This is a genomic window from Chryseobacterium electrogenes (assembly GCF_053553015.1).
The window spans coordinates 921983-979653 of sequence record NZ_JBNPPB010000002.1 but is presented as its reverse complement, the minus strand read 5'-3'; the positions used below and the strand labels follow the sequence as shown (position 1 = coordinate 979653).

51 protein-coding genes, 3 pseudogenes and 1 riboswitch (2 of these 55 running past the window's edge) are annotated in these 57671 nt (G+C 33.0%); of the genes and pseudogenes, 33 read left to right on the top strand and 21 right to left on the bottom strand.

Annotated features, from left to right (window positions below):
* Nucleotides 1-350, top strand: the final stretch of a protein-coding gene (locus ACQQ6V_RS04400) for a hypothetical protein (RefSeq protein ID WP_448844341.1). The gene continues 1612 nt to the left of window position 1, outside the view; only the last 350 of its 1962 coding nucleotides appear in the window; its start codon lies off the left edge, out of view; it ends in the stop codon at nucleotides 348-350.
* Nucleotides 351-428: 78 nt separating this feature from the next.
* Here the strand turns inward: ACQQ6V_RS04400 and istB are convergent, their stop codons facing one another.
* The 3 genes from istB to ACQQ6V_RS04385 are packed head-to-tail and all read right to left on the bottom strand — an operon-like array spanning nucleotide 429 to nucleotide 2773.
* Nucleotides 429-1184 (bottom strand): IS21-like element helper ATPase IstB, encoded by a 756-nt coding sequence (gene istB / locus ACQQ6V_RS04395; protein ID WP_448843740.1) that lies wholly within the window; start codon nucleotides 1182-1184, stop codon nucleotides 429-431.
* Between the two features lie 21 nt (nucleotides 1185-1205).
* Nucleotides 1206-2393, bottom strand: a complete 1188-nt coding sequence (locus ACQQ6V_RS04390; RefSeq protein WP_448844340.1) for an IS21/IS408/IS1162 family transposase — start codon at nucleotides 2391-2393, stop codon at nucleotides 1206-1208.
* Complete coding sequence (locus ACQQ6V_RS04385) at nucleotides 2393-2773, bottom strand: hypothetical protein (protein ID WP_448844102.1); 381 nt, start codon at nucleotides 2771-2773, stop codon at nucleotides 2393-2395. Before ACQQ6V_RS04385 ends, ACQQ6V_RS04390 begins: the two co-directional genes overlap by 1 nt.
* A gap of 389 nt (nucleotides 2774-3162) precedes the next feature.
* Here ACQQ6V_RS04385 and ACQQ6V_RS04380 point away from each other — a divergent pair, with 389 nt between their 5' ends.
* The 10 genes and pseudogenes from ACQQ6V_RS04380 (at nucleotide 3163) to ACQQ6V_RS04335 (ending at nucleotide 14682) form a co-directional block, all read left to right on the top strand.
* Nucleotides 3163-4332 (top strand): hypothetical protein, encoded by a 1170-nt coding sequence (locus tag ACQQ6V_RS04380; RefSeq protein WP_448844339.1) that lies wholly within the window; start codon nucleotides 3163-3165, stop codon nucleotides 4330-4332.
* Nucleotide 4333: 1 nt separating this feature from the next.
* Nucleotides 4334-5308, top strand: a complete 975-nt coding sequence (locus ACQQ6V_RS04375; protein ID WP_448844338.1) for a hypothetical protein — start codon at nucleotides 4334-4336, stop codon at nucleotides 5306-5308.
* Between the two features lie 31 nt (nucleotides 5309-5339).
* Nucleotides 5340-8846, top strand: coding sequence for a DUF6443 domain-containing protein (locus tag ACQQ6V_RS04370; protein ID WP_448844337.1), 3507 nt, complete (start codon nucleotides 5340-5342; stop codon nucleotides 8844-8846).
* A gap of 59 nt (nucleotides 8847-8905) precedes the next feature.
* Nucleotides 8906-9457: a hypothetical protein gene (locus ACQQ6V_RS04365; RefSeq protein ID WP_448844336.1), complete on the top strand. Its 552-nt coding sequence runs from the start codon at nucleotides 8906-8908 to the stop codon at nucleotides 9455-9457.
* Between the two features lie 410 nt (nucleotides 9458-9867).
* The gene (locus tag ACQQ6V_RS04360) at nucleotides 9868-10398 is read left to right on the top strand and encodes an RHS repeat domain-containing protein (RefSeq protein WP_448844335.1); all 531 of its coding nucleotides are present in this window, start codon (nucleotides 9868-9870) and stop codon (nucleotides 10396-10398) included.
* Nucleotides 10395-10742 (top strand): hypothetical protein, encoded by a 348-nt coding sequence (locus ACQQ6V_RS04355; RefSeq protein ID WP_448844334.1) that lies wholly within the window; start codon nucleotides 10395-10397, stop codon nucleotides 10740-10742. Before ACQQ6V_RS04360 ends, ACQQ6V_RS04355 begins: the two co-directional genes overlap by 4 nt.
* 38 nt (nucleotides 10743-10780) lie before the next feature.
* Nucleotides 10781-11140 (top strand): hypothetical protein, encoded by a 360-nt coding sequence (locus ACQQ6V_RS04350; RefSeq protein WP_448844333.1) that lies wholly within the window; start codon nucleotides 10781-10783, stop codon nucleotides 11138-11140.
* A 352-nt stretch (nucleotides 11141-11492) separates the two neighbouring features.
* Nucleotides 11493-11846 (top strand): annotated as a pseudogene (locus ACQQ6V_RS04345) (RHS repeat-associated core domain-containing protein); the annotation flags it as partial.
* Between the two features lie 1644 nt (nucleotides 11847-13490).
* The gene (locus ACQQ6V_RS04340) at nucleotides 13491-14132 is read left to right on the top strand and encodes a DUF6266 family protein (RefSeq protein ID WP_448844332.1); all 642 of its coding nucleotides are present in this window, start codon (nucleotides 13491-13493) and stop codon (nucleotides 14130-14132) included.
* A gap of 298 nt (nucleotides 14133-14430) precedes the next feature.
* Nucleotides 14431-14682 carry a helix-turn-helix domain-containing protein gene (locus ACQQ6V_RS04335; RefSeq protein ID WP_448844331.1) on the top strand — a complete coding sequence of 84 codons (252 nt, stop codon included), beginning with the start codon at nucleotides 14431-14433 and terminating at the stop codon, nucleotides 14680-14682.
* Nucleotides 14683-14941: 259 nt separating this feature from the next.
* On the opposite strand, the gene ACQQ6V_RS04330 is transcribed toward ACQQ6V_RS04335, so the two are convergent.
* The 7 genes from ACQQ6V_RS04330 to ccoN form a co-directional block, all read right to left on the bottom strand.
* Nucleotides 14942-16486, bottom strand: a complete 1545-nt coding sequence (locus tag ACQQ6V_RS04330) for a hypothetical protein (protein WP_448844330.1) — start codon at nucleotides 16484-16486, stop codon at nucleotides 14942-14944.
* 486 nt (nucleotides 16487-16972) lie between these two features.
* The gene (locus tag ACQQ6V_RS04325; RefSeq protein WP_448844329.1) at nucleotides 16973-17626 is read right to left on the bottom strand and encodes a uracil-DNA glycosylase family protein; all 654 of its coding nucleotides are present in this window, start codon (nucleotides 17624-17626) and stop codon (nucleotides 16973-16975) included.
* A gap of 59 nt (nucleotides 17627-17685) precedes the next feature.
* Nucleotides 17686-18141 (bottom strand): hypothetical protein, encoded by a 456-nt coding sequence (locus tag ACQQ6V_RS04320; protein WP_448844328.1) that lies wholly within the window; start codon nucleotides 18139-18141, stop codon nucleotides 17686-17688.
* Nucleotides 18142-18613: 472 nt separating this feature from the next.
* The gene (locus tag ACQQ6V_RS04315) at nucleotides 18614-19120 is read right to left on the bottom strand and encodes a tetratricopeptide repeat protein (protein ID WP_448844327.1); all 507 of its coding nucleotides are present in this window, start codon (nucleotides 19118-19120) and stop codon (nucleotides 18614-18616) included.
* Between the two features lie 280 nt (nucleotides 19121-19400).
* On the bottom strand, nucleotides 19401-20867 hold the full coding sequence (locus ACQQ6V_RS04310; protein WP_448844326.1) for a hypothetical protein: 1467 nt from the start codon (nucleotides 20865-20867) through the stop codon (nucleotides 19401-19403).
* Between the two features lie 458 nt (nucleotides 20868-21325).
* On the bottom strand, nucleotides 21326-22204 hold the full coding sequence (locus tag ACQQ6V_RS04305; RefSeq protein ID WP_448844325.1) for a cbb3-type cytochrome c oxidase N-terminal domain-containing protein: 879 nt from the start codon (nucleotides 22202-22204) through the stop codon (nucleotides 21326-21328).
* A 23-nt stretch (nucleotides 22205-22227) separates the two neighbouring features.
* On the bottom strand, nucleotides 22228-24507 hold the full coding sequence (gene ccoN / locus ACQQ6V_RS04300; protein ID WP_448844324.1) for a cytochrome-c oxidase, cbb3-type subunit I: 2280 nt from the start codon (nucleotides 24505-24507) through the stop codon (nucleotides 22228-22230).
* 178 nt (nucleotides 24508-24685) lie between these two features.
* On the opposite strand from ccoN, the gene relB reads away from it, so the two are divergent.
* Entirely contained in the window at nucleotides 24686-24979 is a 294-nt protein-coding gene (gene relB / locus ACQQ6V_RS04295; protein WP_448844323.1) for a type II toxin-antitoxin system RelB family anti-toxin, read from the top strand.
* 99 nt (nucleotides 24980-25078) lie between these two features.
* On the opposite strand, the gene ACQQ6V_RS04290 is transcribed toward relB, so the two are convergent.
* On the bottom strand, nucleotides 25079-26446 hold the full coding sequence (locus tag ACQQ6V_RS04290; protein WP_448844322.1) for a HAMP domain-containing sensor histidine kinase: 1368 nt from the start codon (nucleotides 26444-26446) through the stop codon (nucleotides 25079-25081).
* On the bottom strand, nucleotides 26443-27132 hold the full coding sequence (locus ACQQ6V_RS04285) for a response regulator transcription factor (RefSeq protein ID WP_448844321.1): 690 nt from the start codon (nucleotides 27130-27132) through the stop codon (nucleotides 26443-26445). Before ACQQ6V_RS04285 ends, ACQQ6V_RS04290 begins: the two co-directional genes overlap by 4 nt.
* A gap of 210 nt (nucleotides 27133-27342) precedes the next feature.
* Between ACQQ6V_RS04285 and ACQQ6V_RS04280 the strand changes: the two genes are divergently transcribed.
* The 3 genes from ACQQ6V_RS04280 to ACQQ6V_RS04270 are packed head-to-tail and all read left to right on the top strand — an operon-like array spanning nucleotide 27343 to nucleotide 29604.
* Nucleotides 27343-28677, top strand: coding sequence for a hypothetical protein (locus ACQQ6V_RS04280; protein WP_448844320.1), 1335 nt, complete (start codon nucleotides 27343-27345; stop codon nucleotides 28675-28677).
* A gap of 10 nt (nucleotides 28678-28687) precedes the next feature.
* Nucleotides 28688-29107 carry a Dabb family protein gene (locus tag ACQQ6V_RS04275; protein ID WP_448844319.1) on the top strand — a complete coding sequence of 140 codons (420 nt, stop codon included), beginning with the start codon at nucleotides 28688-28690 and terminating at the stop codon, nucleotides 29105-29107.
* A gap of 17 nt (nucleotides 29108-29124) precedes the next feature.
* On the top strand, nucleotides 29125-29604 hold the full coding sequence (locus ACQQ6V_RS04270) for a cupin domain-containing protein (RefSeq protein ID WP_448844318.1): 480 nt from the start codon (nucleotides 29125-29127) through the stop codon (nucleotides 29602-29604).
* Nucleotides 29605-29752: 148 nt separating this feature from the next.
* Here the strand turns inward: ACQQ6V_RS04270 and ACQQ6V_RS04265 are convergent, their stop codons facing one another.
* Together ACQQ6V_RS04265 and ACQQ6V_RS04260 are read right to left on the bottom strand one after the other, a co-directional pair.
* Entirely contained in the window at nucleotides 29753-31045 is a 1293-nt protein-coding gene (locus ACQQ6V_RS04265) for a DUF2268 domain-containing putative Zn-dependent protease (protein WP_448844317.1), read from the bottom strand.
* A gap of 86 nt (nucleotides 31046-31131) precedes the next feature.
* Nucleotides 31132-31986 carry a GLPGLI family protein gene (locus ACQQ6V_RS04260; protein ID WP_448844316.1) on the bottom strand — a complete coding sequence of 285 codons (855 nt, stop codon included), beginning with the start codon at nucleotides 31984-31986 and terminating at the stop codon, nucleotides 31132-31134.
* Between the two features lie 310 nt (nucleotides 31987-32296).
* Between ACQQ6V_RS04260 and ACQQ6V_RS04255 the strand changes: the two genes are divergently transcribed.
* The 13 genes and pseudogenes from ACQQ6V_RS04255 (at nucleotide 32297) to ACQQ6V_RS04195 (ending at nucleotide 42156) form a co-directional block, all read left to right on the top strand.
* A complete protein-coding gene (locus ACQQ6V_RS04255) occupies nucleotides 32297-32926 on the top strand; it encodes a phage tail-like protein (protein WP_448844315.1) in 630 nt (209 codons plus the stop codon).
* A 6-nt stretch (nucleotides 32927-32932) separates the two neighbouring features.
* Nucleotides 32933-34336 carry an L-type lectin family protein gene (locus tag ACQQ6V_RS04250; protein ID WP_448844314.1) on the top strand — a complete coding sequence of 468 codons (1404 nt, stop codon included), beginning with the start codon at nucleotides 32933-32935 and terminating at the stop codon, nucleotides 34334-34336.
* A 309-nt stretch (nucleotides 34337-34645) separates the two neighbouring features.
* Nucleotides 34646-34745, top strand: a riboswitch (TPP riboswitch).
* A gap of 58 nt (nucleotides 34746-34803) precedes the next feature.
* The gene (thiS, locus tag ACQQ6V_RS04245; protein WP_448844313.1) at nucleotides 34804-35010 is read left to right on the top strand and encodes a sulfur carrier protein ThiS; all 207 of its coding nucleotides are present in this window, start codon (nucleotides 34804-34806) and stop codon (nucleotides 35008-35010) included.
* A 25-nt stretch (nucleotides 35011-35035) separates the two neighbouring features.
* Nucleotides 35036-35290: pseudogene (locus ACQQ6V_RS04240) on the top strand (phosphomethylpyrimidine synthase ThiC); the annotation flags it as partial.
* A pseudogene (locus tag ACQQ6V_RS04235) lies at nucleotides 35283-35618 on the top strand (thiamine pyrophosphate-binding protein); the annotation flags it as partial. The pseudogenes ACQQ6V_RS04240 and ACQQ6V_RS04235, both read left to right, overlap by 8 nt.
* Before the next feature lie 243 nt (nucleotides 35619-35861).
* Nucleotides 35862-36815: a transketolase family protein gene (locus ACQQ6V_RS04230; RefSeq protein ID WP_448844312.1), complete on the top strand. Its 954-nt coding sequence runs from the start codon at nucleotides 35862-35864 to the stop codon at nucleotides 36813-36815.
* Nucleotides 36816-36976: 161 nt separating this feature from the next.
* Nucleotides 36977-38164 (top strand): galactokinase, encoded by a 1188-nt coding sequence (gene galK / locus ACQQ6V_RS04225; RefSeq protein ID WP_448844311.1) that lies wholly within the window; start codon nucleotides 36977-36979, stop codon nucleotides 38162-38164.
* The gene (locus tag ACQQ6V_RS04220) at nucleotides 38148-39197 is read left to right on the top strand and encodes a UDP-glucose--hexose-1-phosphate uridylyltransferase (RefSeq protein ID WP_448844310.1); all 1050 of its coding nucleotides are present in this window, start codon (nucleotides 38148-38150) and stop codon (nucleotides 39195-39197) included. The genes galK and ACQQ6V_RS04220 overlap by 17 nt, the downstream gene beginning before the upstream one ends.
* A gap of 105 nt (nucleotides 39198-39302) precedes the next feature.
* Nucleotides 39303-40100 (top strand): Cof-type HAD-IIB family hydrolase, encoded by a 798-nt coding sequence (locus ACQQ6V_RS04215; RefSeq protein ID WP_448844309.1) that lies wholly within the window; start codon nucleotides 39303-39305, stop codon nucleotides 40098-40100.
* A gap of 160 nt (nucleotides 40101-40260) precedes the next feature.
* Nucleotides 40261-40731 carry a GyrI-like domain-containing protein gene (locus ACQQ6V_RS04210; RefSeq protein ID WP_448844308.1) on the top strand — a complete coding sequence of 157 codons (471 nt, stop codon included), beginning with the start codon at nucleotides 40261-40263 and terminating at the stop codon, nucleotides 40729-40731.
* A 164-nt stretch (nucleotides 40732-40895) separates the two neighbouring features.
* Complete coding sequence (locus tag ACQQ6V_RS04205; RefSeq protein WP_448844307.1) at nucleotides 40896-41261, top strand: VOC family protein; 366 nt, start codon at nucleotides 40896-40898, stop codon at nucleotides 41259-41261.
* Nucleotides 41262-41267: 6 nt separating this feature from the next.
* Nucleotides 41268-41708 (top strand): EVE domain-containing protein, encoded by a 441-nt coding sequence (locus tag ACQQ6V_RS04200; RefSeq protein ID WP_448844306.1) that lies wholly within the window; start codon nucleotides 41268-41270, stop codon nucleotides 41706-41708.
* The gene (locus ACQQ6V_RS04195; RefSeq protein ID WP_448844305.1) at nucleotides 41701-42156 is read left to right on the top strand and encodes a MarR family winged helix-turn-helix transcriptional regulator; all 456 of its coding nucleotides are present in this window, start codon (nucleotides 41701-41703) and stop codon (nucleotides 42154-42156) included. Before ACQQ6V_RS04200 ends, ACQQ6V_RS04195 begins: the two co-directional genes overlap by 8 nt.
* 11 nt (nucleotides 42157-42167) lie before the next feature.
* On the opposite strand, the gene ACQQ6V_RS04190 is transcribed toward ACQQ6V_RS04195, so the two are convergent.
* Both ACQQ6V_RS04190 and ACQQ6V_RS04185 read right to left on the bottom strand, forming a co-directional pair.
* Entirely contained in the window at nucleotides 42168-43484 is a 1317-nt protein-coding gene (locus ACQQ6V_RS04190; protein WP_448844304.1) for a sensor histidine kinase, read from the bottom strand.
* Between the two features lie 16 nt (nucleotides 43485-43500).
* Nucleotides 43501-44844 (bottom strand): sigma-54-dependent transcriptional regulator, encoded by a 1344-nt coding sequence (locus tag ACQQ6V_RS04185; RefSeq protein WP_448844303.1) that lies wholly within the window; start codon nucleotides 44842-44844, stop codon nucleotides 43501-43503.
* A gap of 315 nt (nucleotides 44845-45159) precedes the next feature.
* Between ACQQ6V_RS04185 and ACQQ6V_RS04180 the strand changes: the two genes are divergently transcribed.
* The 4 genes from ACQQ6V_RS04180 to ACQQ6V_RS04165 all read left to right on the top strand — a co-directional run bounded on the left by ACQQ6V_RS04180 (nucleotide 45160) and on the right by ACQQ6V_RS04165 (nucleotide 50923).
* A complete protein-coding gene (locus ACQQ6V_RS04180; protein WP_448844302.1) occupies nucleotides 45160-46281 on the top strand; it encodes an efflux RND transporter periplasmic adaptor subunit in 1122 nt (373 codons plus the stop codon).
* Nucleotides 46282-46309: 28 nt separating this feature from the next.
* Nucleotides 46310-47032, top strand: coding sequence for an ABC transporter ATP-binding protein (locus ACQQ6V_RS04175; RefSeq protein WP_448844301.1), 723 nt, complete (start codon nucleotides 46310-46312; stop codon nucleotides 47030-47032).
* Between the two features lie 92 nt (nucleotides 47033-47124).
* Complete coding sequence (locus tag ACQQ6V_RS04170) at nucleotides 47125-49539, top strand: ABC transporter permease (protein WP_448844300.1); 2415 nt, start codon at nucleotides 47125-47127, stop codon at nucleotides 49537-49539.
* An 88-nt stretch (nucleotides 49540-49627) separates the two neighbouring features.
* Nucleotides 49628-50923 carry a TolC family protein gene (locus ACQQ6V_RS04165; RefSeq protein WP_448844299.1) on the top strand — a complete coding sequence of 432 codons (1296 nt, stop codon included), beginning with the start codon at nucleotides 49628-49630 and terminating at the stop codon, nucleotides 50921-50923.
* A gap of 7 nt (nucleotides 50924-50930) precedes the next feature.
* Here ACQQ6V_RS04165 and ACQQ6V_RS04160 read toward each other — a convergent pair whose 3' ends face one another.
* The 5 genes from ACQQ6V_RS04160 to ACQQ6V_RS04140 form a co-directional block, all read right to left on the bottom strand.
* Nucleotides 50931-51299, bottom strand: coding sequence for a VOC family protein (locus tag ACQQ6V_RS04160; protein WP_448844298.1), 369 nt, complete (start codon nucleotides 51297-51299; stop codon nucleotides 50931-50933).
* A 137-nt stretch (nucleotides 51300-51436) separates the two neighbouring features.
* Complete coding sequence (gene acnA / locus ACQQ6V_RS04155; protein WP_448844297.1) at nucleotides 51437-54211, bottom strand: aconitate hydratase AcnA; 2775 nt, start codon at nucleotides 54209-54211, stop codon at nucleotides 51437-51439.
* A gap of 201 nt (nucleotides 54212-54412) precedes the next feature.
* Nucleotides 54413-55114, bottom strand: a complete 702-nt coding sequence (locus tag ACQQ6V_RS04150) for a CoA transferase subunit A (RefSeq protein WP_448844296.1) — start codon at nucleotides 55112-55114, stop codon at nucleotides 54413-54415.
* A gap of 270 nt (nucleotides 55115-55384) precedes the next feature.
* A complete protein-coding gene (mgtE, locus tag ACQQ6V_RS04145) occupies nucleotides 55385-56704 on the bottom strand; it encodes a magnesium transporter (RefSeq protein ID WP_448844295.1) in 1320 nt (439 codons plus the stop codon).
* 78 nt (nucleotides 56705-56782) lie between these two features.
* The gene (locus ACQQ6V_RS04140; RefSeq protein ID WP_448844294.1) at nucleotides 56783-57364 is read right to left on the bottom strand and encodes a pyruvate decarboxylase; all 582 of its coding nucleotides are present in this window, start codon (nucleotides 57362-57364) and stop codon (nucleotides 56783-56785) included.
* 164 nt (nucleotides 57365-57528) lie between these two features.
* Here ACQQ6V_RS04140 and polA point away from each other — a divergent pair, with 164 nt between their 5' ends.
* Nucleotides 57529-57671 carry the 5' end (the start) of a DNA polymerase I gene (gene polA, locus ACQQ6V_RS04135; RefSeq protein ID WP_448844293.1) on the top strand. The gene runs 2677 nt beyond the window's last position, so only the first 143 of its 2820 coding nucleotides appear in the window; its start codon is at nucleotides 57529-57531; the stop codon falls past the right edge of the window.

Below are 57671 nucleotides of genomic sequence, written 5' to 3'. Positions count from 1 at the left end.
CTTTGGATCATAACGTACATTATAGTTTCAATAATTCATGTACTAATGCAGAGAACACAGGACCTGGAAATGAAGTTCCTCCATGGACTGAAGAGGCTCCTACAATGTGTATAGGTACCATTATATTTGTGGACCCCATTACTGATGAAGTTAGACCTAGTATGCCTAGAACTTCTGGTGGATGGCTTTTTGAGGGAACTTATACAGGCGAGTTTCCTGTTAAAATTAAGGCAACAGTAAATAAAATAGGAAAATGTAACTGTTCGATTACTACAGCAATTAATTGGAAGGAATATGTCAAAAGTACAGAAACTACAAGGACTTATCTACCTGGTGTGAACGGTAAGTAAAAATGCAGAGTTTTTGGCAATTAAGAGTACAGAGTTTTTGGCAACAATGTATGCATAGCTCACCTCAAAAGTATATTTTTAATTTGGATTTTCAAATAGCATTGTCCGATTTTCCATTCTGAAGCTTTTTCCAGTAAGATTTATTACTTCACATCTATAAAGCAAACGGTCTAACAATGCGGTTGCAATGACTTCATCGTCCAACATTTTAGCCCATTCCGTGGGTTTTTTATTGGTGGTTATGACGATGGACGTTTGTTCATATATTTGGTTTATAAAGTTAAAAAAGGTCACTGCCATGTTTTTTTCAAGCGGAAAAAGCATAATATCATCTAGCACAAGCAAATTTGCCTTTAGTAATTTTTTGTATTCAATCATCTGTGATTTCATAAAATCTTTCGTTTTTAGCGTAGTAAGAATTTCATCCATTGTTCTAAAATAGACCTTATAGCCTGCTTTAACCGCATCCATGGATAGCCCTGCAGCCAGTGCCGTTTTACCAGTTCCACTAGGACCCATTAGAACAATATTGAAGAGTTGATCAATCCAGTTTAACTCCCGTAGCTGGGCTAGGCGCTCAGATCGAAGCCCGTTCCTATCGGCTTGATAGAGGTCTAGGTTCGAGTTTCTAGGGAGTCCTGCTACTTTAGTTCGTCTTAGTTCGTCTTTTTTGTGGCGATGATCCGCTTCTGCTTCGAGTAATTTCAAGGTGTATTGTACGAACCCTAACTCTTGTTTTTCCGCGTAAGAGATCACATCCTCCAGCTGTGTGCTGACTGCCGAGAGTCTGAAGCTGTTACATAACTGCTTGATTTGTTGCTTTTGTGTTTCCATTTTTGTAATTGTGGTTTTTGGTTATCTTACATTCAAGAAAAAATCATCATAACTCCCTAGCTCACTTCTCTGGGGATTCGTTTGAGCTAAAAGCCTGCTAGTACCATCCAGTGGATTGAGCGCAATGATTTTAGGGTCTAATTGTACGACGTCTTGCTGTTCTTTTTCCAGCATAAGCACTAGAGCTTTAAAGTCCCTCGCACTCAGTATGTCATTTTGATAAGCGTAGTCCAATGCTCGGGATACTATGGAGCGCTCCGTCGTATTGACGATCACTTTGAGCGCCTGTATTTGATCACGAATATATCTGGGCTTGTGTGCCTGTATACGTTCTATCCAAAGTAGCGCTAACAGCTTATTCTCCATAAGATCACATAACTCACTCATCATCTCCATAATGGCTGTGTTTTTGTCACGCTTGTGATCTCGTGCAATGATTTTTTGACCTTTCAAAAGACAAATTTGATGTCGACAGAGCTCTGAGCGTTGGTCATTAAGCACAATAAGTTCGGTTGCCATGACCTTTACTTCAACTTGCGTGTTAGTCCCTTTGTAGGTTCCAAATGGAAGGCTATAAAAGTTTCCCTTGTAGGATATTTTGTTGTCCTTATGAACTGTATACATAAGTAAGGGCTGCGAAGGCAGTTCAATTGGATGCCATGGGTCTAAAAAGGGTCTCTCGATGTTAAGCTCCTGGTACGGTATAGCTTTGGTTGTGCCGTGCTGCAATGCGTTCGCCGTACGCCCTAGCCACTCCAGAGCTTCTATATTTAAAACCTCTAGATCTTTAAATGAACGATTGTACAGGAAATTTTTCTTCACATACCCCACCACATTTTCAACCTTCCCTTTAGATTCAGGATCTGCCTTTCTACAAAAATAGGTCGTAAAGCCGCGCTCTCGCACGTATCTCCGGAACTCATTGGTCAGTACAAGATCACCTAAGTTTTCTGAGACTAAGAATAATCGGTCTTGGTCATAAACAATTTCTTTGGGAACACCGCCAATGTGCTGGAATGCCACTTCGTGTGCACGGATGACATCAAATGCGGTAAAGGGAGTGTCTTGGAATAGAATGTACTTATAGCGTGAACGAGAGAGCACAAAAGTAAAGTATTGCACTTTACGAACCTTTCCGTTTGTTGTGCGCATATTGAAAAAACCGAAGTCTACCTGTCCTTGTAAACCGTAGCCTAATTCTGGAACCATTACATACTCCCTCTCTTTTCCTTTTTTAGAATGGTGTAAGTAGACCGTACATGATGTACAAAATTGAAAACAGTCTTCTGACTTACACGAGGTATGTCAGGATAATGCTCTTTGAGCCAATCGTGCATCTGAGCCGCCGAGGTTTCAGGATAGACTTCTAATCGCTCTTTGACAAACTGGGTGTAAACTTCTAAAACTTTCTTCCTACCTTTGGGCTCCGAGAGCTTAACTGCGAATTCTTCTTCGCTCTGGGTGAGATAACGTTTGGCGGTACGCCAATCCATGCCGAGAAAATCAGCAATTTTTGAAATGGAAAAGCCTTCTCGACTCATCCGATTAACTTCATGATAGATCATAAGTTTGTTTAAATAATAGTTCATAATTACCTTGTCTTTATTGCATGACAAAGGTGGTTAATTCCTATGGGGCTGTATGCCCCATAGGGTGAACTATGTATTCATTGTTGCCAAAAACTCTGTATTTGTTCTTGCCATTTATTCTGTAGTCTTATTTACGAAAAGTTCTGTATTATTATTTACCGATTACACCTGGTTTAAGAATTAATAAAGTAGAAGATGTTAATGAAGATAATATAACTAATATTTTTAACTATAAGTATGGAAAATATCACACATCAGATAAATTTGAAGAAATAGGAGTATTAAAGAAGCCTTTTAATTTTACAAAAATAGACAAAAAAGTATGTCGACGTTTAGATAACGATAACTTGGAGTCTTTTCCTCAAGGTATAGACGAGTTTTTCACATTAATGAATTCAAGTCAATCCAGTAATACTTATGGGTCTGCTGATGCAGTAACATATCCTTTTGTTATAGAAGAAAATGAATTAGGGAAAGTTTATTACGAGTTTACAGATAAAGATTATCAGAATCAAAGTGCAATTTCTCCAACATTTGAGAACTATAATGACTGGAAAAATGGATTATTATTAAGTACAAAGTATATTAATAAATTAGGTGATACCGTTAGAATAACAAAAAATGAATATAAAATAAATCCATTAAAAAATGGACTTTCAGATTTTAATACTCTACTTGCTGATAAGCTAGCTTTTGCAGTTGATATAAATATTATTCCATTAAAAATAAAACTGGGGCCTTCTATTGAAATGGAAGGAGAGGCTTTTCATGTAAATAATGAGATTAGTTTTATTGAGTCAGGTAAGATAGAAAATACGATGACTACGACCAAAGAATTTTTTCAGAATGATGTTTTAGAGACAAAGACTTTTAGTAGTTATTATGATGATGATATCAATAAACCAATGAATTTAAAAAAGCTAACAACTACTTTCCCCGACCAATCAGTATCAGAAATTACCTATCAGTATGCTCATGAGAAAGGAAATCAGAGGTTAATAGATGCCAATATGATTGGTATTCCGTTGGAGACGGAGAAGAGGCTTAATAATAATGCTATTTCAAAATCAGAAACAAAGTATGATAGCTCATCTAATCTATTTCCTAGTTCTGTATTGTCTTATGACTTACAAAATAGCCCCAACACCGAAGTCACTTATGATCAATATGATTCTAAAGGTAATTTATTGCAATATACCAGTAAAGATGGGACTTCTACTTCCATAGTATGGGGATATAATCAGACGCAACCCATTGCTAAAATAGAAGGAGCGATATATGGAGAAGTTAAAGAGATGGCATCCATTGTTGATGCTTCGGATCTTGATTCAAATAATGATGATGAGGCTTTATTATCGACTTTAGATGTTTTTAGAAATCAAAATAGCAATTATTTGATTACTACTTATACTTATCGCCCCTTAGTAGGAGTGAGCAGTATAACACCACCTACTGGTATTAGGGAGTATTACTATTATGATGATGCCAACAGGCTGCAATTTATTAAAGACGTTAATGGCAAAATTTTAAAAGAATATAAATACAACTATAAACAATAGAATGATGAAAAAAATAATATTACAGACGTTCTTATTAGGCTTATGTTCATGTTATTATGCTCAACAAATAGAAACGCAGACAAGAGATGATGCGGGAGAATATGGAGAGATCATTAAAAGTGGATTTTTTCATACTTCAAACCCAATAAACTATCCTCCTGGAGCAACTAATTGGTGGCATTTATTAGATGTTAAACATGATAATCCGGGTAATAATTATGCCATGCAATTTTCAGGAAGCTTTAGTGATCAAGAGCTTTGGTTTAGAAAACTAGACAATAATGCATCTCAAGAATGGAGTAAAATTCTAATGGAACGACCTAATGGCAATGTAGGTATAGGGACTATTAGTCCAGCCAGTAGACTTGATATTAATGCTGATGGTAGTATTCCAATTATTAGAGGCAATGGAGGGGCTATCCCCTCAGGATTAACATTTATAGATGATTCGTATACCTCACAAGGACAAGTGAGAGAATGGTCAATTTTTAAAGGCAACGAATGGATTAAGGGATTGGGATTTATGAGGTATGATGCGGTAAATAAATGTGCTGGTGGGATTTGTGATTTAGCTTTTGCGCTATATGATAATGGTGACTCGCAAATAGGATATTTTGATACAATGTTTACGGTTCTTTCTAAAATGGTAGTTCAGGGCAATGTGAAAGTAGATGCTAAGCTTGAGGCCAAAGAAGTCAAAGTTACGACGTCGCCAACAGCAGATTTTGTATTTGAAGACAATTATCGACTTCCAAGTTTAGAAGAATTAGAAAAGCATATTAAGACAAAGAAGCATTTGCCCGAGATTGCTTCTGCTAAAGAGATGGAAAAGGAAGGTGTTAATATTGGAGAATTCCAGATTCAGCTTTTACAAAAGATAGAGGAGTTGACTTTATATTCTATTGAGCAGAATAAACAGATAAAAGCTTTATTAGATAGATTAGAAAAGCTAGAGCAATCTAGTATAAAGCCTTAAAATTTTATTATTAACATAAAACCAGTAATTGATGCGTAATAAATTACTTATTCTATTTACGATTATTATCAGTGTTTCTGGGTATTCCCAAAAGCAATTAGATAGTTATCAGCCACCTCAGACCATATCTCATCCTGATGGGGTGATAATGAAGCCTGGTTTTCATGCTAATTCTAATGATGTCAACTACGGATCCAATTCATTTAGAGCTATTGTTGGAGCTGAGGAAGTTACAGAGGCTCCCGTTGTTTATATACCATCTTCGGGAGAAAACTATGTGTATAGCAGAACTTATCTCTATCCTACTTCTCAAAGTAATGATTATGTACCTCAAATCCAAGGGATTACTTATTTTGATGGCTTGGGAAGGGCTAAGCAAAGTATTGCTATTAAAGCATCACCAACGGGAGAAGACCTTGTGACCCATATCCCTTATGATAATTTGGGGAGACAGGTAGATTCTTATCTTCCAGCTCCTATGCAGACTTTAAATGGTACAATCCAACCTAATCCAGAATCAGCAGCTAATTCTTATTATGGAGAAGTTGCTTTTAGTCATAAAAAATTAGAAGCTTCTCCATTAGATAGGATACAGAGTCTCACTCAGCCAGGCAACGATTGGCAAAATAATCCTATTAGCTATGACTATCTTACAAACGAAATTAATGAAGTTTTAAAATTTAGAACAGAGACATCTTGGGTTAATGATGCTACAGAAAGTATTTTATTATTATCAGAAGGCCAATATTATCCAGCATCTAGCTTGTATAAGAATAAAGTAATAGACGAAGATGGTAATATAACCTACGACTACAAGAATGGGCAGGGACAGACTTTATTGGTTAGAAAAGAATTATCTCCTTCAGAATCGGTAGATACTTATTATGTTTATAATGAATATAACCAGCTGGCTTATGTGTTATCTCCTTTAGCAGTAGAAGAGATCAAAAATAATCCCGCAGTAGATCTTAGTGACAGTGGTAGTCTCCTCTCTCATCTTTGTTATATATATCGATATGATGGTAGAAATAGATTAGTAGAGAAAAAATTACCAGGCAAAGGTAAAGAATACATGGTCTATGATAAAGCGGACCGATTGGTTTTAACTCAGGATACTAATCTTAAAAATCAAGGCAAGTGGTTGTTTACCAAGTATGATCAATTTGGAAGAGTTGTCTATAGCGGTCTACTTAATAGTACTCCCGATAGATCTACGCAACAATCTGCTATTAATAATAGTGCTGATCAGTATGAGAGCTACAGTAGCTCAGGTATTACACTCAATGGACTTACGGTGTTCTATACTAGTAATGCATATCCTAATAATAATTATTCATTTTTATCTGTTAATTACTATGATACTTATCCTAATTATACGGATCGTCCATCACAGTCGAGTATCAATGCTTTTGGGCAAGCTTTACTAACAGATGATAGCAATGCTACAAGAAGTACGAAAGGCTTGCCAACAGCAAGTCTAGTAAAGAATATCGAGAATGATCAATGGACAAAAACATACAATTTTTATGATGACAAGGGTAGATCCGTTTATAGTCATAGTATTAATCACTTAGGAGGCTTCACTATAAGTGCTACCTTACTAGATTTTTCTGGAGTAGCACTTAATACCAGAACAGAGCACAAACGCACGGCTGGTACTACAGAAGAAGTAAAGATTGAAGAGCGTTTTGTGTATGATAATCAAAATAGACTTAAAGAGCATTATCATCAGGTTAATGGGCGAGCAGAGGAATTACTTACTAAAAAGACCTATAATCGCATAGGGCAGTTAGAAGGTAAATCGATAGGTAATGGATTAGAATCTACAGCTTATACCTACAATATCAGAGGCTGGATGACGGGTATTAACGATCCGGATAATTTGGGAAATAATTTGTTTGCTTATAAATTAAAGTATCAGAATCCGGATACCCCCTCAACAACTTCACCAAGATATAACGGAAACATCTCAGAAATAGATTGGAAAACAAATAATGACGGTATATTAAGAAGATATAATTATAAGTATGATAAACTAAATAGGTTATTGTCTGCGAAGTACCAGAAGCCTAATTCCACTGTTGTAGAAACAAATGCTTATAATGAAAATATTATTTATGACATTAATGGAAATGTAGATAAGCTTCAAAGGTACGGAGGATTTGATGGTAACCAAGCCCAGTTAATTGATGACATAAAATATACTTATAACGGAAACCAACTTATAGATGTTTGGGATTCTTCGGGTAATTACTATGGATTAGGCGGAGGAGGTTCGATGGATTATGATGCCAATGGCAATATGATTAGAGATGATGCACATTATATATGGGAATTAAAGTACAACTACTTGAATTTACCCTATAGTATAGAAAAAAAACACGAATATTCAGAATATATATATAGAGCCGATGGTACTAAAGTTTATAAACTTTTTTACAACGAAGACGAAGATATAAGACATAATTATGATTATTTGGATGGTTTTCAATATTACAATGATATTTTACAATTTGTACCAACAAGCGAGGGTTATTATGATTTTGAAAAAAAACAGTACATTTACAATTATGTAGATCATTTAGGTAATGTAAGATTAAGCTATACAAGGAACGGAGGTATACCACAGATTATAGAAGAAAGTAACTATTATCCTTTTGGGTTAAAACATGAAGGTTATAACGAGATAGGATTACAAAACCCTAATTACAACTACAAGTACAACGGGAAAGAGTTGCAAGAGACGGGGATGTATGACTATGGGGCAAGGATGTATATGCCGGATCTTGGAAGATGGGGTGTAATGGATGAGAAGACTGAAAAATATAGAAGTTGGAATCCATATAATTACGCTATTAACAATCCAATAAAATATATTGACCCTGACGGGAAAGATATTATAAATGTTGCGGGTGGAGTAAGATTTACGGGACAAGATGCTCAAATAGCATTTAGAGCAATCCAACAACAATATAATTCTACAGGCTCTGTAAATGTTAATAAATTTCATTTTGTTTATCAAAGTGTAACACCAAGTATTTATCAACATACTTTAAATTCTTTCAGAATAGGAAAACCCGAAGTATTGCATTATGATAATGATAAATCCCGTCAAGCACAAAGAAGAAAAGAATCTACAGGAACAATTCCAACAAAACCAGGAATGCAAAGAGATGAATATCCTTATGCTTCTACTTTTGAAGGTGGTAAAGGTGCAAATGTTGCTTATGTTCCGTCAAGAGAAAATAGTTCTCAGGGAGGAAGTCTAGGTGCATTATACAAAACAATGACACAAGGAGAAGCTTTTATGGTAATTCCTGTTCCGAAAGATAGAGAGCCTGAAAATGTTAAGGAAACCGTTCCTCAGAAAGTTCCTACGGCAGTCAAAGTTGGTGCCGTAGGAGCAGGTCTTATTTATGGAGGATTAAAATTTTTAGACTGGGCGGCAAGTAAGGCAATGCCTATATTTATGGTAACACCATTTATGATGGATACAGCCAATCCTAAACCAATGTATGATTCAAAAGAAACTAATTGATTTGTGATAAAAAATGATTTATTCTTGATACAAGACTTATATAATTAAAATATAAAATAATGAAAAGTAATCTTATTATTTTAACTGCATATATGTTAGTAACTTGCAATCCTATAAATAAAAAGTTTATGAAAGTCTATCGTTTTACATTTAGCACTCAGTATAATCAATTTTATCTTGAAGATAAAGGCAATAATAGTGATACTGTTTCTTTTGATTTTTGGAATGAAGATGCCTTTAACGAAAGATTAGCTCTATCAAATAAGATTATTGGAGTTGGAACTCAAAGCTATGGTAATATTAAAGGCGAAATAGAAATTTTGGAAAAACCAAACACCAATATAGATTATAGTAAATATGACCATATTGTAGAAGGAGGAATCAATATTGGATCTGGAGAATTGCAAATATTAGATTCTCCTAATAGTCATTTGGAGTTATCTTTAAAAGTAACTCCGGGCAAATATAAGGTTCGGGTTTACTCTTCTAATTTAGCAAGTGTGAAAGAACCAGATTTACCTAATGATACAGATAATGATTATTACAGAATAGAACTTTGGAAAAGTGATGAAATGGAACGGAAAGTTTTAAAACAATATCCAAGCCTATAAAATAACAACTGAAATTTTTATTCCTGCATCAGATTAGCAAGATTATTTTTCATTTTTTTCTTAGCGAGGTTACCTATAATAACATCCAATTCCTTCAAAATTCTAAACAATAATGAAAAAAGCTTTCTAACAAAGGCTTTAACAAACTTATAAAATCTAAGAAAAGGAATTAGAATAGTCGAACCATATAAAAATCATTTATTTTATAAGGGTTTTTTATGTTTTATGAAGTATATTCGTCAATGTAAAGAAGATTTATTAAGCTATACAAGGAACGAAGGTATACCACAGATTATAGAAGAAAGTAATTATTATCCTTTTGGTTAAAACATGAAGGTTATAACGAGATAGGATTACAAAACCCTAATTACAACTACAAGTAAAACGAGAAAGAGTTGCAAGAGACGGGGATGTATGACTATGGCGCAAGATTTTATATGCCTGATATTGGAAGATGGGGCGTGGTGGATCCGTTGGCGGATAAAATGAGAAGGCATAGTCCTTATAATTATGCATTTAATAATCCAGTTAGTTTTGTAGATCCTGATGGGAGAGCTCCAGTATATAATTGGGATACTGGGAAATATATGGACGGAAATAAAGAAGTCTCTTTTGATGAAGCTATGGCTTATTATAATCCCCCAAATGAATATGAAGTTAATTTAAAAACAGGAGAAACTAAAAAAGTAAGTGATTTAGGAGGTGATGAAATAGGTTTTTATCATTATACAAGAGGAGGATCAAGCTTTGACGGAAAAACGCGTATAGTAGATAGAGAGACGGGGGCAGATCAATGGATGAGTACTTCTAAGTATTTAAAGGGTTATTCACATAGAGGGAGCAATATAATTGGGAATCATTATATGATGAGTTTATCGCAGGGAATGGTCCTGAAAATAGTCTTCTTTCTGGTCAAAAAAGTGTTGCCGTTAGAGAAATGATGAATACGCGAATGTATAGTGATGCTGTAGAGTATTTTTTAAATACATCAACAAATGAAAATGTTTCCTATGCTGCCTCATTTGGACTTGGGGGTGTAGCTCGTGAAAACACTAATATGCAAGGCCAATTTATGGGAAAAACTAATTTTAGCTTTTATCCAGTTGGGAATAAAGTTGTAATAATGGCATTTGACTCTAAATCAGTATCATCCTATTCTCTTAACCCCTTTAATAAGGCTGAATCAAGAAATATTCCTAGAGTTAATGGATCTGGAATAGGTCAAAGTACAACACGACAAACGTATTTACTTTGGGTTAACAAAAATAATATGTTTGGAAAATGATAAATCATATAAAAATATTTTTTTTATGCATTCTATTAATGCAGTTAGTAGGTTGTGGCTTGAAAAAAAACGAATTAATTGGGAAATATTCATTTCAAGGGACCAATACTATAGATTATTTAGTTTTAGAGAAAGATATCTATATACATAAAATTTATAACAAGGATCTAAAACTTGTTTATGAAAGTCAAAACAAATGGGAACTAGAAAATCAAAGAATTACTCTTTATGGATTTTATAGTAACGAAGATGATATTTTTGAAGAATTCTTATCTAATGAAGCTGCAAAAAAATTTTTAGTAATTGCTTCCTTTCCAGTTTATAAAGAAAATAAGAATTTAGTCATAGAAGCAAACTCAGATGAAGGAATTATTTACAAAAAAATAAAACTCAGATAAGACAAAGTAAAAACTCCCTCGTATTTGCGAGGGAGTTTTTGTATATAAGTTCCAAAATGACAACTAAAATCATAAAAATATAGTTGTCAAATTAGCAACAAAAGTTTTTATTCCTGCATGGCTACCTCTAACAACATCCAATTTCTTTAAAAATCCAAACAATAATGAAAAAAGCTTTGTAGCAAAAGCTTTAACAAGCATAGGGAATCTAAGAAACGACATTCGAAAATTCGAACCACAATAAAAACCATCCTATTAATGGGGTGGTTTATGTTTTATAAAGTATATTTATAGTCAGATAGCTTTTGCTTTTTACGATAGCAAAAAGATTTTAGGAAATGTGAATTTTGGGTACATTTATAATTATTTAGATCATTTGGGTAATGTAAGATTAAGCTATACCTATAACTCGAAGATGGGATTACAGATTATAGAAGAGAGTAATTATTATCCGTTTGGGTTAAAACATGAAGGTTATAACGAGATAGGATTACAAAACCCTAATTACAACTACAAGTACAACGGGAAAGAGTTGCAAGAGACGGGGATGTATGATTATGGAGCTAGAATGTATATGCCCGATATTGGAAGATGGGGTGTTGTTGACCCGTTGGCAGAAACATCTAGACGATGGTCAACTTATACCTATGCCTACAATAATCCGATAAGGTTTATTGATCCTGATGGGATGGAAGGCGAAGATACTGTGCAAAAAGTTGATGTGGGCTATGGTAGAGAGGTAGATATCAGTAAATTTTCTGGATCTGTTACTTATTCTGGTAGCACAATAGAAAAACGAAATCCGGATGAAAAATCTAAAGGAAAAGCTTCTCAGGAGGGAAACCAACAGACCGTTTTTGTGAATGGCAAGTTGGGAGGAGGATCACCAGAAGGAGGGAAAGCATATTGGAATACAAATTTTGTAAAAAAAGCTTTGGAAGTGACAGGTTCTAATAGTTCTTATTTTATTAATAGTGACTATGATTATTTAAGTTCGGCAAATGATAGATTCAGTCAAGGATATAATGAAGTCTTGTCAGGAGGATTAGTAACATCTAAGCTGAATAAGGATACAGATAAATTAGTATTTGTTACACATAGTATGGGAGCTGCTTATGCGGAGGGAATGATTGCAGGATTACAAGAGCAGGGTTGGACAGTTGCAGCTGCATATCATTTTAATGCTTTTCAAGCCAAAGATATAGTAAGCCACGCTCCCATAACAGTAGATTTTCAAACAAGATTAGATCCTGTAATAAATAATCCTATTAGGAGTAGTCCAGGGTCTATTAAAAATAGTATTAATATAACAAAATATTATTCGAATACAAATTATTTTGAAAAACATAGGGCTCCCATAGATGATGCCAAAACATGGGGAATTATAAAAAATAAATTAAATAAGTAAAATGAAAAATATACTAAAAATTGGAGGTATTATTGTTTTAATTTTGAACATTCTTTTTTTCAGTCTTGTGGGGATTTTTTCAATGTTAAATCAAAGAGTCAATCAAAGTGTCCTTAGCAGTGATTCTATATTTTGCATTTTACTTATTTTGCTAAATATTATTTTTATTATTTTTCTATTAAAATCTATTTCAAAAGATGAATAATTTGGCTGGATACTTTCCCCCCCGCTGGCGCGAGCGTCCCGCTCGTGCCCATAACAATAAAAAATGAGCAGAAAATATAAATTCCCCCCACGCTGGCGCGAGCGTCCCGCGACTACCTCTAATAACAACTAAAGTTGCTTAAAGAACATTAGATTAAACTTAAACCCTTTGTGGTAAAGGCTTTAGTAAGCATAGAAAATCTAAGAAAAGGCATTCGAAAATTCGGATGGAGACAAAACCAGCTTTGATATAGCTGGTTTTGTTACTTGGCTACCTATAATAGCATTCAATTTTTTCAAAATTCTAAACAATAATGAAGAAAGCTTTGTAACAAAGGCTTTAGTAAGCATAGAAAATCTAAGAAAAGGTATTAGAATAGTCGATCCAAGTAAAAGCTACCTGCTTTTATAAGTGGTTTTATGCTAAATCATTAAAGTACTTTTTTTATATTTCTTTGGGTTTTCTTCGGAAAAAGGGGTGCTTTTCCGAAGAAGTCTCCAACATGACCCGAAGAGCTACCGAAGAAAGCTTGATCAATAGAAAAGTAGATAGTCTCTTAACTATCTATTAATGGTACTTTACGAAAGAATTTTTTTTATCTGATTACAATATAATCATTCATTCGCGGTCACTATCATTCATGTACGTTCATTATCAATCATTAGGCTTGTATAATTTGGCGGGTAATGGTATAAGTTTCTAGATTCGTGTATGTTAATCAATAAAAATGTACTATTATGGGAACAATCAACAAAGGGATCCTTGGTGGATTCTCAGGCACAGTAGGGACGGTAGTGGGTGCTAGCTGGCGTGGCAAAGATATTATCCGCAGCCGCCCAAAAACTACTAAAAGAAAGCCTAGTGACAATCAACTTTTACAGCAAATGAAGTTTAAGCTCGTTGCCAACTTCTTGCAGCCCCTTCGCGAGATCCAGACTCTTTATTTTGGTCAGAAGGTGGGCTATAAGTCTCGCCTTAACCTCGCCATGTCTTATACCATTAGCGAAGCTGTAGATGTTGTACTGGATATTCCGGAGCTGATACTTCCACGCATATTGGTTACCAAAGGAGACTTGGTAGGCTTACAGGCTGTGGAGGTTACTGTTGGTACAGGTACAAGTCTTGATCTTAGTTGGGCAGATAACTCGGCACAGGGTAATGCCTCTACTACGGATATGCTTAGTATTGTGTGTTATAGTGAAGAGTTGCAGTCTTTTGAGATCTATCAGGAGATTACAGCAAGAGATGCTAAGACCGCTGCTGTGCCATTACCAGCAATCTATCAGGGCAAGCGTGTACATGTATGGCTTTTTCTTAGTAATGAGAAACGTACACTAGCCAGTACAAGCCCTTATATGGGAGATTTTTTGCTTAGTTAATGATGGCTACAACTTTGCATTAGCGGTTTTTGTACTTATAAAAACCGCTTTTTTTTGATCTTTAGTCTTTGGCTTTTATTGTAATTTTGAGTGAAATATATTGGAGTTCAGTATTTTATAATCTTAATAATCTAAGTCTTTAAGAACATAACCCAAAGAAGGCTATAGTTATACTTTTTATTCTTATAAGTTCCTTTTGCTTAATATGGTAAAAGTTGTTGATTTATTTAAGATATGTTTATATTTGTTTGTTTATTAGTATGTTATTTGTTATATTAGTTAATCTAACACCTATAGTATGTCAAAAGTTGACCCCTTAAACTCTAAAATTGACAAAACAGAGGCTACACAGCAGCTGTTATTGGAGCTATTGAGGACGGCAAAACAGAAGGAGGAAAAGTATTATGACAATGCCGATATGAAACGTTTGTTTCATGTGAGTGACACCACTTTGTACCGTATGCGGAGGAATGGGAGTATCCCTTTTATCAAATTTGGTAGGAAGTTATTTTATCCCGTTAGTTTCTTTAAATACAAAGCCCCAGAATAGGGGCTTTTGCTGTATATGTTATACCGAGTGCGTCATGTAGCTTTAATTAGTATTGTCAAGAATTCACAATCGTAGCAAATACTTTTCAGATTGTAAAAATTAAGAAAATTAATCAATATGAAAAGCAGTTTTAGTAATAAATGGAGTAGAAGTTTAGCTTTCACAAAATCTCGCTTAAAAAGACTAAAACGAGGTCGATATTTTCTGTATTTTAAAAATTACAGAGTTGTGCGACGGTTACCGATGCTAGCAGAAGTTTTTATTTACCATATTTTCTAAACGCTGCAATTGTCTGATATATTCCATATCCAATCAGTAATTTAAAAAAAGTGAAAGAAAGAAATACATAGCCATTCAACATAAAACCATCAAATTTTCTATAATCTATTGAAAAAGTAAAAGCCAACCATTCTTTTAGAATTTCATTAAAATTCATTATACTAGAACTTGTACTATATTTACAACCAATGAAATAAGGATACGAAATTTTATCATTAATGAATGAGTTAATAAATAATGTTAGAATAAAGCCTGTAATACTTATTCCTAAAGTGAAAATAACACCTCTAATCCAACTAGTTCCAAAATTGTTCGACCACTTATTTAAAAATAAAAGCAACCATTCTTCATTATTTACTTTATTTCTTTTTAAGAGTTCATTATTTTCTAATGCTAAAAAATTTAAATAATTTGACATATCCTCCTGCTTTTTATAAGAGCTTTTAAATTGCCTAATTATGCTGAGTGAATTTTTATTAGTTTTAATCTTATCATAAGCTGGAGGTTTAGATTCTGTTATTTTCATTTCACTTAAATCAGCACGTTCTATTTCAAATTTTCTAAAACTATTTAAATTTGTATTGTAAAATTCTATATTATTAAGGTTAGTGTTTTTTATCTTTAAAATAGAAGAATGTTCATCAAAAGATTTTGTATTAACTATCTGAAATTTTTCACTAACCTCAAAGTTTATTAACTCCAACGAATTTATTTTTGAATTGGAAATTATAATATTTCCTTCAAAATTATGTTTACAAATTAGTTTCTCTATATTCACATCTTTAATATGAAAGTTTCTAATTTTCACATGTGATCTTGGGTTAGGATTATTATCTGGAGAAATATCTCTATTAATTAATATCTCTTTAATATTTACTTTATATTCATCTTGTATTTGCCAAGGATAAGCTCTTGCAGAAAACATAAAATCAATCCATAAATTTTCGCATTCAAAATCATATATATCACCTAAGGTTATACTTAAACCATTTGTCATTGGGTTTATTTCGGAAATATCGGTAGCAATATAATGACTGTTTAAGACATTGGGAGATAATCCGTTTTGAGGAGAAATTCGAATGTTTTTAAATTTACACTTTTCAAAACTAATTGAATTTTCAAAGGGATTAGTATAGATATTAATTCGACAGTCATTTATTTCTCCACTAAGAAAACTTAGTTTTTTAAAATATGATTCATATGTAAAAACAAATGAACCAATTTTTCCAGATACTTGCATAAACTCAAATATACAAGATTGTGAAAAAATTAACAAGTCGACATCTTGTTTTATATAAACATTTTTTGCAAAAGAACACTTTTCAAATTTGATTGTTCTTGCATTATTTATACCTAAATAAAAATCATCTTTAAAGATTACATTTATAAGCTCAAAATCTACTTTATCATTATTATTATTTATAATTAAATTAAAATTATCAGAAGCTGTAAATATTTCATCTGAAATTGTTATTTTTTTTACATTATCAATTATTTCTTCTTTAATGTTAAAATCTCTAGGCATTAATAAAGTGGAGTTAAAATGGGTACTTTTTATACAATTACAGCTAACGGGAAAAGGCTTTGCAAAGTGCGGGATTTCGAAGAACCAAAAGTTCAAGAATTCAGAAACAAAGCAACTGCTTTTTCATATTGTCTAATTTAGTCAAAAAAACAATATGAAAAGTAGCGGCGGCAAAAAAGCTGTAGATTTTCAATTGAGACTATAACCCCACGTTTTGATGTCGGCGCTGTGTCACAACCTGAAGAAGTACCTGAATTTTACGATGAAAAAACCGAATATCTTAGTTCAACAAATGCAGCTTCTCAAGAAGAGGTTTTGGTTTTTAGATAAGCAACAAAATACTTATTCGATAGCTTGGATTTAAGCCTCTTTAATTATTCTATTTTCCTGGAAATTGCCAGAATAACCCTCGCTTAAAAAGGCTAAAACGAGGTCGATATTTTCTGTATTTTTAAAAATTACAGAGTTGTGCAACGGTTACCGATGTTAGCTGTAGTAATTGTTTAGAATTTCGTTTATGTATGTTTCTTGTTTTATTAATCTTTGACTCGGATGATAGCAATTAATTATTTTCTTTTGGAAAATAAAATCTTCAGGAAGGTCTGTAAGAAGTTTTTTATAAATATTTCCACCTGCAGTACATATAATTAAGTCTGGATTAATGTGAGTTATTTGATTAAGTAAAATATCTTTATCAATTTCATAGGCTTTTTCAATTTCAATATTTTTAGAAAATGCTTTTGCAGGAAGTTTTTGAATATTTATGTATGCAATATTCTTAAGAGATTTACAATATTCTGTATAAATCTTTCCTTTATCTAAATCTTCAAATTTTTTTATATTATTTAACAAAGCATAAGAAGTAAATATTATTGGACGAAAAGTTTGAGGAGAGTCTCTTTTACTACCTTGTGATCTTTCTGTTATTAAGTTATCAACTAAAGACCAGCCTCCACCAGTAGAGTTTTCTTCGTCTCTAGGTTCTTTTAAAATCCACATAATTTTAGTTTTAGAATTATAATATTCTACTAAATCAACAATTCCATCATTAATTAGTTTCCTATTTATTTCTTTTTTATCATTATAATATTTAGATATTTGGCTATCCAAAAAATCAATATTTTTTTTAAAGTTTTGCATTATTGTAACATTATTTTGGGAATTACTACAGCTAACCGATGTTAGCTGTAGTGCAAGTTTTAAGGTATTGTTTGTATTCCATGAAATTTTAGTTTTCCACCTTCTTTTTTGAAACTAATTAATAAGCCTGATCCTTCAAATCCTGTTTTGGGGTTGGCTTCCATTAGTGAATATCCCAATAAATATTCTTCGTTTTCTTTATTTATTGAAACTCCGCTTTTCTTTAATTTTTTTAAGTTGATAAAATCGGTAATTTCCTTCAAAATATCATGATTTATTTTGCTTTTATCAATTCCAAATTCATCATCATAATACTTTTCGTTACAAATGAAACAATATATTTCTTTACAAAATAATTCAGATATTTTACTCTCATTTAAATTTCCATTTTTATATTCATTTTTAATTTTTTTAATATTTTGGAGTGCTTCTTTTTTTATTTGGTGAACATTTTCTTGAGATTTTAAATTTATTACACAAAAAAATAGTAGTAAGAAAAATATTGTTTTTTTCATTGTTTGCAGTGTTTTTTGTTGCATTACAGCTAACGGGAAAAGGCTTTGCAAAGTGTGGAGTTTCGAAGAACCAAAAGTTCAAGAATTCAGAAACAAAGCAACTGCTTTTTCATATTGTCTAATTTAGTCAAAAAAACAATATGAAAAGTAGTGGCGGCAAAAAAGCTGTAGATTTTCAATTTAGACTATAACCTCACGTTTTGATGATGGCGCTGTGTTACAACCTGAAGAAATACCTGAATTTTGTGACGAAAAAACCGAATGTCTTAGTTCAACACATGCAGCTTCTCAAGAAGAGGTTTTGGTTTTTATATAAGCAACAAAATACTTGTTCGATAGCTTGGATTTAAGCCTCTTTAATTATTATATTTTCCTGGAAATTGCCAGAATAAACCTCGCTTAAAAAGACTAAAACGAGGTCGATATTTTCTGTATTTTTAAAAATTACAGAGTTGTGCAACGGTTACCCGTGTTATACGACGGTCTTATTATTTTCTATATTTTGCACTGAATTAATCATTTTCAAAGCTGTTTTTGCTAATATGTTATTTGGATATTCAATTAGAGTTTTTTCATAATATTCTTTGGCTTTAATTCCATTTCCAATTTGTGAATAACAAAATGCAATATTATTTAAGGCTATTTCTCGATAACTCATTTTTGAAGCAGAGAAAAGTGTTAGAAAGCGATACTTATCAATCCAATTATTTTTTTTGAAATATTCTGCACTTTGCTCGTAGTATTTTATTGCTTCTTCAAATTTTTGCTCTTTCGTTAATTTCATTCCTTGGTTATGATCTTTTGCTATAATTTTTCGAGATCCAAATGATAAAATTAAATAGGTTAAGCAGCCCCAAATTATAGGTTCTTTTATTTTCAGTAAATAAAAAGTTAGAATTAGTAATGCCATGAAAATTAATTGAGGAATTACTGCAATCCAATTTGTTTGTCTAACTACTGGAATATTTTGATTAGGCATTTAATAGCGTGTTGTTTGTAAAGACTGTCATATAACGGTAAAAGTATTGGCGAAGAACGGGATTTACACCGTATTTTTCAACTCTGAAAAACCTTAGCAAATACTTTTCAGATTGTTAAAATTAAAGAAAAAATCAATATGAAAAGCAATTTTAGTAATAAATGGAGTAGAAGTTTAGCTTTCTCAAAATCTCGCTTAAAAATGTTTAATCAAGGTCGATATTTTCTGTATTTTTAAAAATTACAGAGTTGTGCAACGGTTACCCTTGTTAGCAGAAGTATTAATTGATATGATTGATTAATTTAAGTTTATTACTTTTATAATCAAATATGTAAAAATATTTCAATTCTTTTTTTAATGTATCATAATAGCCATCATAGTAATAGTTTACATTATAATATTGTGGTATGTTATTTATTTTTTTTAAATAAGCGCTTTCCCATCTTTCTAAAAATATTGGCTCTCTCAAAACAAAGTGCTTATCTTTATAGATTGAATATCTATCATCAAATTTAGTTTCAGATTGCTCGTTGAATTTTATAAAAATATATTTAGATTCCATATCTTTTGGTAAAGCTTTTTTTAAAGAAGTGAATATTTTATTATTTAATTCAGCGGAGTAAATCCAGGCATTTTTAGTGGAAATGTTTGTTATACTTATTATGAAAATTATAAAGAGTAAAGTAATATTTCTCATGGTATTACTTCTAATCATTAAAATACAATTTAGACTTATTATAGAACTAAAAAGCTTTATGGCGCCTAAATTTCTATTATCGAAACCATAAATATTTGGTCTATATGATGATAGGAAAAAAATAAAAAAAGATAAAGTAATACAACATATCAATAAAAAAAATATTTTTTTATTAGGAAAGTTTGAAAGCTTTTTTGTCTTGAAAACCGTAATTGTAGATATCAACATTATAAGCATTAGCAAAATATAATCTAAAAGTGAAAAAAAATAAATAGCTCTAATACCTTTTGCAACAGCAATACTACTATAATATGGTATTTTTGTTATTTCATGAAATATGCTTAAATTCCTTTTAATATTAAAGATATTAGTAGGCTTACTACGATGATAATAATTATTGAAAATATTAGGCTCAACAATTTCTCTGTATAAAAATACTATTGTTAAAGTAGTCAAAATGAACAATAATTTTATTTTTGTTTTGGAATTAATTGTGAAAAAATAAATTAAAATTAATGGAATAAATATTTCATAGCTTAGGATAGATAATATAAATAATATACTTGATGAAATTAATTTTTTTGATATTGCTTTTTCTATAGATAAACAAAAAAATATAGTTGCCAAGCTAGAATTTACCATTATAGGAGAAAATACAGTTGAAGATGCTATAGGTAGCATTATATAAACAATTGTTACTAATAATGCAATTTTTTTATTAGATATTCTTAGTGTTAGATTGTAAACTGAATAAGTAGACAGTAAAAAGAATAAAAAATTGATATAGTAGAAATTGATGTTAAATTGAGTTAAGTATAAAGTAAATCCATAAAAAAAACCTGAAACAGGTCTAGATGTCATTGTTTCTTGGTCAATAAAATTTGATATAAAAGAAAAAAAATTATAATTTTTAGTCCCAAATAAAGGATCAAAGACTCTTCCCAAATCATCTGTTAATAAAACATCTTTTATAATGATATCGCAATAAAGAAGAGCTAATATTAAAAATATAAGTAAGTAATTTACTTTGTTTGAATAAATTATTGTCATTTTGTAAATATTTCTGCTAACGTTCAAATTTACGCATTGCGTCAATCAAATTTATATCAGCTTGTCGTAAAATTAAATAGCGTCAAATATAAAAATTAATTATCAATCTATTTTACGGAAAACCATATTCTTGTTAATATCAAAATTATATTGATTTAATTTTAATAATATTTTATAAATATCCTTTACTATTTTTATACAAAACAATAAAGATTATGGTTAATATAAAGTAAACTAACAACTAAGTCTAACAAAAGGTACTTTTCCTTATTAATAAAGTAATGCTAAAAGTGATATGCTAATCAGGAAAATAAAATAAGCCAAAAGGTGTATATACTAATACGAGTAGCAATTCTTTGTATTATATACCAGCACTAAAAGAAGAATTTGCCTAAGTAAAAAACTTAGACAAATTCTAGTGACATTATAATGGAAATGATATTTGGTTTCTTTATGTATTATTGCTCTTCCCAGTGTGCTTCTTCACCTTGCGGTGCCGCGCCACCTTTCTCTACCGTAATTGGATCTTTTTCTTGATTAATATGATAGATGTAAGCAGCAACTTTCTCTGCATCTTTACCTGTAATCGTACCATCTTTGATAAAAGGTCGCATGGTGGGATTATTAGGAGAGCCATTTTCTAGCATCCAGAATATATTTTTGAAAAGGCTTTTTTCTCGGATATTAATCCATTCTTTGTCCGTTAAGTTGGGGCCAATACCGCCTTTACCTGATTCTGCATGGCAAGAGACACAGTTGGTTTTAAAAATCTCCTCGCCTTCTGCAATATTTTCGGCATTATAGACTGCTGTTTCTATATCGATTGGTGGTGCTATCTTCTCATAATCCTTGATAGAAGCCAATTGAAGTTTAGATTCATTTATATATTCTACATCTGGATCAGCATAATCGGTAAATGAAAATGCAACTAAATAAACGACACAAGATGCAATGGTAAAGTAAAATAAGCCTAGCCACCACTTAGGTAAAGCATTATCAAGTTCTGTAATTCCGTCAAAACCATGGTCTATAAGAATTTCTTTTTCTTCTGTTACAGACTGCTTTTTAACGGCAGAATTCCATATTTTTTTATAGTAAGGTATTGCTTTGTCTTTTAAATATTGTTGCTTTTCTTCGTCGCTTAATAGCTTGAAATTAGCATTTTCTACCAGATCACCAATGGCATTCATTATCAATATAAGAAGCATTACGATAACAGTTAATCCCCAGAAAAATGGTGAGCGAAGATAATTGGTTTCATCAATCATTTCGAAGACTATAAATATAGAAATTAATGCAACAACGATGTAAATGGAAATTGGGATTCTCGTTTTCATGTGAGTTAAGATTTCAATATTAATTATTTAAGATTTGCGGTTTTGATATCTGTTGTTTTGATATCAGTTCCCAATCTTTGTAAGTAGGCAATCATGGCAATGATTTCTCTTTGCTCAATTGGTATAAAGGCATTTCCTTTTGCTTTTTTCTCAGCCTCTACTTGTTCTTTAAGATCTGGTGCTTCAGAGAAAATTCTTTGTACAATCGCTTTGGACTGGTTGTTAGCCCATTGATCTGCAGAGTCTATCTGAGATTTTGTGTAAGGAACATCAAAACTATTTTTCATAAGCTTTATCTTATCAACCATTTGAGATCGATCCAGTTGATTGGTAATAAGCCAAGGGAAGCGTGGCATAATAGATCCTGCAGAGGTTACTCTTGGGTTATACATATGCTTAAAGTGCCATGCATCTGGGTTTCTTTGTCCTTGTCTATGTAGATCTGGACCAGTTCTCTTAGACCCCCATAAGAATGGTCTGTCGTATACAAATTCTCCTGCTTTAGAATATTGACCATTTTTTCCATCAAATCTTACAACCTCATCACGGAAAGGTCTAATCATCTGAGAGTGACATGAGTTGCAACCTTCTCTTATATAAAGATCTCTACCTTCTAGCTCGAGTGGAGAATAAGGCTTTACAGATGATATCTCTGGTAGATTACTTTTTACTGTTAGAGTAGGGATAATCTCTACTAATCCACCAATAGCAATGGCGATAAAGGCTAAAACTGATAGTACATGAGGGGTTCTTTCTATCCATAAGTGGATGCCTTCTCCTTGTCTTCTTGATGCATCAATTTTAGCTAAAGGCATAGCTTCTGCTGGTACATTTTTTTGAAAAGATCCAACTTTTATTGTTTTATAAATATTGATGACCATTAAGATAGCACCTCCAAGATAGAATAGACCACCTAGAAATCTCATTTTGAAATAAGGAAGAATTGCGATAACGGTATCTAGCCAGTTTTTGTTAACTAAAGTCCCATCTGGGTTGAATTGTTTCCACATTAATCCCTGTGTAAAGCCTGCAATATACATTGGTACTGCATAGAAAATAATACCAAAAGTTCCTAACCAAAAATGCCAGTTAGCGAGTTTTTTAGACCACATCTCTGTTCTCCACATTACAGGTACTAAGTAATAAATTACCCCAAATGCCATAAATCCATTCCAACCTAATGCACCTAGATGTACGTGACCAATCACCCAGTCGGTATAGTGTCCTATTTTGTTAAGAGATTTTGTGGCTAGCAATGGTCCTTCAAAAGTTGCCATACCATAACAAGTAACAGCTACGACAAAAAACTTAAGAATAGGCTCTTCTCTCACTTTGTCCCAAGCTCCTCTCAAGGTAAGTAAGCCATTAAGCATTCCTCCCCAAGACGGCGCTATAAGCATAATAGAGAAGCCTGTCCCTACAGCCTGAACCCACGCTGGTAAAGATGTATATTGCAAATGGTGTGGTCCTGCCCATAGATAGACAAATATTAATGACCAAAAGTGGATGATAGAAAGTTTATATGAAAATACAGGACGGTTGGCAGCTTTTGGTAAGAAATAATACATTAATCCCAATACAGGCGTTGTTAATACAAATGCAACGGCATTATGACCATACCACCATTGTACCAAGGCATCTTTTACACCGGCGTAAGCAGAGTAGGATTTCCAGCTGGTAAATGACAACGGAACTTCTAAGTTGTTGAAGATATGAAGCACTGCTACAGCAATCCATGTCCCAATAAAGAACCAGATGGCAACATAAAGATGTCGCACTCTACGTTTCATAATGGTTCCGAACATATTAATTCCGAAAATTACCCATGATACGGTAATCAAAATATCTATTGGCCACTCGTGCTCAGCATACTCTTTTGAGGTATTAATCCCCATCAAAAATGTAATAACAACTACAATAATCATAATCTGCCAAGTCCAGAAGTGAATCCAAGATAGGGTATCACTATACATTCTGGTTTTCAGAAGTCGCTGCATACTATAATAAGCACCACAGAAAAAAGAATTACATACAAATGCAAAAATAACAGCACTTGTATGAAGCATCCTAATTCTACCAAAGCCCATTGCGCCTTGTGTACTAATTAATCCTTGGATATTACCGCTTCTTAAACTCTGGATTGTAGTATCATCTGTCCCGAATAAAAATTCTGGCAATTCTGGATAAAATAACATTAGAGCCGCTGTGAGCCCTAAAATAAAACCAATGACTCCAAATGTAACAGTTGCATAGAGAAATGCCTTGACAATATTATTGTCATACTGAAATTTTTGTGTTTCCATAATTACGTTTTGATGTGAAAAATGATGCTATTTCGCTAAGAGGCTTTATAAAGCGCTCTTTACAGAAATAAATATCATAGTAAAGTTTTTTATATTTTCACAAAGGTATTTGGTAACTTTGTCAGATACTATTAGATTTACTTCTAAAATATACTGAAAACTACTAAAATCATAAATCATGAAATTGTGCAGCGGAAACATCAGGAAAATAAGAAGGGATAAAGATTTAACCCAAGAATATATGGCTTTCGAGATGGGGATTTCTCAAAAGTCTTACTCGGATATAGAAAACTCAAAAGTCAAAATCAATCTGGATATTTTAACTAAAATATCAACTATTTTGGGTATAAAACCTTCTGATATTTGCAGTATATCGGATCAATGTGGTGGGACACAGTATGAGTCCAAATACAATTCTTTAATTGACTTTATGAAAAAAAATAATATTGCAGTACCAGAGGAGCTTTTGTAGCACCTTAGTATATATAAGATCTATTTTAAGTGCCTTACTGCTTATAACTGCTAGATTATCTTGTTGATAAGAGAATCAGAATTAACTTAAAGTAAGTGTTTAGAAAGAGAATTTGACATTAAAAACAGTGCCTTTATTCACTTGAGAGTCAATGCTAATTTTACCATTATGAATTTCAATAATTCTTTTGACGATAGATAGACCAATGCCATTTCCTTTCTCATAACTTTTATTATTACCACGATAAAACAAATCGAATATTTTTGCATGATCTCCCTCTGGGATGCCAATGCCATGGTCTATAAAGCGGATTTCTAAAGTGTCATTCTGCGCTTCGATTTCTACGTTGCAATAGTTATCAGAAGAGTATTTGCAGGCATTTTCCATTAGGTTTAGAAAAGCAATCTGTAACAAGTAAGGATTTCCTTTAAAATCATAATTACTCTCGTCTTTGTCGGCATCTGCATCCATATAATTAATGCCTACTTTATAACTTGTATTCTTCTGAAGTAGAGCTACTTTGGCATCTGCTAACACTTCGTCCAAGCGGACATCCACAAAGCTAATTTGAGACACATCATAACTTGCTCTTGCAAAATCTAATAAGGCCGTTGATAATTGTGATGCTTGATTGGCATCTTGCAAAGCATTATCAATAGATATTTTATAATCATCAAGCGTCACATTAAGCTCTTTAGCCAATTCTAGCTCAGCAATCAGGATAGAAAGAGGCGTACGGAACTCGTGAGAAATAGTGGTGACAAATTGCTTGTGATGATTGAAGGATTTTTCTAATCGATTAAAAGTTGAATTAAATGTCTCTGTCAATTCATAAATTTCATCTTTAGCCTTTGGCACGACTAATCTTTTGTTAAGATTATGTTCTGAGATATCCCTAATCTGAATAATAATATCTTTTAATGGCTTTAAAGTATAATATGAAAATAAGAATCCTATGACGAAAATAATCAAAATAGAAATAATATAAATGATGATAATATCTTTTTTAAATTCGGCAATATGAGCCTTTCCCGTAATGTCTATTGCACTGCCGATGATGTAAAAGTTTTGATTCTCAAATTCATAGGTAAAAGCCATATACTGACGATCCTTTACCTGCCAAGTTATTTTTTTCTTATTCTTTTTGATTAATTGATCTAAGTAATATTGGTTTTTTTTAGAAGCTTTGATATCGGTAAATATCAATTCTTTTTTGCTGTTATAGACACTAATGTCTGCTTCGTTTAAGAGCCTTTTGTTGCGCTCATGAAGTTCTCGGATTTTTAAAGAATCTATTTTAGCATCAAAGATAAACTCGGATCTCCAAATGATTTTGTAACCCAGACGATCATTAAACTCGTCTTCTCTATTTTTCTCCGATACAAAATATAAGACGTAGGCAAAAACAAAAAGAATCCCAGCCGTAAGAATGGCATAATTAAGGGCTGTTCTGGTAGCTATTTTCATAATTGATGCGTGAAAATAAATCCCATTCCGGGTTTTGTATGGATTAGTTTTTCGTCAAAATCTTTATCGATTTTCTTTCTCAGATAGGCAATGTAGACGTCTATATAATTAGTTCCTGTATCAAAATGATTGCCCCAGACGTTTTCTGCTATTTCTTCCCGATTAAGAACCCTGTCAGAATTGGTCATCAGGAAAAATAAAAGTTTGAACTCTTTAGGCGTAAGAATAATCTCTTTGTTATTGCGAAAAACCCGATTTGTTTTCTTGTTTATTTTAAGATTTCTGTATTCTATTTCGTCGGAGAGCTCATTTTTCTTGGACGTTGATGATTTTCTTAATAAAACAGCTTTTATACGGGCGTATAATTCTCTTATTTCAAAAGGTTTTACCATATAATCATCCGCACCAGCATCAAAGCCTTCTATCTTCTCATCAATAGTTCCTAGAGCCGTTAGCATAATGATAGGTAGTTCTGGATGTTTTGTTTTTATGATTTTACTTAATTGTATGCCGTTCATTTCGGGAAGCATGATATCGGTGATTACGAGATCAAAAATAATTTTGTCCACCATTACCAATGCATCTTCTGCATCTTCCGAAATATAAATCTGGTAGCCTTGACTCTCTAGGCCTCTTTTTAGAAGGGCAGATACACGGGCATTATCTTCTATAATTAAAACTTTCATCAGAAAACTATCTAATATTTAGATTAAATATGAGCGGTTACAATATTGATTGTGGGCGGATATTTAAATTCTTGACAAAGGTATTTTATATTTTTATTTTAAGGAGCATCATTAGTATTTTTAATAGTTTTCTAAAGAATTTCTAATAGTTTTCTAACGACGTTCTTTGTTTTTCGAGGCTACTTTTGTCCCATCAAAACGAACGACATTATGAACAAATCATCCTTTAAACTCGGGCTTATAGTATTATCAGTTTTGGGTTTAAACTCCAAAGTAGAAGCGCAAGCACAGAAAAAAAATGATTTTAATAATCCACCTTTAACTCATTATCTTAATGATCAACATACAAGGTATATTTCTCTAAGCGGATATGCAGAATTGTGGGCAAGATATACACAACTTAATCCTGGAAGTCTTATTAATAATCAAGCAGAATCCCAGTCATCTGATCTATCTCTGCGTAGAGTTAGAGTAAAAATGACTTATAAGCCTACAGAAAAATTGATGTTTGTTTTGCAAGGTGGTACGACTAACGTTAACCTTAACGCCAAAGGAAGTAATTATTTTGATCTTTTGGATGCTTATGCAGAGTACTCTTTCAGTGATAAGATTGCTTTTGGTGCGGGACGTTCTACATGGAGAGGTTTATCAAGATTTACGACAGGCCCGCTAAATACTTTATTATATGATTTGCCAGCTTATGCAACATCTAATGCAGGCGCTACAGATTACACCGTAAGAGAGCTTGGCGCTTATGTAAAAGGTCAATTAGGGAAATTTGACTACCGATTGGTATTAGCTAATCCTTATACGATGGCGACTTCTGATCCTAAACTTAATGTTGCAAGCTTTAGTAAAAATGCACCTAACAAAGACTTTTCTGGGTATTTCAGATATGCATTCTTAGATAAAGAAAATATCTCGAGCCCTTTTAATTCTGGGACTTACGTAGGGAAAAAGAGTGTGTTGAGCTTGGGTGCGGGATTCGATTATATCCACAATGCAATGTGGCATCAGGATGTTAACAAAAATACCATTAATGATGATATGAAGAGCGTTGCGGTAGATCTATTCTATGATGCGCCACTTAATAAAGATAAAGGAACTTCCATAAGAGCTTACGCTATGACGATGCATAATGATTATGGTCCTAATTATATCCGTTATGTAGGGACTAATAATCCGGCAACTTCTGTTAACGCTTCTCAAGCTAGCCTTAATGGTGCAGGAAATGCAATGCCAGTTATCGGGACAGGTAATACTTATTATATGCAGTTAGGAGGTACGTTACCTTACTTTAACAAAGACAAAAAAGATTTGCAGTTACAGCCAGCTGTTGGCGTCCAATTGTCTAATCTACAAGGGCTTAAAGATAATGCTGTGGTCTATGATGCAGGTGTTTCATTATTAATGAATGGGATGTCTTCTAGATTAACTTTTGATGCTCAGAATAGACCTGTATATACTAATGATGCCAATAATAACGGGATTGCTTCTGATAGAAAATGGCAGTTTGTTCTGAAATATAGAATTGATTTTAACTAAAATATTAACAATGGAAAGAAGAAAAATTTTATTTCGCACAATGCTGGTATCGGCATTGATAATGGTCTCAGGAAGTCTATTTGCTGCTGTTGCACCTAAGTTAAATCCGCCTAAAGAGCATAAAGTCTACAGTCACTATTTATTATTTTGGCTTAAGAAAGATCTTTCAGAATCGGAAGTGAAAGAATTTCAAAACTTCTTTGAAGGTCTTAAGAAATTGCCTTATCAGAAAAATCTTCGTTATGGCAAACCAGCTAACTCCACTCCAAGAGCCGTTTTGGACAATAGCTTTACCTATAGTGTATATATGGAGTTTGACAGTCTAGAAGATCTAGAAGCTTATGGGCAACTTCCCGAGCATCTGGCTTTGGTTAAAAAATATAAACCATTTTTTGATAAAATGATGGTTCACGATACAGTTTACAATTAAAATTAAATTAAATTAAAATGAAAAATCTACTTAAAGGTTTGAGTCTTGTGTTAGTATTAAGTACTTTTGGACATATGAATGCGCAACAAAAAAATCACAAAAATGTTAGTGTAACTGCCGAAGAGTCTAATGAATTTATTCCAGCAGTAAGATTGATTAACAATCCTGATGGTACATGTACTTTCGAAAAAGGAAAAATCCCAACGCTTAAGCACATGAATACGACAACTTTCTGGTTGAGTAACAAGACAGAAGAGTGGGAGAAGAACGCGCATCCAGCTCCTAGAAGACAATATGTTATTACATTGAAAGGTAATATCAAATTTAAAGTAAGCGATGGTTCTACCTTTATGATTACACCAGGTACTATTTTATTAGCAGAAGATCTTGTTGGTAAAGGACATAGCTGGGATATGGTAAATAGCAAAAAATGGGAGAGATTATATGTTCCTATTTCAGAAAATGCTGATGATTTCTTCATCGCAGACGCTAAATAATATTATCAAATATTTTCTTAAAACAAAAGCTCTCAGATCTGAGAGCTTTTGTTGGTTTTAGGTTCATGTACTGGGATTAATTTAGTAAATCTCTCATCTATAGAAGTTGATTAGATTAATATAAATGATTATACAGTTTGTCAAGTCACTAATTAAAGGTTTTAAAATCAATTAAAAATGGAATAAGATTGTACATTTTAGTTGATCTAAATCCAAAATTGACAACGAGTTGATATTGTTTGTCTGGTTGAAGATTGGTTTCAAAGGTAAAAGATTTTCGATCTTCAGAAAACCCAATAACTTTTGTTATTCTTAACGCATAATCTTCTCCTAAAGGACCAAAATCAAAATTTCTAAAATTAGGATTCATTTCTTCCGAAAATAAAAGTGTAAATGTCTTTATGTTCGGATTTACATTTTGACTACCATTTTCTATAGGCATTATGCTAATGATTTTTGGTCTTTTAAGTTCATATTCGGATTTATAGATTGAGAGTGGTTTGTCAAAATATTTTGTTTTTTGGACAAAGTTGATTAATGCATTCTCATCATTATAATCAAGCTCTATCATTTCTTTAACTGCTTGTTTTTTGTCTAAAGATTGATCGTAATATTTTTTACAAATTGCATAACCTACAAAATATCCCAAATCTCTCATCTCGAATTGATTATTAGAACTATTCATTAACCAATTATAAATGTCTGGTGAGAACATTTCTTTTTCATATTCCTGCTTTATTTTTTCTTCATTTTTATAGCCAAATTCTATTTGAGGATTTGGTGATTTTTTACTTAAAGTAATTTCTGCTAAAAATTCGGCAACACCTTCCATTATAGTTTGTGATAAAAGAGAGTTTCCTATCGTTTCCTTTTGTTGTGTATGGATATATTCATGAACGTTGAGAAATGCAACGTCTTTGATAGGATTGGTATCGAAGTATGGTCTTAAATGCGGATAACGTGTGTCAAATTCTTGAGTAATTACAGATTGATTTGTTAGGGCAACTTCGCTTCCAATTAATAACATTCCGTCAATTGTTGTACCTCCAGTTCTTAATATACCGATTTCAAAATAAATATTGACAGGTTTCAATTCTGGATAAATGTTTTTAAGCTTTTTTACGCCATCATTAATTTCTTTAGAAAACTGTTTATGCTTAAGAGTGTTGTTTCTTACAGAATTCCAAAATTTAGGATAATGATTAATAGCATAGATATATTCTTCTGCAGTATATCGTCTTGCTTTCATTATTCCTGATAATCCGGGAGTTCCTTTATCAATATATAAGGTTTTTATTAATTCTAATTGTTTTATAGAGTCTTTTTCTACAATGATCTTGTCGTAAGCTTTCCAAAAATTACTAATGTCATTGGAAATAATTTTTTGACCAAAAGAGATTAAAGAAAATAGGAATAAAAAAGAGATAATTATTTTTTTCATTGTTTTCAATTTATGAAAAAGACAATTATACTGATAAAAGTGTTACATCTTTTGATGATTTTTTTATTAATAAAAGGAAAGTATGTCTATTTGTAAAGAGATCGTTCTATAAAATTATTATTATATTTAAAATACTTTTTGTCGCCTTCTTCTTTATTCTTAATCAGTTCTTGCTTGCTCATAGGATTTCCCGTATTAGAATTAAAAAGTATTGTATCAGCCATCTGTGAGCTTCCATGGATTAACTTTATATTTTTGGCAGGATCTGTTTTATATTCATTCCAAAGTTGGTTGAATTTTTTTGGACTAACAATAATCTCTTTAGAATTTGGACGTAACGTTCTATTATATTGGTTTTTTATCCCTACAATATTGAAATTATGATCTCCTTCTTCATCCTCTACACTAAGAATTAAGCCAGGTAACCCACAAAATTTATAAGGACCATCTTGTAATTGGATGTCGCTTGCAAACCAAGCCGTCCAATGTCTTCCTACATAATTGGCGGTTGCTTTTTGGACTTTATAGCCTTCTATAATCTTAGTTTCGGGGAGAATTATCCAATCTATTTTTTTGTCATCTACAACCACAAGATCTAAAGCATTGAAAGAAGTACGAAACTTAGTTTCTAATGTTGGATATTTCTTAGAAACGTCAAAGTTAGCTGCACTTTTTTTTATATTTCTACTGTCTAAGTAAATAGTTCCAGAACCTTTACTTTTTTCAATTTGTGCAGACATTACAGAATCTCGATCTAATAATAATTGACTATAAAAAACGGAACCGTCTGGATTGATATCTAAGTTCATGATTTCTTTTAAAACATTTTGCTTATTAAGAGAATCAGGCTTGAAATTATATTCGTAAATAAATCTTTGACTCTGTGCAAACGCTTGAAAATGAATTAATAATATTAATATTAAGTAGATTTTTTGTTTCATTTCGTTATTTTATTTTTCTTTAAAAAAATTGATGGTTTTTAGAAAATAGAAGACGCATTATTTGCTTTTTATAGGACCAAATTACAAAAATAAACTTATGAAATTGAAAAAGTAGGTGAGGGCTTTAATGTATTAAGTATTTATTCTATAATTACAATTCTATAGTATATTAAAGCTTTATTATAAATTAATGCGGGTTATTATTTCTAATTTTAAGTAAAATAAATGACTTTTATTTTTAAAATCGTAATTTATAGTAATTATATAGTGGAAATTCCTATTTTAGTAAAATTAATTATTTTATTATTAAATGAAAACAAAAATCACAAAAATGATCGTTTTACCTGCAATTTTTTGTTGCAGTCAATATCTTAATGCGCAAGTTGGTATCAATACTAATACACCAAGTGCTACATTGGATATTAGTAAATCTTCTAATAATTCACAAGCTGAAGGCTTATTGACCTTGAGAATTTCGGGATCAGACTTAGCAGCAAAGGATAGTCAGTATGATACTCCTCAAAACTCGACTGTAGTCTATGTTACTGCTATACCTTCATCAGCTACTTCTAAAACTTCTAATATTACTACACCTGGATTTTACTATTATAATAGTTCAATTTCAAAATGGATAAATTTTAATATGCCGAAGTTTTTTTACATGCCATCTATCCTTTTTGATACAACAACCTTAGGCGCAAAAACTAAGGATCTTTATCAACTGTATTATACGCAGTTTAATACACCTCAAGTTTCAAGTTCTGGAGCTGCTGGTAAAATCCCTGTAGTTGGTAAAAATGATCTTGAATATTATATTACTTACTATGATACTAATGTCTTTACGAGTGTAGCTGTTGATGCCAATGGGCAAATGACTTATAACGTAAGCAATAACGCAACAGATGCAAGTTTTATGAATATTGTTTTTGTAGTAAAATAATTGAGGATGATAAAAATATCTACTATTTCTCGTGGACTTCTTTTGGCATCTATTGTAGGAAGTTATTGTTCTTTGTATGGACAGTTTACGATTACAAATTCTCTTACAACTCGTGATACTGCAGGACTAAAAATTGGTGATAATGCATATCTAACAGCAGCAAGAGGAGCGGATCCCAATGGTTCTGGTTATCTAAGGTTAACAGAAGCATCTACTAATCAAAAAGGTTATATGTATGTTATGCAGGGATTTCCGACAACCGTTGGAGTTATTGCAGATTTTGAATATAAAAGTTGGCGAAATGTTAACGATGGCTATTATGGTGCAGATGGGCTTTGCGTTTATTTATTTGATGCTTCGGTTTCAGAAGCAAATTTCAAACTTGGTGGCTATGGTGGCTCTTTAGGATATGCTACATACAGTAATCCTGCGGGCACAACAGGATTATCAGGTGGATATATAGGGCTAGGACTAGATGCGTATGGTAACTATGCAAATAACTTAGAAAATAGAAATGGCTCTGCATCACCATTGGTAAATGGTATGTTGCCAAATGCTTTTGTTTTACGAGGACCTACCAATTCTACTCCTTCTACTAATTACCTTACAAGTAGTCCGCTAGGTAATCAATCAGGGACTGCTAATGAAATACGTCAACGAAATGAAATAGATTATAATACAATTTCTTTGACAAGACCTGCGGATAATACTTTTTATAGAAGAGTACAGATTATCATTACCAAGTCAGGTGCCAATTATAACATTGCTGTTAGATGGAGGAAAGAAAACCAAATTACTTTTACCGAAGTAATGAATTATACGTTGGATTCTGCAAAGTATCCAATACCTAGCAACTTGAAGCTTGGTTTTTCCGCATCTACCGGTGGAGGTTTTAATTTTCAGGAGATTAGGAATATTATTCTTACCACTCCAGGTAACTTAAGGGTTGACAGCCGCTCAGATAGTTACTTTACTTGCAACGAAAACTCTAGCAATGTCACATTTAAAGTTGAAGTGACCAATGATTCTAACACCTCATTAAATAGAATTTCTTATAAGTCGAGAGTCGTTGATGGAAATAATAATTTGGTAGATTTTTCTAAATTCAAAATTACAGGAGTTTCCTATAATAGTAATTTTACTAATTCTGATCTTCCAACATCTAATTTTTCATCTAATGAAATTTCCGGAACAGTAGGTTTACTAGCGGGAAAATCAGGAATTGTTACCATTACAGGTCAATATTTCAAAAAGGGAATTGGCACTAATAAGTCTTTTAAAATGGTCTCAACAGTAGATTCTGATCAGATAACGGATACAGATACTACAAATAATATAGCAACTACAGCCATAGAAGTAAGAAAATGTTCTGTAATTAGCAATCCAATGATGCCATCATATTCTAAATAACAAATTATTTTTTATTTAAAACTAAACATTAATTTTTTTGAAAATATTTTTAACCAATGAGATGCCTCTGGAAAATTAAACATTTTTTAGAGGCATTTTTTTATAAAAATAAAAATAATTTTTGTGATAAAATCATTAGGGGGTTAAAGCTAATGGTTTGTAATTATGTGAATTATATAGTTTTTTTGTCTATTAAAAAAGATTTAGAATTATTTGTAATCATGACTATTTATAACTATTGAGTAACTATAAATAATCAAAAACATTCATGATTTTTTTTGCATATTCTAGAAAAATAATTACCTTCGCCTCATACTTTAGGGGTGTCTGCTGAAAAGCGGGCTGAGAATTTACCCTTTGAACCTGATTTCTAGATCATACTAGCGTAGGGAAAAGTGAGATGACTTTGCTGTACATTCTATTGTACAATGCTGAGGCATTCCTAAAGTGCTTTAAAAAATTTAGGAATGGAACTCACAATCAATCACACTAAAAAAACTTTCGATACACTTCCCGACAACCTGGAGGCATTATTAGCTATAGAAGTACCTGGCAAGACCAAAGGTATTGCTGTAGCTATCAACAATCGTATTATTCCGCAATCAATCTGGGCGGCAACAATTCTCCACAACAACGATTCTATTTTAATCATTACTGCTACTCAAGGCGGTTAATATTTAGGCATTAAAACCAATATTTATGGCACATTCAATCACGCGTTCACCGTTCCCGAACTCGACAAAAATTTATGTAGAAGGACTAATTCATCCCATCAAAGTAGCGATGCGCGAAATACAGCTAAGTCCAACAAAATTAACTAATGGAAAAATTGAAGAAAATCCACCAGTCACAATTTACGATACTTCAGGACCGTACACCGATGAAAATTCTGAAATTAATATCGAAAAAGGACTTCCACGAATTAGAGAACAATGGATTTTAGACAGATTTGATTGCAACCGTAGATTATAACGGTCAGCAGATTGACGGACCGACATCCAAAGTGCTTTCTTTAGGCAACCTTAAAACCAAATTCGAAGCTTTCGACTGGAAAGTAATTGAGGTAGAAAATGGTAACGACATGCAAGAAATTGTCAATGCTTTGGACGAGGCTAAATCGCTCACGGGCAAAGGTCAGCCGATTTGTATTTTGCTAAAAACTGGAATGGGTCACGGCGTAGATTATATGATGGGAAGCCACGCATGGCACGGAAAAGCCCCGAATAATGAACAACTACAAACAGCACTAAACCAACTAGAAGAAACCTTAGGCGATTATTAAACTGAGAATAATTTGGGCAGCTTTATCCGCCCTCCGTTCCCGCTGTTTTCTTTTTTGTCATCCTGAGCGAAGTCGAAGGACAAAAAAAGAAAACGAGCTCCACTCAGGTCGGGCTGTGAGAGATTCGCTGTTCCAAAAAAGTCAATTATCGTTTAAGTCACAAGATTAAATTTCTTAGCTGAGCGAAGCGCCTTTGCGGGCGAAAAATATTTTCAGCGTTCAAAACCATCAATAATTAATCAAATGAAAAAATATACATACACAGAAAGTAAAGATACTAGAAGCGGCTTCGGCGCTGGTCTTGCCGAATTGGCAGACAAAAATCCCGATGTCGTGGCATTGTGCGCCGACCTTATTGGGTCGCTCAAAATGGAGAAATTTATAGAAAAAGCACCAGAAAGATTTTTCCAAATCGGAATTGCAGAAGCCAATATGATTGGTGTCGCAGCTGGTTTGGCAACCGAAGGTAAGATTCCTTTTACGGGAACTTTTGCCAATTTTTCTACAGGCAGAGTTTACGACCAGATTCGCCAGTCTGTGGCTTATTCTGATAAAAATGTTAAAATTTGTGCCTCACATGCCGGACTTACTTTAGGCGAAGATGGCGCTACACACCAAATTCTGGAAGATATTGGATTGATGAAAATGCTTCCCGGGATGACGGTCATCAACACTTGCGATTACAATCAAACCAAAGCCGCAACCATTGCCATCGCAGATTACGAAGGTCCTGTTTATTTAAGATTTGGACGTCCTGTAATTCCTGTTTTTACAGATGAAAATCAGAATTTCGAAATCGGAAAAGCCTGGATGGTAAACGAAGGAAAAGACGTAACTATTGTAGCAACCGGACATTTGGTTTGGGAAGCCATCAAAGCTGGCGAAATTTTAGAAGAGCAGGGAATTGATGCGGAAATAATTAACATTCACACCATCAAACCTTTGGATTCTGAAGCGATACTCAACTCAGTTAAAAAAACTGGATGTGTGGTAACCGCGGAGGAACACAACAGATTGGGCGGTTTGGGCGATAGCGTAGCACAACTTCTCATCACAGAACATCTGGCACCGCAAGAATATGTTGCTGTCAATGATAGTTTTGGAGAAAGTGGAACGCCAGATCAGCTTATGGAAAAGTATGGTTTAACGGCTAATGACATTGTTGCAGCCGCTAAAAAAGTAATGAAAAGAAAGTAATTTCTAATTTGGGAAGCTAAAAACTTTAAAGAAACAAAACTATATTTTCTAGATAACCGGAAAATATCAATAAGAGCGGGCTTTAGCCCGTTTTTAATGTCAATAATTTAAATAGACTTTAGTCAAAATTTATCTAAAAAAAACATAAATTGCAGTCACTTATGCAGGAGAAATTAATCAATCAAACAAAAAAAGCGTTTCAGGAAGCGTTTCATTCCGAGCCAGATTATTTTTTTCTGGCGCCTGGAAGGATCAATATTATCGGCGAGCACGTAGATTACAGCGATGGATTTGTACTTCCTGCTGCTATTGATAAAAATATTTGCTTTGCTGTCAAAAAACTGGAAGATTCTGAAATTTGCACTTTTTTTGCCAAAGATTTTAACGATTCTTTTAGTTTTAATGTTACCGAAAAGCAGACACCCGTTTCGCAGATTTGGGTTAATTATTTGTTGGGGGTTTTCAATGCGATTCAGGAAAGTGGCAAAGCGATTGGTGGTTTGCAAATAGCCTTTAGTAGCAATATTCCGATGGGATCGGGCTTGTCGTCTTCCGCAGCTTTGGAATGTGGATTTGCTTATATTCTCAACCAGATTTTTGATTTAAATTTATCCAAAAAAGATTTGGCGGTCATTGGTCAGAAATCAGAACATACATTCGTGGGTGTAAAATGTGGCATTATGGATCAGTTTGCTTCCGTTTTTGGAAAGGAACATAAAGTGATTATGCTGGATTGTAACTCACTGGATCATCAATATTTTGATGCCAATATAGACGGTTACAGCCTAGTACTTTTCGACAGTTGTGTGAAGCACACCCATTTGACTTCCGGCTACAATGACAGGCGAAAAGACGTAGATCATGGCAAAAAAATCTTGTGGGAAAAGTTTCCTCAGATCGAAAAATTCAGGGATTTCAGTGTTGAAATGCTGGATGAAGTGAGAACCGAAATAGGAGAGACGTCTTACAAAAGATGTTTGTATATTTTAAATGAAACTAAAAGGGTGGAAAATGCTGCCAAAGCTTTATCAGAAGGTAATGTAGAACTTTTGGGCAAGCTTTTGATTGAAACACATTCTGGTCTTTCTACAGAATTTGAGGTCAGCTGTGAAGAAATTGATTTTTTGGTTGAAGAAACCTTGAAGGAAAACGGCGTTTTGGGCGCAAGAATGATGGGCGGTGGCTTTGGTGGCTGTAGCATCAACCTTATAAAAGACGAAAATGTAGAGGAAGTAATAGAGAAAGTAAGCACAAAATATAGAGCTGATTTTGACATCGATATGAAGGTTTATCACGTGAAAATATCAGACGGAATCCATGAATATAAAAGCAATGAAGTCAGCATTTAACCAAAAACAGCATCCGCACAGAAGGTACAATCCACTTTTGGATGAGTGGATTTTGGTTTCGCCGCAAAGAGCCAACCGACCATGGCAAGGACAAACCGAAAAAGTAACCGAAGAACAACTGCCTGCGCACGATCCAGATTGTTATTTATGCTCGGGAAATGTTCGTGTGAATGGTGATAAAAATCCAGATTACAAAGGCGTTTTCGTTTTTAATAATGATTTCGGTTCTTTGATGAAAGATGATGTCATATTTGAGGAGAATCCATCTGATTTTTTTGCTTTGAAACCAGAGCGAGGTATCAATAAAGTGATTTGTTTCTCTGATAATCACAGTCTTACGCTGCCAGAAATGGAGTTGGGCGACATCAAAAAAGTAGTAGATATCTGGCAACAGCAATACGAAGAGTTGGGCGCTGAAGATTACATCAATCATGTGCAGATTTTTGAGAACAAAGGCGCCGTGATGGGTTGCAGCAATCCGCATCCGCACGGGCAAATCTGGGCACAATCTTCTATTCCGTCTCATGTTTTGAAAACTCAGGAAAATCTCAAAAAATATTTTGATAAAAACGGACGCTCTCTTCTGGAAGATTATGTGAAAAAAGAATTGGAAGCTGGCGAAAGAATTATTCTCGAAAATGATGATTTTGTTGCCCTTGTGCCTTTTTGGGCAGTTTGGCCCTACGAAACCATGATTGTAAGCAAAAGAAAAATTGAAAATTTGCTTCAGTTTTCGGAAAAGGAAAAAGAATCTTTTGCAGAAATTTTAAAAGATTTAACAACTAAATATGATAATCTTTTTAATATTTCATTTCCTTACTCGGCAGGCATTCACCAATCACCAACAGACGGAAAGCTGCATCCTGAATGGCATTTCCACATGCATTTTTATCCGCCTTTGCTGAGGAATGCAGAAGTCAAAAAATTTATGGTTGGTTACGAAATGCTGGCAGAACCACAGCGCGACATCACGCCAGAACAAAGCGCAGAAATTCTAAAAAGTCTTTCGGTTGTGCATTATAAAGTCCGATAAAAAGGATATTTCTATCTTTGTTGGAGAATTTGCCACCACAGATAATTCTTGGCAAAGACATTAATCAAATAATTAAACCAAGATTATTTGAATAAAATTATTTTTATGAAAGACATTAGACTGATTGTCACAGATATGGACGGTACTTTTCTCAATTCTCAATATGAGGTAAGTCCAGATTTCCCAGCTATCTATGAAGAACTGAAAAAAAGAAATATCCTTTTTGTGCCTGCTAGCGGCAGACAGATGCCCGGCATAACGCAATATTTCAAAGCGATTGAAAATGAAATGGCTTTTATTGCAGAAAATGGCGCCTATGTGGTTTATAAAAATAAAGAACTTTTTGCGGATAAATTAGCACACGATTTCATCACTGATATTATCAAAACAATACGCGAAATTCCAGGAGCCAGAGCGGTTTTATCTGCCAAGAAAAAAGCTTATTATGAAAGTGATGATGAATCATTTGTACAATATTTTACCAAATATTACACAGAAAATCAAAAAGTGGACGATCTGACGGCGGAAATCGCAGATGATGCTTTCAAAATTGCAGTGTATCACCCCGAAGGTTCTGAAAAAAATCTCTATCCTTTTCTGAAAAAATTTGAAGCTTATAATCTAGAAGTTGTAGTTTCTGGCGAATATTGGCTGGATATTATGAATAAAGACATCAACAAAGGAAATGCACTTGCCATTTTACAAAATCTTTTAGAAATCTCTCCCGAGCAGACAATGTGTTTTGGCGATTATATGAATGATATACAAATGCTCAAGGAATCAAAATATTCTTATGCAATGTCCAATGCTCATGCTTCTGTGAAAGCAGTAGCAGCCTTTACTGCGCCTTGCAATGATGATTTTGGGGTAGTTAATGTAATTAAAGATTATTTAGAATTATAGATTTAGAATGAAAAAAATAGTTTTTCTATAATATTTGATATAAAAAAATACCCTTGACATAGTGTTGTCACAAATGTATTCTATGTTTGCAGTACAATTATAACAGGAAATATAATAACTTGATTATACTTTCTTTAAACAAACAAATACATCAAAAATAATGAACAATCTAATTATTCAAACATTTTATATCGTTGGGATTTCTACTAGAACAACCAATGAGAATGGTCAATCTGCTAAAGACATCGAAATTTTATGGGAAAAATTCTGGGGAGAAGACATTCAGAAACAAATCCCAAATAAAATAAGTGATGATATCTACGCTGTCTACACTAATTATGAAAGTGATTTTACGGGTTTTTATGATACAATTGTAGGATTGCCAGTAAGTTCCTTAGATAGTATTCCTGATGGATTTGTAGGATTAACTATTGAAGCTACAACATATCAAAAATTTATTTCTAAAGGGAAAATGCCTGAAGCTATTTTTAATACTTGGTTAGAAATTTGGGACAATCAAGAATTAAACACAAAACGCGCTTACAAAGCAGATTTTACAATTCACGGAAAAAACTACTATAACGAAGGCAACGAGGCAGAAGTAGAAACTTATATTTCAATTTCGGAGTAATTTATGTAGCGAAAGAAAAAGAGAAATTATAGAATTTCTCTTTTTTACATTCATATTAGAACACTCATTGCGTTGATTTTATCAATCTTTTTTAAATAAATTTAAAAACATTTTGCTTATTGTTGTCGAGTATACTATATTTGCAACAACAATATATTAATACAATGAAAAAATTAGATTTTGTATCGCTACAAGTAAGAAATTTAGAAAATTCAAAAATCTTCTACACCGAAAAACTAGGCTTTGAGTTATCCGAAATGAGTAATCCAAGTGCTTATATTTTTAAATACAATAAAGATGAAGCTTGCTTTGCGATAAGAACTCCTATGAGTGATATAGACGGTAAAGAATTAGGAATTGGCGTTTCTCTTTGGTTTGCTATTGATAAGAAGATTGAAGAATTTCATAATAATTTACTAGAAAAAGATGTGGCTATTTTAGGAGAAATTAATAATACTCCTTTTGGTAAAACAATTATGGTAAAAGACCCAGACGGCTATATAATTACATTTCTGGAACAAAATAAATAATCGAAAATGAATAATCGAGAAACAAAATATTGGGTGATTGTAGCCTCCAAAGATCATGTAAAAAATGGAATAGAAGCAGGAATTGCACAAGCTTGTCACGGAAAAATTTCGCCGTTAAAGAGAATGAAAAAAGGTGATTTTATCATATATTATTCCGGAAAACAAACAATGGGGAAACCAGATAAATGTCAAGAATTTACAGCTTTGGGAAAAGTCATAGATGATGAAATTTACCAGTTTCAGGTTTCAGAAGATTTTTGTCCTTCCAGAAGAAATATTGAGTTTGAACAGTCTAAAGATGTGTCCATTATTCCTTTAATTGATGAGTTAGATTTTATTCAAAATAAAAAAAGCTGGGGTTATCCTTTTCGTTTTGGTTTTTTTGAAATTAACCAACATGATTTTGACATCATATCATCACAAATGCTTCATAACAATTATGCATAAAGACATTGAATTTCATTTTAAAAGTCCAAATGATAGTCCAGGTTATTTACTAGGACAAGTAACGATGCTTTGGCAACGAAAACAAAAAAGAGTTTTAGATCCATTAGATCTTACACATACACAATTTGTACTCTTGGCAACGTTAGGCTGGCTTTCTAAACAAAGCAATGCCGTTACACAAGTTGATATTGCAAACCAAAGTAATAGTGATAGAATGATGGTCTCAAAGGTATTACGAACGCTCGAGGAAAAAAACTTTATAACAAGACAAGAACACGAAACTGATACAAGAGCAAAAATAATTAGATTGACCGATAGTGGCAGAATTGTATTACAAAAGGCACTTATTGAAGTCGAAAATGCAGATTTAGATTTTTTTAATACAATAGAACTAAGCTCTTTCAATGCCAAAATGGTCCAGCTTATTAACGAAAATAAGACTGAATAATTGATGTTTTTTTACTGTAAAAACCACATTTCGAAAGCACTGCCTTCGGCTAATGGATGATAATTGAGATAACCACGATGTGCTTCCATAATGCTTTTGGAGAGTGTTAATCCAATGCCAGAACCGCTATTTCTGGTCGTGAAAAATGGTAAAAAAATCTTGTCTTTAATTTCTGGAGTAATACCAGATCCATTGTCTTCTACGGATAAAATAATTCTATTATTCTTAGATTTTATAAAAATCTTAATCACCTTATCCTGCTGCTCAGACACAGCGAATATTGCATTGATACATAGGTTGATAAGACTTCGTTCTATCATTTTTTGATCTGCTAAAACATGGTGTTCTTCAAGGTCTACAATGATTTTGATATTTTTATTTTCAAATTCTTGTCTTAAAAAATTAACAGCAGATTCTACAATGCTTTTTAAAGAAATGTTTTTAAGAATAGGTTTTGGTAGTTCTGCAACTTGGCGGTAATCGTCTACAAAATTGAGAAGTTGTCTGGATTTAGAATTCATAATAGCCAGACTTTCCTTCATTTCTTCTTGATCGTCTTTGTCTACAACATCTTGCTTGCTGATGTATTCGAGATTCTGAAGAAGGCTATTAATGGGCGTTAAGGTATTCAGAAGTTCGTGAGAAATCACTTTCATAAGATTATTCCAAGCTAGTTTTTCCTTTTGCTCAATTATTTTTTGGACAGATTCTAACGTAATAATGTAAAATTGATGTTGTAGGTTTTTAATTTGTTTTGTTCTTAATGAGAATGATTGCTTATTGTTTTGCTTAATCGAAATATCAAAAAACGCTTGCGAATTTTCATAATTTGTTTCTTCGATAATCTTATAAAACTCGGGGATTTTAGATTCATATAATTGCCACAGATTGTACCTAGGGATTTCTAAAATATCAATAAAAGCAGGATTCGCATAAAAGATTATCCATTCTGTTTCTTGTTTTGATAATATCATTATTCCTGTATCTAGTTGATCTAGAATGCCTTCGTATAGGAGTTTGTAAGACGATATTGCTGTCGTTTCTTCTTTGCTTTGATAGTAAAGTTTTATTGTTTTTGTGATTAATTCTGAGCCTTCTTCTTTCGGGAATAATGAGAAATCTTTTTGAATGATAGCATCAATGATTTTCTCAGCTTTAACAATTCGATTCGATAATGAAACATGAGCTAAAATTAAAAAAATAACACTAACCGACGCAAATAACAACGCGTTAATCCATCTTTCTGTTATCAAAAAATGATACGAGATAATAGCGCTTAATACAGTCAGAATAAAATAAATTAACCAAATATTCTTGTAATTTTTCATAGAAATTTATCTTTATTTATAACCCGAATTTCTCCATTCTTCTGTATAAAGCTGCTCTGGATAATCCAAGATCTTCGGCGGCAGATGAGATATTGCCTTGATTTTTTTTCAATGCTTTTTTGATTAATATTTCTTCCATTTCGTCAATATTAAGATTAGTAATGGCCGATTCTTGCTCTTCTAATTGAGGAATTAGAAGTTGAAGATGATTCTCACTCGACAATATCACACTTCTTTCTATGCAATGATCCAACTCTCGGATATTACCAGGCCAAGGATAATTCTGAAGTTGTGCAATGAGTTGTTGGCTTAGCTCCAATGCCGGTTTGTGATACTTTTGCTTGTAACGATCCAGAAAATATTGAGACAAAATTGCAATGTCTTCTTGCCGATCTCTAAGCGCCGGAATATTAATTTCTAAAGTATTAATTCTGTAATACAAATCCTGTCGGAAACGATTGTCGGCAACGGCTTTTTTAAGATTTTCGTTGGTGGCAAAAATAAATCTGACATCCAGCGATCTTTCTTTGGACTCGCCAATTCTGCTGAGTTTTTTATTTTGAATTAAACTTAATAATTTGGTTTGAAGCTGAAGAGGGAGATTTCCTATTTCGTCTAAGAAAACAGTACCATTTTGAGCATTTTCTATTTTTCCTGCATAATCCTGATGCGCATCGGTAAAAGCACCTTTTTTGTAACCGAATAATTCTGACTCAAAAAGGTTTTCTGAAATACTTCCCAAATCAATATGCACAAAAGGTTCGTTTTTTCTTACCGATTGTTCGTGGATAGACTCTGCCAAGACATATTTTCCGGTTCCGTTTTCTCCCAAAAGAAGGACGTTAGCGTCGGTTGGTGAGACTTTTTTTATCTGTTCAAGAACTTCTTGCATCTTTACAGATTGGCTTTCTAATTGGTATTGATTAGTTTTAGTATTTATATTTTCCCACTGACTTAATTTCTTATTCTTCCGAGAAATGTCAACAGCAAGATTGACAGAAGCGTAGAGTTTCTCATTGTTCCAAGGTTTTAGTATAAAATCTGAGGCGCCATTTTTCAACGCTTCTACGGCCAATTCTACCTCGCCGTAAGCCGTCATTAATATAATGGGCAATTGTGGTTCTAGCGTTTTAATTTCTTTCATCCAGTACAAACCATCTTGTCCGTTTTCAAATCCTTTTCGGAAATTCATATCTAGAACTGCCGTATCAATTTGATTTTCAGTTAGAAATTTTAAAATCTTCGTGGGCTGACTAAGAATACTAACTTGCGTGAAAAATTTTTTCAACCATACTTTAGCAGAAAATAAAATGTCTTCGTCATCATCAACGATTAATATATGAGCTTCTTTTTTGCGCATTTTTTATTTTTAAATTTAAAATCAATAACCATCAATCTATCAAAAGTGTCCGTTATCGAACAAAAAGTGTCCGAAAATGAACAGTTTTTAGAATTGCTTAAATAGCTTTGTTTCAGGTTTACAGCAACTTACAAACTTATAAATCTCTGGCACTCGACTTGCGTAATTAACTGTAAGCAAACGAGTTATATTATTATGGATACGAAAATAGTAAAAAAGAAATCTAAATTAAAATTTGTTTTGATAACAGTAGTAACAATTGTTATAATTTCATTATTTAGCCTTTATTTTTTCAAACAAAAAAAGACCTATAATGTGTCAAGCCAAGAGATACAAACAGATCAAGTAACACAAGGAAAATTCGAAGATATGTTGATGCTTACCGCGCAGACACAATCTCTTAATTCTTCTTTGGTTAATGTGTTAGAAGGTGGCGCGATCAAAGAAATTTTTGCAGAAGATGGTCAGATTTTAACCAAAGGACAGCCCATTGCTCAAGTTTATAATCCTAATACAGAATTCTCTTACCTTAATCAAGAGACCGGAATTATGCAACAGATTAGCCAGATGAGAAATAGTTTGTTGGAGCTCAAAAATCAAGAATTTATTCAGGATAAAGAAATACTGCAATCTCAAAATGATTATAATACGGCGTTACAATCTTTTAATTTACAAAAACGTCTTTATGATGCAGAAATCGGTAGAAAGACAGATTATGATATCAGCCTGCAAAATCTTAATTATCAAAAACAAAGAAAATCAATTGTAGAAAAAGGTGCTTATAACGAAAAAGTATCGCGAAGTGCTCAGATGTCAGCGATTAATTCTTCTATCGCTCAGATGGAAAAAAGTCGGAAAATCCTGCATTCTAACAAAAATAATTTCTTAATTATGGCACCAGCTTCTGGGAGATTATCTTCTTTTAATGTGTCGATAGGAGAGAACTTAACAACAGGACAAAGCATTGGTAAGATCGATCTGATGGACGGTTACAAGCTCATTGCAAAAGTTGACGAGTATTATATTAACAAGCTTAATATCGGGATTAGAGGTAATCTAGACAATAACGGAAAAGACTATGAAGTGATAATCTCCAAGATATTACCAGAAGTTAAAGACGGACAGTTTTCTGTAGAGCTTAATTTTGTAGATTCTAAAGCAGAAAACCTAAAAATAGGGATGACTTTTGGGGTTAAATTAAAACTATCAGCCGATACGCAAAGCATGATGATTCCGAAAGGTAATTTTTCTAAAGATACCAATGGCAAATGGATTTTTGTAGTTATTGGCAACAAAGCCAAAAAAATAAATATCACTTTAGGCAGAGAAAATCCATTATATTACGAAGTAACGTCTGGCTTAAAAGCTGGCGAAACCATTATAACTTCTGACTATACAGAACTCAAGAAATACGAAATTTTAGATATAAAAAAATAAACTAATTCAACTTTAAAAATAAATCAAAATGATCCAAATCAAAAATCTATCAAAAGTATATAAAACCGAAGATGTACAGACTAACGCGCTTAACAATGTAAGTCTAGAGATTAAAGAAGGTGATTTTGTCGCCATTATGGGACCTTCGGGTTGTGGTAAGTCGACTTTTCTTAATATTTTAGGACTGTTGGACACGGCTTCTTCGGGGTCTTATCAGTTCGAATCTATAGAAACTATTGGCACGTCGGAAAAGAAAAAATCAGAAATCAGAAAGAAAAATATAGGATTTATTTTTCAGAATTTCAACCTAATTGATGAGCTTACCGTTTACGAAAATATAGAATTACCCTTAATCTACAACGGCGTTTCTTCTTCCGAAAGAAAATTAAGAGTAGAAGAAATTATGACCAAAATTAATATCGCGCACAGAGCCAAACATTATCCGCAACAACTTTCTGGAGGTCAGCAACAAAGAGCTGCCGTTGCAAGAGCTTTGGTAACCAAACCAAAATTAATTCTTGCGGATGAGCCAACAGGAAATCTGGATTCCTCTAACGGAAATGAAGTGATGAATCTCCTGGCAGAACTTCACAGAGAAGGCTCTACGATTGCAATGGTAACGCACTCTTCTTACGATGCGGGTTACGCTTCTCGAGTGGTGACGATGAAAGATGGCGAAATTTTCTCAGAAGAACACGCTTCTCAAAGAAAGGACGTCTTCCAAAAAGCAGATGCCAAAAACTTTGAATAATCTTTTAGTGTATCGTATATGGTGTTGAGTTTTTTGCTCAATCAAATATTAAAACCTGAATACAAAACACTAGAAACCAAAAACCAAAAATTATGTTACAAAATTGGCTCAAAATTGCCTTCATCAATTATAAAAAGAACTGGTTGTCCACGGTAATTAACTTATTTGGATTAACTATCGGATTAACAGGATTTATGCTCATTCTTATGCATTGGAATGACGAAGAATCTTTCGAAAAGTGGAACCCAAAACGTGAGAATATTTATTCTTTCCAGACGTACAACAAGTCCGAAAATTCTTACGGACATAATATCTCTGTGCCTATGGCAAGGCGTGCGAAAGATGTAATATCCGAAGTCCAAGATTATGTCTTACTGAATGGTTATATGATAAATGTTAAGATGACCACAAAAGATAAAACAGTCTACCAAAAGGATGGTATGACGGGAACGGAAAGTTTTTTTAATTTTTTCCCTTTCAAGTTGGTTAATGGAAGTTATAAAGATGCGCTGAAAGGTGCTAATGTTATTGCGCTCTCGACAACAACGGCTAAAAATATTTTTGGTAAAACCGATGTGGCAGGCGAAAGTTTAAAATTTAATGGCAATAATTTTGTGGTGACTGCAGTGTATGAGCTTCCAAAGGAAAATAGTCAGATTAAGCCAGCATTTATCTATAATCCAGTAGAACAGATAAAGAACGATGAGAAAAATTGGGGTAACTTCAACTATGCTGCTTTTTTTATGTTGAAACCAGGCTCTGATGCCAAAACTGTCGAAAATAAGTTTGTAAAAGATATTTTTGAATACCGTGCAAGCTTAGATAAAGACGAAGCTAAAGTTACCATTCAACAATATCTGGATCTTTATGGTCCTAACGGTTGTGTATTAACGCCTTTGGATCAAATTAAATTGCATGCAAAAGCATCTTGGTTCAGTAATCCTGATTTCAAAACATTGATGATTTTGTTTACCTTATCAGTTTTAATTGTGATTTTGTCGGCAATTAATTTTATTAATCTGAAAACAGCTCAAGCCTCTCAACGTGCTAAAGAAATTGGTGTAAGAAAAGCAATTGGCAGTAGTAAATCAGGTCTTATTCTTCAGTTTTTGATGGAAACTTTCATCATTTGCATCGCATCTTATATATTATCATTGGCTTTGGCAGAATTGCTTTTACCAAGTTTCAACAAGTTTTATGACAAAGAAATGATGATGATAGATTGGCATGTTTATTTTTACTCTTTCTTGATGGTAATTGCGGTAACGCTCATTTCAGGCTTAATCCCCGCAACGTACTTGTCTAACTTTAAGGCTATAGAAACGCTTAAAGGAAATTTTGCCAGAAGCAAACATGGTGTTTGGCTTAGGAATGGGATTTTGACTCTGCAATTAATTATTTCTTCATTCTTCATTATTGGCGGATTAATCGTTAATCAGCAAGTAAATTATATGATGAATAAAGATCTTGGATACAGCGGGAAGCAGATTATAATGATTAATTTCAGTGAAGAAACACAAAAACCTTGGCTGAAATACGAAAAACTAAAAACCGAACTGAGAAAAATACAAGGTGTTACTGATATTTCTTATGGAGAAGTAGTGCCTGGTAGCAATAGATCTAGTAGTTCTAACATGGATTATAAAGATAAAAGTATCCAAGGGCAACACGGATCTATGGATTATAATTTTCTTCAATTTATTAATGTTAAATTGAAAGTAGGACGTTGGTTAGATCCTAATCTGGCATCCGATACAATCAATAATGTCCTTATTAACGAGGCTTTTGTAAGAAAATTTGGCTGGAAAGATGAGGACGCTTTAAAAAATGAAATCAGACCAGGATTTGATAATAAAAACTATAAAATTGTAGGCGTTGTAAAAGACTTCAATATTAGAAGCTTAAAAGCAGAAGTAGAGCCTATTATATTTTTTCATTATCGAGAAACTTCATGGAAGAAATTTTTTGTCTATAACATTCAATTAAAACTAGATCCTGCCGATATCGATGGCACTGTAAAAAGGCTGAAAACCTATTGGCAAAGCAATGTAGAGCAAGGTTATCCTTTTGATTATTATTTCTTAGACCAGAAGTTCGCGAAGACATTTGAGAAATATCAGAAACAGCAGACTTTGTTTACCATTCTTAATGTAATGGTTTTAATTGTAGCCTTGTTGGGATTATTTGCTTTGTCATCCTTAATGATTGAGCAAAAATTGAAAGATGTCGCCATCAGAAAAACCTTAGGTGCATCAGACTGCATATTAATAGTAGGATTAACCAAACAATTTCTTTGGATTACTCTAATCGCAGTATTAATTAGTATTCCGATAAGTTATTACTTGATTAATGAATGGCTGAAAGATTTCGCCTACCGAATCGAGATGCCTCTGTGGCCGTTTTTCTTTAGCCTTATTATTTTACTTCTCTTGACCTTTGCTGTAGTCAGTATCAAAGCATATCAAGCTACAAAAGTTAGTCTTATAAAGTATCTAAAATACAAATAAAATCTAAAATTATTAGTCCGATATCTGAAGTTTTCAATGGCGATAACTTTGAATATCAGGCCTTTAATTTCGATTAAAAATAGCTACAATGAAAAAAATATTCTTCATATTAATCATCAACCTTTTCCCGGCACAACAATCATGGAGCTTGCAGCAATGTCTGGATTACGCCGCCGCCAATCATCCTCTTGTGAAGCAAGCGACGATTAATCTTAAAAAAAATGATCGCCAAATTGCAGCTGTCAAAGGTCTGTTATTGCCTTCTTTAGAAGCTGGGATTAACCATAGTTATAGTTTTGGATCTTCTATTAATCAATCCAGTAACCAACGAGAAGCGCTTAATACACAATACGATCAGTTTATAGCACAAGCTAATGTTGAGTTATTCAACTGGCGCAATTATCTCAATATTTCTTTGTCAAAACTGAATAAAGAAACCAATTTTTACCGATTGAAACAAGCTAAAAATGAGGTAAGTCTTAATGTTATCCATACATTTTTTAATTATCAAAATAGTAAAAGTTGGTTAGAGGTTCTTCAAACTCAGATTTCTGGAATTGAAGATCAAATTAAACGTACCGAGAAAGAAGTAGAAATCGGAAGTCGCTCAAAAAGTGATATTTATGACATCAAAGCCAACCTAGGAACTTTGCAAGAACAATGGGTTTCTGCTAAAAATCAGCGGGATTTGGCTAAAATTAATCTGCTAAATACGTTGGCACTAACGCAAGATTCGGTTGATTTTGTGATGAATGATAACGATGTTATTAAGGAAAATGATTTTGATAATCCCAACTTTACAACGCAATTATTAGAGAAGAATCCAGCATATTTAGCCGTGATTACAGAGATTAAAGCGCAAGAAAAAAATGTTAATATCGTGCGATCTAACTATCTGCCAACACTTAACGGAAGTTATAGCTGGTCTACGTTTTACAATAAATCTTTAGGAAAAGATAATATTTCTGCCATGGGATTTTCGGATCAATTTAGTCAAAACAAAAATCAATCGTTGTCATTGGGACTTAATATTCCGATTTTTAACAAATTTCAAATTAAAAATAATACCGAAATCTCTAAGCTAAATGTCATCAATACTAACTACGACAAGGATTTGATTATTAATAATTTGATGCAAAGTATTAATTCAATAAAAGTTCAATTTCTTAATGCCCAAGAAAAATACAGTTTATTAGAAGCCAACTTCGAAAATCAAAAATTATCATTTCAAAAATCTGAAGAAAAATATAAAGAAGGACTTATGGATGCCTATACTTTTTTTGTGGTGAGAAATAACTGGTTACAAGCTAATTACAACTTAATTAATAGCAAGAATAATGTCATCCAACAAAATGAACTGCTTAAAGTTATGAAATCTGAATAGTTACTTATTATCTATGCTGATCAATTAATATCATATTTCCATCAGGGTCTAGTAAGCTTATGCTTGCCGGGCCTTGATAGGAATTAATCTGTGCATCTATCTCTAATCCTGATTGCTCTAGACTTTCTGCAATAGTTCTTACATCTTGATAATTTTCTAATTCTTTTGCATCTTGATCCCAGCCAGGATTAAAAGTTAATATATTACCATTAAACATGGCCTCGAACAAACCAATTAATACGGTATCATTTTTCATGATATAATATTTTTGATCTATATTTCCCGCAAAAACATGGAAACCTAATTTTTCGTAAAATTCTTTTGAAACTGTTAAATCCTTAACACTTAGACTCACAGAAAAAGCTCCTAATTTCATATTGCAAATTGATTTTCTAAATTAATACATTAATACGACATCACAAAATTAGTCTACTACATAAAAAAGCACCTATTAAAAGTGCTTTTTTATTAATTATTTGAAGTGAAATTTCTTCTAAATCTTAGAGTATTACCTTAGCTATTCTTTAGGTAATCTCTTAAAACATATTGCAAAATACCTTGATTCTTATAATATTCTATTTCTATAGCAGAATCTAATCTCGCTTTTACATTAAATTTTATTTCTTTCCCTGAAGGATGCAATGCAGTTACTTCAATGATTTTCTGTGGTTTCAGATTATCAGCCAAGCCAATGATATTGTAGGTTTCTGTCCCATCTAAGCCTAGAGATTCTGCGTTTTGTCCATCCATGAAAACGAGTGGCGCAATACCCATACCGACCAAATTACTTCTGTGGATACGCTCGAAGCTTTCTGCAATTACAGCTCTAACTCCTAGTAAGAAAGTTCCCTTTGCTGCCCAATCTCGTGATGATCCAGATCCATATTCTTTACCCGCCAAAACGATTAATGGAGTATGATCTTTCTCGTAAGCCATAGCTGTATCAAAGACTGTTTTTACTTCGTTGGTAGGAAAGTACTTACTATAACCTCCTTCTTTATCTGCTATTTTATTTTTTATCCTAACATTGGCAAATGTACCACGCATCATCACCTCATGATTACCACGACGAGAGCCATAAGAGTTAAAATCTTCTGTTTTAACATTATGATTTTTAAGATAATTCCCCGCTGCCGAATCTTCTTTAAAAGATCCTGCGGGAGAGATATGATCCGTAGTAACAGAGTCTCCTAGATACAATAAAACTCTAGCATTAACGATGTCTGTTATTGCTTTTGGCGTAACACTTAGATTTTCAAAAAACGGTGCTTCCTTAATATATGTTGAGTCTTTTCTCCATTCAAAATTTTGATCAAGATTAACTTCTAGATTTTGCCAATCTGTAGAACCATCAAAAATAACATCATAAACTTCTTTGAAATCATCCTGTTTCATACATTGATTAATGGTTTCTTGAATTTCTTCTCGAGATGGCCAGATATCCTTTAGATAAACAGCTTGTCCATTAGGATCATAATCAATAGGATCTTCCATCAAGTTAATGTCAACATGCCCAGTTAAGGCGTATGCAACGACCAACATAGGTGACATTAGAAAATTCATTTTAACTTGAGGATGCACTCTTGCTTCAAAATTTCGGTTACCGGATAATACGGAAGCTACTACTAATTCTCCTTTTTCTACAGCAGTTGCAATAGCTGGCGGTAATGGACCAGAGTTCCCTATACAAGATGTACAGCCATAACCAACTGTATGAAAACGAAGTGCTTCTAAGTCGGTATTCAGTCCTGATCTTTCTAGATATTTTGTAACTACTTTTGATCCTGGAGCTAATGATGTTTTAACCCAAGGTTTGCTTCTTAGTCCTTTTTCTATGGCATTTCTAGCTAATAGACCTGCGCCAATCATTACAGCAGGATTAGATGTATTGGTACAACTTGTAATTGCTGCAATAACGATACTTCCATCGCTTAATATAAATTCTGAATTATTTTGTTTTATCCTTACCGCATGTAATGAATCCTGAATAACATCAGAATGTGTATCTCCTTCTATAGGAACTTTCCCAAAGGTGAACTCCGTACCAGAACCACCATCAGATAACCAAGCATATTCTTTTCTTGTAGATAAAGGTTCATAATCTCTGTGGTGTTCATTTTTAAGAGATTCTGCAAATTTTTCGCTAAGGTTTTTAACTAATATTTTATCCTGAGGACGTTTTGGGCCAGAAACGGTGGGCTCCAAAGTACTAAGATCTAACTCTACGATAGAGGAGTATTGGATATTTTCATTACCAGTTCTCCATAAGAGGTTTTCTTTACAATATTCTTCTACTATTTTTATCTGCTCTGGAGATCTATTGGTAGAATGCATATATTCTAAAGTTCTATTGTCAATAGGGAAATACGTCACTGTACATCCAAATTCTGGTGACATATTAGAAATTGTTGCACGATCTGTAACGGTTAGATGATCTAATCCATCCCCAAAAACTTCTACAAATTTCCCTACTACACCTTCATCCCTCAAGGTTTTAGTAATAAAGAGAACCATGTCCGTTGCGGTACATTGATTAGGAATCTTACCAGTTAATTTTAAACCAACTACTTCTGGACAAGTAAAGAAAATAGGCTGACCAAGCATAGCTGCTTCTGCTTCTATACCGCCAACACCCCAAGCAATAACCCCAATCCCATTAACCATTGGTGTATGAGAATCGGTTCCTACTAAAGTATCAGGGAAAAGCCATCCTTCTTTTTCTGTGACACCTTTAGCCAGATATTCTAGATTAACTTGATGACAAATCCCCATACCAGGAGGTACAACGGTGAAATTTTTTAATCCTTTTTGTGCCCACTTGAGCAACTCATAACGTTCTGTATTACGATCATATTCTAACTGTACATTTTTGTCATAAGAATAATCAGTACCAAAAAAATCTACCTGAACAGAATGATCAATTACCAAGTCAACAGGAATTGCTGGATTAATCTTTTCGCCATCTTTCCCATGTCTTACAAATTCTGCACGTAATGATGCCATATCAACCACCGCCGGAACTCCTGTAAAATCCTGCATTAATATTCTTGCCGGTTTAAAAGGTATATCCTTATCATTAAACTCTGGTTTCCAATGAAGCAAGGTATCTATATGCTCATCGGTAATACTAAAATTATCATAATTCCTTAGAACATTCTCTAGAAGAATTCTGATACTAAAGGGTAAATGGTCTACATTACCACCTGGAAGATTTTTGAGAGAACAAAATTGATAGTTTTTACCATTAATTGAAAGTTCTTGTACAGATTTTGCGTTTTGAGTGCTCATAAATGTTTTTTATAATACATAAAGTTAGTTTTAAATTTTATTCTAAATATCATATTAATACACATTAACACTAATTTAAGAATAATCTAGCCTTATCATAATTTTCTCATATCAGCGTAGAAAAAGACTTCTAATGACCATTAGTCATAGACATAAAAAGTTTTTATAACAAAAAGAATTTTTTTATAAAAAAACAATCAATTAATCAGCTTTTCTTACTGTGCGTTGCTCAATGCGTTTTTCATAATCTTTCCCTTGGAAGATACGATGTACATAGATGCCTGGTGTATGGATTTCGTCTGGATTAAGATCTCCAGCTTCTACTAATTCTTCGACTTCTGCAATAGTTATTTTACCAGCCATTGCCATTAATGGGTTGAAATTTCTGGATGTAGAACGAAAGATTAAATTACCTGCTGTATCACCTTTCCATGCTTTAACAATTGCAAAATCAGCATCAAAGGCATATTCTAATAAATAATCTTTACCATCAAAATTACGTACTTCTTTACCTTCTGCAACTTCTGTCCCAACTCCTGCCGGCGTATAGACAGCAGGCATACCGTATCCGGCAGCCATACAACGAGTAGCCAAAGTCCCTTGTGGGATAAGGTCTACCTCTAACTCTCCACTTAATAACTGTCTTTCGAACTCTGCATTTTCTCCAACATATGAAGAAATCATTTTTTTAATTTGTTTCTTCTGCAATAATAATCCTAGTCCAAAATCATCAACTCCAGCATTATTAGAAATGCATGTTAATCCTTTAATATTTTTATTAACTAATTCTGTAATACAATTCTCGGGAATACCACAAAGACCAAAACCTCCCAACATGATTGTTGCGTTATCTTGGATATCAACACAAGCTTCCTGAACATTTTTTACTGTTTTATTAATCATATTTCTTCTATCTTGAATTTATAATTTTATGTTCTAAAGATATGATTTTTTAGAATTTGAAGAAAAAAAATTGGATAGTATGATCTAACATTTACTAATATGATTATTCATAGTTAATCATACCGTAATTATTAATTGTAAAATCAGCACAGGATTTTCACGAATAATGAGTCTTAATGCATATAAAGTCATTAAGAATACTTTTAATCATAACAGATTATTGGCAATTAATTTTATTAAAATAAAGCCACTATAAAAATGAATTTGATTCTAGAGCAATCTACCTGTCAAGAACATTCCTGCAACAGTAAAGTAGATGATTAGTCCTGTTACATCTACCAATGTTGCCACAAAAGGTGCAGAAGAAGTTGCTGGATCTAGCTTGAATTTTTTGAGAACGAAAGGTATCATAGATCCAGAAAGCGTCCCCCAAAGTACGATCGCAACAAGAGAGACCGAAACACTTAGACCAACATAAGCCCAATAAATTCCGTAATCGAATAAGCCTATTTTTTGCCAAAGCATGATTCTAACAAAGCCAATGATACCGAGGATTGTCCCTAGACATAATCCAGAAATAATCTCTTTTTTCATGACATACCACCAATCTTTCAGAGTCAATTCTTGCAAAGCCATGGCTCTAATAATTAAAGTTGCAGCCTGAGATCCAGAGTTACCACCACTAGAAATAATTAATGGAACAAATAATGCTAAAACAACTGCTTTTTCAATCTCTTTGTCAAAATATCCCATTGCCGAAGCTGTGAGCATTTCTGATACAAAAAGTATGATAAGCCATGTCGCTCTTTTCTTAATCATCTCTGTCCAAGAAGTATGCGTATAAGGCAAATCTAAAGCTTCTAGACCACCAAATTTTTGAATATCTTCAGTATTCTGCTGTTCAATCTGATCTAAGATATCATCAATAGTTACGATACCAACCAATACGCCAGCTTCTGTAATAATCGGCATTGCGCTACGGTCATACTTTTCGAAGTAAGGGACAGCATCCTCTTTGGAAGTTGTTGTGGTAATGGCAACAAAATGATTATCGCTTAACTCAGAGATTAATTGATCTTCGTCCGCCAGTAGAAGAGTACCAATCGTAATATCGTCTATTAATCGATTTTTTTCGTCTACAACGTAAAGGTAATTCATGGTTTCTACCTTTTCTCCAACTTTTTTAATTTGTTGGAAACAACGCTTCACTGTCCATTCTTTTCTGATCTGGATGTAATAAGGCGTCATTAATCTTGCAATAGAGTCTGAGTTGTAACCTAATAATTTTAGAGCAACACGACGTTCTTGTGGATTAAGGAGATTGATAGAATATTTGATAAGTTCGTCTGGGAAATCTTCAAAAAGCTGTGTACGGTCATCAGGAGACATCTCATTAAGGATATAAGCCACCTCATTACTACCAATACTTCGGATAGTTTCTTCTTGAAAAACCTGATCTAGATGTGCGAAAACTTCTGCTTTATGCGTTTTTGGAACTTTCAAAAACGCGATTATCCTTTCTTTAGCAGTTAAATTGCTTAAAGATTCGGCAATATCAGCAGGATTTAAAATTAGCTCCGTATTTTCCACATCGTCATTTTTAGCCTTGCAAAAGTATTAAAAACTCAACGAATAAAGCAACAAAATCTGGAAACTAACTGATAATTACTATGAAGATTTATTAATAAGCATCTTTCGGTTGTGTAACTCCTTGTTCATTTTGTTAAGAGCACCCTTAGTTCCTATTTTCACAGAGTTCTCTGCAGAGCCCAACATACGACCGTTACCTTTATAGGTATCATAAGAGGTTTCCATAATAAAGTTACCTGCAGCATCGTAAAGCTTAAGACTTACAACAACCTGATTAGAAAATACATACTTCCCAAATCCAACCTTAAAATAAGTAACCTTTGGTACAATAGCAATATCAGCATCATTATTTTTGCAAAGATCTTTCAGCATCGTTACATCCACATCATCAAAAGACATTGGTGTATCAATTTTAAGATAATTTCTTGTTCCTAAGGACATCATCTTATCAGAGGCTGCACTGAAAAATGTAGTGTATGTAGGGTCTTTAATCTCGAAAACATCAGGAATTACCTCAGGATTAAAGTAAATAATACGATTGATATTATTAAGTTTTATATCTTTATTAATGTATTTTAGGCTGTCACCAAGATTAGCGCAGCTTACTAAGAATGCAGCAACAGCAATGGTTATAGCACCAAAAAATAGTTTTTTTTTCATCTGTTTTCCTTGAAGCAAAAATACTGCCATTTCTATAAATACTACTATAAAAAATAAGCTTTTTTAACATTTTTCTCATACTGATAATCAAAGGCTTATAAAAATAGAAACTTGATCGCTTCTAAAATTAACTTTTTGAAGCAAAAATCCTTACTTTTGTGATTATGACAGCAGACAAAAGACTTTTCTTAATAGATGCTTATGCTATGATTTTTCGTGGCTATTACGCTTTTATTAAAAATCCTAGACTTTCTACTAAAGGATTGGATACATCCGCAATTTTTGGTTTCACAAACTCTTTAATAGA

Excerpts from the sequence above, each read along its gene's own strand:
- ACQQ6V_RS04195 (WP_448844305.1), top strand. The coding sequence starts at position 41,701 with ATGCATAAAGACATTGAATTTCATTTTAAAAGTCCAAATGATAGTCCA.
- ACQQ6V_RS04365 (WP_448844336.1), top strand. The coding sequence starts at position 8,906 with ATGAAAAGTAATCTTATTATTTTAACTGCATATATGTTAGTAACTTGC.
- ACQQ6V_RS04250 (WP_448844314.1), top strand. The coding sequence starts at position 32,933 with ATGATAAAAATATCTACTATTTCTCGTGGACTTCTTTTGGCATCTATT.
- ACQQ6V_RS04340 (WP_448844332.1), top strand. The coding sequence starts at position 13,491 with ATGGGAACAATCAACAAAGGGATCCTTGGTGGATTCTCAGGCACAGTA.
- ACQQ6V_RS04255 (WP_448844315.1), top strand. The coding sequence starts at position 32,297 with ATGAAAACAAAAATCACAAAAATGATCGTTTTACCTGCAATTTTTTGT.
- ACQQ6V_RS04265 (WP_448844317.1), bottom strand. The coding sequence starts at position 31,045 with ATGAAAAAAATAATTATCTCTTTTTTATTCCTATTTTCTTTAATCTCT.
- ACQQ6V_RS04320 (WP_448844328.1), bottom strand. The coding sequence starts at position 18,141 with ATGAAAAAAACAATATTTTTCTTACTACTATTTTTTTGTGTAATAAAT.
- ACQQ6V_RS04150 (WP_448844296.1), bottom strand. The coding sequence starts at position 55,114 with ATGATTAATAAAACAGTAAAAAATGTTCAGGAAGCTTGTGTTGATATC.
- ACQQ6V_RS04160 (WP_448844298.1), bottom strand. The coding sequence starts at position 51,299 with ATGAAATTAGGAGCTTTTTCTGTGAGTCTAAGTGTTAAGGATTTAACA.
- ACQQ6V_RS04290 (WP_448844322.1), bottom strand. The coding sequence starts at position 26,446 with ATGAAAATAGCTACCAGAACAGCCCTTAATTATGCCATTCTTACGGCT.
- istB (WP_448843740.1), bottom strand. The coding sequence starts at position 1,184 with ATGGAAACACAAAAGCAACAAATCAAGCAGTTATGTAACAGCTTCAGA.
- ACQQ6V_RS04310 (WP_448844326.1), bottom strand. The coding sequence starts at position 20,867 with ATGACAATAATTTATTCAAACAAAGTAAATTACTTACTTATATTTTTA.
- ACQQ6V_RS04330 (WP_448844330.1), bottom strand. The coding sequence starts at position 16,486 with ATGCCTAGAGATTTTAACATTAAAGAAGAAATAATTGATAATGTAAAA.
- thiS (WP_448844313.1), top strand. The coding sequence starts at position 34,804 with ATGGAACTCACAATCAATCACACTAAAAAAACTTTCGATACACTTCCC.
- ACQQ6V_RS04325 (WP_448844329.1), bottom strand. The coding sequence starts at position 17,626 with ATGCAAAACTTTAAAAAAAATATTGATTTTTTGGATAGCCAAATATCT.
- ACQQ6V_RS04165 (WP_448844299.1), top strand. The coding sequence starts at position 49,628 with ATGAAAAAAATATTCTTCATATTAATCATCAACCTTTTCCCGGCACAA.
- ACQQ6V_RS04375 (WP_448844338.1), top strand. The coding sequence starts at position 4,334 with ATGATGAAAAAAATAATATTACAGACGTTCTTATTAGGCTTATGTTCA.
- ACQQ6V_RS04305 (WP_448844325.1), bottom strand. The coding sequence starts at position 22,204 with ATGAAAACGAGAATCCCAATTTCCATTTACATCGTTGTTGCATTAATT.
- ACQQ6V_RS04200 (WP_448844306.1), top strand. The coding sequence starts at position 41,268 with ATGAATAATCGAGAAACAAAATATTGGGTGATTGTAGCCTCCAAAGAT.
- ACQQ6V_RS04220 (WP_448844310.1), top strand. The coding sequence starts at position 38,148 with ATGAAGTCAGCATTTAACCAAAAACAGCATCCGCACAGAAGGTACAAT.
- ACQQ6V_RS04170 (WP_448844300.1), top strand. The coding sequence starts at position 47,125 with ATGTTACAAAATTGGCTCAAAATTGCCTTCATCAATTATAAAAAGAAC.
- ACQQ6V_RS04230 (WP_448844312.1), top strand. The coding sequence starts at position 35,862 with ATGAAAAAATATACATACACAGAAAGTAAAGATACTAGAAGCGGCTTC.
- ACQQ6V_RS04280 (WP_448844320.1), top strand. The coding sequence starts at position 27,343 with ATGAACAAATCATCCTTTAAACTCGGGCTTATAGTATTATCAGTTTTG.
- ACQQ6V_RS04205 (WP_448844307.1), top strand. The coding sequence starts at position 40,896 with ATGAAAAAATTAGATTTTGTATCGCTACAAGTAAGAAATTTAGAAAAT.
- ccoN (WP_448844324.1), bottom strand. The coding sequence starts at position 24,507 with ATGGAAACACAAAAATTTCAGTATGACAATAATATTGTCAAGGCATTT.
- ACQQ6V_RS04210 (WP_448844308.1), top strand. The coding sequence starts at position 40,261 with ATGAACAATCTAATTATTCAAACATTTTATATCGTTGGGATTTCTACT.
- ACQQ6V_RS04175 (WP_448844301.1), top strand. The coding sequence starts at position 46,310 with ATGATCCAAATCAAAAATCTATCAAAAGTATATAAAACCGAAGATGTA.
- ACQQ6V_RS04260 (WP_448844316.1), bottom strand. The coding sequence starts at position 31,986 with ATGAAACAAAAAATCTACTTAATATTAATATTATTAATTCATTTTCAA.
- galK (WP_448844311.1), top strand. The coding sequence starts at position 36,977 with ATGCAGGAGAAATTAATCAATCAAACAAAAAAAGCGTTTCAGGAAGCG.
- ACQQ6V_RS04215 (WP_448844309.1), top strand. The coding sequence starts at position 39,303 with ATGAAAGACATTAGACTGATTGTCACAGATATGGACGGTACTTTTCTC.
- ACQQ6V_RS04140 (WP_448844294.1), bottom strand. The coding sequence starts at position 57,364 with ATGAAAAAAAAACTATTTTTTGGTGCTATAACCATTGCTGTTGCTGCA.
- ACQQ6V_RS04185 (WP_448844303.1), bottom strand. The coding sequence starts at position 44,844 with ATGCGCAAAAAAGAAGCTCATATATTAATCGTTGATGATGACGAAGAC.
- ACQQ6V_RS04335 (WP_448844331.1), top strand. The coding sequence starts at position 14,431 with ATGTCAAAAGTTGACCCCTTAAACTCTAAAATTGACAAAACAGAGGCT.
- acnA (WP_448844297.1), bottom strand. The coding sequence starts at position 54,211 with ATGAGCACTCAAAACGCAAAATCTGTACAAGAACTTTCAATTAATGGT.
- ACQQ6V_RS04315 (WP_448844327.1), bottom strand. The coding sequence starts at position 19,120 with ATGCCTAATCAAAATATTCCAGTAGTTAGACAAACAAATTGGATTGCA.
- relB (WP_448844323.1), top strand. The coding sequence starts at position 24,686 with ATGAAATTGTGCAGCGGAAACATCAGGAAAATAAGAAGGGATAAAGAT.
- ACQQ6V_RS04385 (WP_448844102.1), bottom strand. The coding sequence starts at position 2,773 with ATGAACTATTATTTAAACAAACTTATGATCTATCATGAAGTTAATCGG.
- ACQQ6V_RS04370 (WP_448844337.1), top strand. The coding sequence starts at position 5,340 with ATGCGTAATAAATTACTTATTCTATTTACGATTATTATCAGTGTTTCT.
- ACQQ6V_RS04380 (WP_448844339.1), top strand. The coding sequence starts at position 3,163 with ATGAATTCAAGTCAATCCAGTAATACTTATGGGTCTGCTGATGCAGTA.
- ACQQ6V_RS04355 (WP_448844334.1), top strand. The coding sequence starts at position 10,395 with ATGATGAATACGCGAATGTATAGTGATGCTGTAGAGTATTTTTTAAAT.
- ACQQ6V_RS04190 (WP_448844304.1), bottom strand. The coding sequence starts at position 43,484 with ATGAAAAATTACAAGAATATTTGGTTAATTTATTTTATTCTGACTGTA.
- ACQQ6V_RS04270 (WP_448844318.1), top strand. The coding sequence starts at position 29,125 with ATGAAAAATCTACTTAAAGGTTTGAGTCTTGTGTTAGTATTAAGTACT.
- ACQQ6V_RS04285 (WP_448844321.1), bottom strand. The coding sequence starts at position 27,132 with ATGAAAGTTTTAATTATAGAAGATAATGCCCGTGTATCTGCCCTTCTA.
- ACQQ6V_RS04390 (WP_448844340.1), bottom strand. The coding sequence starts at position 2,393 with ATGGTTCCAGAATTAGGCTACGGTTTACAAGGACAGGTAGACTTCGGT.
- ACQQ6V_RS04360 (WP_448844335.1), top strand. The coding sequence starts at position 9,868 with ATGTATGACTATGGCGCAAGATTTTATATGCCTGATATTGGAAGATGG.
- ACQQ6V_RS04275 (WP_448844319.1), top strand. The coding sequence starts at position 28,688 with ATGGAAAGAAGAAAAATTTTATTTCGCACAATGCTGGTATCGGCATTG.
- ACQQ6V_RS04350 (WP_448844333.1), top strand. The coding sequence starts at position 10,781 with ATGCAGTTAGTAGGTTGTGGCTTGAAAAAAAACGAATTAATTGGGAAA.